The 48,653-nt window shown below is 67.1% G+C and carries 41 protein-coding genes; 22 read left to right on the forward strand and 19 right to left on the reverse strand.

The window, feature by feature from the left end; all coding sequences use genetic code 11:
- Positions 1 to 484: 484 nt before the first annotated feature.
- Positions 485 to 877, forward strand: a complete 393-nt coding sequence (locus SLP03_RS22590; RefSeq protein WP_319462626.1) for a VOC family protein — start codon at positions 485 to 487, stop codon at positions 875 to 877.
- A gap of 329 nt (positions 878 to 1,206) precedes the next feature.
- Here SLP03_RS22590 and SLP03_RS22595 read toward each other — a convergent pair whose 3' ends face one another.
- Positions 1,207 to 2,082: an oxidoreductase gene (locus SLP03_RS22595; protein ID WP_319462664.1), complete on the reverse strand. Its 876-nt coding sequence runs from the start codon at positions 2,080 to 2,082 to the stop codon at positions 1,207 to 1,209.
- Positions 2,083 to 2,827: 745 nt separating this feature from the next.
- On the opposite strand from SLP03_RS22595, the gene SLP03_RS22600 reads away from it, so the two are divergent.
- From SLP03_RS22600 to SLP03_RS22615, 4 genes are read left to right on the forward strand one after another with little or no spacing between them, the layout of a single operon-like run.
- Positions 2,828 to 3,124 (forward strand): transposase, encoded by a 297-nt coding sequence (locus SLP03_RS22600; RefSeq protein WP_319462627.1) that lies wholly within the window; start codon positions 2,828 to 2,830, stop codon positions 3,122 to 3,124.
- A complete protein-coding gene (locus SLP03_RS22605) occupies positions 3,121 to 3,888 on the forward strand; it encodes an IS3 family transposase (RefSeq protein ID WP_319462628.1) in 768 nt (255 codons plus the stop codon). Before SLP03_RS22600 ends, SLP03_RS22605 begins: the two co-directional genes overlap by 4 nt.
- Positions 3,815 to 5,167 (forward strand): IS30 family transposase, encoded by a 1,353-nt coding sequence (locus tag SLP03_RS22610; protein ID WP_319462665.1) that lies wholly within the window; start codon positions 3,815 to 3,817, stop codon positions 5,165 to 5,167. Before SLP03_RS22605 ends, SLP03_RS22610 begins: the two co-directional genes overlap by 74 nt.
- Positions 5,148 to 5,582, forward strand: a complete 435-nt coding sequence (locus SLP03_RS22615; RefSeq protein ID WP_319462629.1) for a hypothetical protein — start codon at positions 5,148 to 5,150, stop codon at positions 5,580 to 5,582. The genes SLP03_RS22610 and SLP03_RS22615 overlap by 20 nt, the downstream gene beginning before the upstream one ends.
- Positions 5,583 to 5,764: 182 nt before the next feature.
- Here the strand turns inward: SLP03_RS22615 and SLP03_RS22620 are convergent, their stop codons facing one another.
- The 6 genes from SLP03_RS22620 to SLP03_RS22645 all read right to left on the reverse strand — a co-directional run bounded on the left by SLP03_RS22620 (position 5,765) and on the right by SLP03_RS22645 (position 12,346).
- Complete coding sequence (locus SLP03_RS22620; protein WP_319462630.1) at positions 5,765 to 7,441, reverse strand: recombinase family protein; 1,677 nt, start codon at positions 7,439 to 7,441, stop codon at positions 5,765 to 5,767.
- A 6-nt stretch (positions 7,442 to 7,447) separates the two neighbouring features.
- A complete protein-coding gene (locus tag SLP03_RS22625; RefSeq protein WP_319462631.1) occupies positions 7,448 to 7,690 on the reverse strand; it encodes a hypothetical protein in 243 nt (80 codons plus the stop codon).
- A gap of 320 nt (positions 7,691 to 8,010) precedes the next feature.
- A complete protein-coding gene (locus tag SLP03_RS22630) occupies positions 8,011 to 8,886 on the reverse strand; it encodes a replication-relaxation family protein (RefSeq protein WP_319462632.1) in 876 nt (291 codons plus the stop codon).
- 951 nt (positions 8,887 to 9,837) lie between these two features.
- Positions 9,838 to 10,485 carry a restriction endonuclease subunit S gene (locus SLP03_RS22635; protein WP_319462633.1) on the reverse strand — a complete coding sequence of 216 codons (648 nt, stop codon included), beginning with the start codon at positions 10,483 to 10,485 and terminating at the stop codon, positions 9,838 to 9,840.
- Complete coding sequence (locus SLP03_RS22640; protein WP_319462634.1) at positions 10,473 to 12,143, reverse strand: class I SAM-dependent DNA methyltransferase; 1,671 nt, start codon at positions 12,141 to 12,143, stop codon at positions 10,473 to 10,475. Before SLP03_RS22640 ends, SLP03_RS22635 begins: the two co-directional genes overlap by 13 nt.
- Before the next feature lie 2 nt (positions 12,144 to 12,145).
- Positions 12,146 to 12,346, reverse strand: coding sequence for a hypothetical protein (locus tag SLP03_RS22645; protein WP_319462635.1), 201 nt, complete (start codon positions 12,344 to 12,346; stop codon positions 12,146 to 12,148).
- Positions 12,347 to 12,565: 219 nt separating this feature from the next.
- Here SLP03_RS22645 and SLP03_RS22650 point away from each other — a divergent pair, with 219 nt between their 5' ends.
- Positions 12,566 to 14,149, forward strand: coding sequence for a hypothetical protein (locus SLP03_RS22650; protein ID WP_319462636.1), 1,584 nt, complete (start codon positions 12,566 to 12,568; stop codon positions 14,147 to 14,149).
- A 47-nt stretch (positions 14,150 to 14,196) separates the two neighbouring features.
- On the opposite strand, the gene SLP03_RS22655 is transcribed toward SLP03_RS22650, so the two are convergent.
- The 3 genes from SLP03_RS22655 to SLP03_RS22665 all read right to left on the reverse strand — a co-directional run bounded on the left by SLP03_RS22655 (position 14,197) and on the right by SLP03_RS22665 (position 16,014).
- Entirely contained in the window at positions 14,197 to 14,403 is a 207-nt protein-coding gene (locus SLP03_RS22655) for a DUF397 domain-containing protein (protein ID WP_319462637.1), read from the reverse strand.
- Complete coding sequence (locus SLP03_RS22660; RefSeq protein ID WP_319462638.1) at positions 14,400 to 15,287, reverse strand: helix-turn-helix transcriptional regulator; 888 nt, start codon at positions 15,285 to 15,287, stop codon at positions 14,400 to 14,402. Before SLP03_RS22660 ends, SLP03_RS22655 begins: the two co-directional genes overlap by 4 nt.
- A gap of 529 nt (positions 15,288 to 15,816) precedes the next feature.
- Complete coding sequence (locus tag SLP03_RS22665) at positions 15,817 to 16,014, reverse strand: hypothetical protein (protein ID WP_319462639.1); 198 nt, start codon at positions 16,012 to 16,014, stop codon at positions 15,817 to 15,819.
- Between SLP03_RS22665 and SLP03_RS22670 the strand changes: the two genes are divergently transcribed.
- The 6 genes from SLP03_RS22670 to SLP03_RS22695 all read left to right on the forward strand — a co-directional run bounded on the left by SLP03_RS22670 (position 16,013) and on the right by SLP03_RS22695 (position 20,258).
- Positions 16,013 to 16,294, forward strand: a complete 282-nt coding sequence (locus SLP03_RS22670; protein WP_319462640.1) for a hypothetical protein — start codon at positions 16,013 to 16,015, stop codon at positions 16,292 to 16,294. The two genes, SLP03_RS22665 and SLP03_RS22670, sit on opposite strands and share 2 nt — an antisense overlap.
- Entirely contained in the window at positions 16,291 to 16,698 is a 408-nt protein-coding gene (locus SLP03_RS22675; protein ID WP_319462641.1) for a hypothetical protein, read from the forward strand. Before SLP03_RS22670 ends, SLP03_RS22675 begins: the two co-directional genes overlap by 4 nt.
- Positions 16,699 to 17,270: 572 nt before the next feature.
- Positions 17,271 to 17,642 carry a TIR domain-containing protein gene (locus SLP03_RS22680; protein ID WP_319462642.1) on the forward strand — a complete coding sequence of 124 codons (372 nt, stop codon included), beginning with the start codon at positions 17,271 to 17,273 and terminating at the stop codon, positions 17,640 to 17,642.
- 11 nt (positions 17,643 to 17,653) lie between these two features.
- On the forward strand, positions 17,654 to 18,634 hold the full coding sequence (locus SLP03_RS22685) for a caspase family protein (protein ID WP_319462643.1): 981 nt from the start codon (positions 17,654 to 17,656) through the stop codon (positions 18,632 to 18,634).
- On the forward strand, positions 18,634 to 18,915 hold the full coding sequence (locus SLP03_RS22690; protein WP_319462644.1) for a hypothetical protein: 282 nt from the start codon (positions 18,634 to 18,636) through the stop codon (positions 18,913 to 18,915). The genes SLP03_RS22685 and SLP03_RS22690 overlap by 1 nt, the downstream gene beginning before the upstream one ends.
- Before the next feature lie 179 nt (positions 18,916 to 19,094).
- Complete coding sequence (locus tag SLP03_RS22695; RefSeq protein WP_319462645.1) at positions 19,095 to 20,258, forward strand: hypothetical protein; 1,164 nt, start codon at positions 19,095 to 19,097, stop codon at positions 20,256 to 20,258.
- Positions 20,259 to 20,287: 29 nt separating this feature from the next.
- Here the strand turns inward: SLP03_RS22695 and SLP03_RS22700 are convergent, their stop codons facing one another.
- Positions 20,288 to 20,458, reverse strand: a complete 171-nt coding sequence (locus tag SLP03_RS22700) for a type I restriction enzyme endonuclease domain-containing protein (RefSeq protein ID WP_319462666.1) — start codon at positions 20,456 to 20,458, stop codon at positions 20,288 to 20,290.
- A gap of 166 nt (positions 20,459 to 20,624) precedes the next feature.
- Here SLP03_RS22700 and SLP03_RS22705 point away from each other — a divergent pair, with 166 nt between their 5' ends.
- From SLP03_RS22705 to SLP03_RS22725, 5 genes are read left to right on the forward strand one after another with little or no spacing between them, the layout of a single operon-like run.
- On the forward strand, positions 20,625 to 21,767 hold the full coding sequence (locus tag SLP03_RS22705; RefSeq protein WP_319462646.1) for a serine/threonine-protein kinase: 1,143 nt from the start codon (positions 20,625 to 20,627) through the stop codon (positions 21,765 to 21,767).
- A gap of 46 nt (positions 21,768 to 21,813) precedes the next feature.
- Positions 21,814 to 24,768: a DEAD/DEAH box helicase gene (locus SLP03_RS22710; RefSeq protein WP_319462647.1), complete on the forward strand. Its 2,955-nt coding sequence runs from the start codon at positions 21,814 to 21,816 to the stop codon at positions 24,766 to 24,768.
- Positions 24,765 to 30,278: a class I SAM-dependent DNA methyltransferase gene (locus SLP03_RS22715; protein WP_319462648.1), complete on the forward strand. Its 5,514-nt coding sequence runs from the start codon at positions 24,765 to 24,767 to the stop codon at positions 30,276 to 30,278. The genes SLP03_RS22710 and SLP03_RS22715 overlap by 4 nt, the downstream gene beginning before the upstream one ends.
- Positions 30,275 to 37,000: a DEAD/DEAH box helicase gene (locus SLP03_RS22720; protein ID WP_319462649.1), complete on the forward strand. Its 6,726-nt coding sequence runs from the start codon at positions 30,275 to 30,277 to the stop codon at positions 36,998 to 37,000. Before SLP03_RS22715 ends, SLP03_RS22720 begins: the two co-directional genes overlap by 4 nt.
- Positions 36,997 to 39,285 carry a UvrD-helicase domain-containing protein gene (locus tag SLP03_RS22725; RefSeq protein ID WP_319462650.1) on the forward strand — a complete coding sequence of 763 codons (2,289 nt, stop codon included), beginning with the start codon at positions 36,997 to 36,999 and terminating at the stop codon, positions 39,283 to 39,285. Before SLP03_RS22720 ends, SLP03_RS22725 begins: the two co-directional genes overlap by 4 nt.
- Before the next feature lie 231 nt (positions 39,286 to 39,516).
- Here the strand turns inward: SLP03_RS22725 and SLP03_RS22730 are convergent, their stop codons facing one another.
- The 3 genes from SLP03_RS22730 to SLP03_RS22740 are packed head-to-tail and all read right to left on the reverse strand — an operon-like array spanning position 39,517 to position 40,867.
- The gene (locus SLP03_RS22730; RefSeq protein WP_319462651.1) at positions 39,517 to 40,227 is read right to left on the reverse strand and encodes a DUF2637 domain-containing protein; all 711 of its coding nucleotides are present in this window, start codon (positions 40,225 to 40,227) and stop codon (positions 39,517 to 39,519) included.
- Positions 40,224 to 40,622 (reverse strand): hypothetical protein, encoded by a 399-nt coding sequence (locus tag SLP03_RS22735; protein ID WP_319462652.1) that lies wholly within the window; start codon positions 40,620 to 40,622, stop codon positions 40,224 to 40,226. Before SLP03_RS22735 ends, SLP03_RS22730 begins: the two co-directional genes overlap by 4 nt.
- Positions 40,619 to 40,867 carry a hypothetical protein gene (locus SLP03_RS22740; protein ID WP_319462653.1) on the reverse strand — a complete coding sequence of 83 codons (249 nt, stop codon included), beginning with the start codon at positions 40,865 to 40,867 and terminating at the stop codon, positions 40,619 to 40,621. Before SLP03_RS22740 ends, SLP03_RS22735 begins: the two co-directional genes overlap by 4 nt.
- Positions 40,868 to 41,051: 184 nt before the next feature.
- Between SLP03_RS22740 and SLP03_RS22745 the strand changes: the two genes are divergently transcribed.
- Positions 41,052 to 42,014: an IS30 family transposase gene (locus SLP03_RS22745; protein WP_319462654.1), complete on the forward strand. Its 963-nt coding sequence runs from the start codon at positions 41,052 to 41,054 to the stop codon at positions 42,012 to 42,014.
- Positions 42,015 to 42,132: 118 nt separating this feature from the next.
- Here SLP03_RS22745 and SLP03_RS22750 read toward each other — a convergent pair whose 3' ends face one another.
- From SLP03_RS22750 to SLP03_RS22760, 3 genes are all read right to left on the reverse strand, one after another.
- Positions 42,133 to 43,128, reverse strand: a complete 996-nt coding sequence (locus tag SLP03_RS22750) for a hypothetical protein (protein ID WP_319462655.1) — start codon at positions 43,126 to 43,128, stop codon at positions 42,133 to 42,135.
- Positions 43,121 to 43,855: a hypothetical protein gene (locus SLP03_RS22755; RefSeq protein WP_319462656.1), complete on the reverse strand. Its 735-nt coding sequence runs from the start codon at positions 43,853 to 43,855 to the stop codon at positions 43,121 to 43,123. Before SLP03_RS22755 ends, SLP03_RS22750 begins: the two co-directional genes overlap by 8 nt.
- Positions 43,856 to 44,265: 410 nt before the next feature.
- The gene (locus SLP03_RS22760) at positions 44,266 to 45,285 is read right to left on the reverse strand and encodes a hypothetical protein (RefSeq protein WP_319462657.1); all 1,020 of its coding nucleotides are present in this window, start codon (positions 45,283 to 45,285) and stop codon (positions 44,266 to 44,268) included.
- A gap of 83 nt (positions 45,286 to 45,368) precedes the next feature.
- On the opposite strand from SLP03_RS22760, the gene SLP03_RS22765 reads away from it, so the two are divergent.
- Both SLP03_RS22765 and SLP03_RS22770 read left to right on the forward strand, forming a co-directional pair.
- Entirely contained in the window at positions 45,369 to 46,019 is a 651-nt protein-coding gene (locus SLP03_RS22765) for an HAD family hydrolase (RefSeq protein WP_319462658.1), read from the forward strand.
- Positions 46,016 to 46,705: a class I SAM-dependent methyltransferase gene (locus tag SLP03_RS22770; protein ID WP_319462659.1), complete on the forward strand. Its 690-nt coding sequence runs from the start codon at positions 46,016 to 46,018 to the stop codon at positions 46,703 to 46,705. Before SLP03_RS22765 ends, SLP03_RS22770 begins: the two co-directional genes overlap by 4 nt.
- Before the next feature lie 215 nt (positions 46,706 to 46,920).
- On the opposite strand, the gene SLP03_RS22775 is transcribed toward SLP03_RS22770, so the two are convergent.
- Positions 46,921 to 47,052, reverse strand: a complete 132-nt coding sequence (locus SLP03_RS22775; RefSeq protein WP_319462660.1) for a hypothetical protein — start codon at positions 47,050 to 47,052, stop codon at positions 46,921 to 46,923.
- A 463-nt stretch (positions 47,053 to 47,515) separates the two neighbouring features.
- Between SLP03_RS22775 and SLP03_RS22780 the strand changes: the two genes are divergently transcribed.
- Complete coding sequence (locus SLP03_RS22780) at positions 47,516 to 47,878, forward strand: hypothetical protein (protein WP_319462661.1); 363 nt, start codon at positions 47,516 to 47,518, stop codon at positions 47,876 to 47,878.
- A gap of 19 nt (positions 47,879 to 47,897) precedes the next feature.
- Here SLP03_RS22780 and SLP03_RS22785 read toward each other — a convergent pair whose 3' ends face one another.
- The gene (locus SLP03_RS22785) at positions 47,898 to 48,140 is read right to left on the reverse strand and encodes a hypothetical protein (protein ID WP_319462662.1); all 243 of its coding nucleotides are present in this window, start codon (positions 48,138 to 48,140) and stop codon (positions 47,898 to 47,900) included.
- 133 nt (positions 48,141 to 48,273) lie between these two features.
- Between SLP03_RS22785 and SLP03_RS22790 the strand changes: the two genes are divergently transcribed.
- Positions 48,274 to 48,558, forward strand: coding sequence for a class I SAM-dependent methyltransferase (locus SLP03_RS22790; protein ID WP_319462663.1), 285 nt, complete (start codon positions 48,274 to 48,276; stop codon positions 48,556 to 48,558).
- Positions 48,559 to 48,653 lie beyond the last annotated feature (95 nt).

The following is a 48,653-nucleotide window of genomic DNA, read 5'->3' on the forward strand; positions in this document are numbered from 1 at the left end:
ATTCGTCCGCGGCATCCCACAACCACCCGCCCTACCCGAACCCGCGTGGATCAACAAGCCCAACGACGAGCCGACTCAGTCAACGAACCCCTGAACCATCCGCCCCGAAAAGGTTGACACCTTCCGGGTCAGTCGTCGCGCGTCAGCCCTTCGGCTTCCACCAGGCTCCGATGAGCCCTACAACGGCAACGAGGAAGAGGCAGCTAAGTCCCGCACAGCCCAGCAGGGCGAAGCCGGCGAAGGTTCCAAACTCCACCGGCTGACTCTAGATGACTCAGGGGACCTACTAGGACCAGGCTGTGGACCGACAGAGTTCGATCCTTAGCGTGCGGGGGCGGTACAGCAGCGAGGTACCAGCGCCCGAACCAACCCGGACGGCATCCAGTTGTGCCGGCTGACCGCGCACCGGACCCGATCCGACGGGCTTGCCGCGAGCTGGGGGTCAAGCGCGATGCTGCAGGTTGCTGCCGGGTACGGTCCGGTCATGCATCAGGCACGAGTCAAACTCGACCACTGCGTGATCGCGGTGAGCGATTGGAAGCGATCAACGACCTTCTACCAGAGTGTGCTGGGAGCCGAAGTCGTTGATCACCCTGGCGGTCATGTCGCGTACAGGTTCGGCGATCAGCAGCTCAACGTGCATGGGCCGGATCTGGATATCGGGAGCCTGGTGGCGCGCCCGCCGGTTGCACCCGGCGGCAGCGATCTATGTTTTGTCTGGTCCGGCACGGTAGAAGAGGTGCTGGCCCACCTTCGTCGCCATCATGTCGAGGTAGAGGAGGGGCCCGTCGATCGCAGTGGTGGGCGTGGTCGAGGCGTGAGTGTCTACTTCCGGGACCCGGACGGCTCCCTGCTGGAACTGATCACTTACCAATGACCAATCGACCCGACAAGCGGCCGTACTGCGTGCCAAATCCGTGCCAGGTCGGCAGGAGACGTCGGGGGATTCACGGGGAATGGCGGAGAGAACGGCGGCTCTACCGCAGTCCAGCGCCATGCAGGCCAGGGAAGTTCGAGAGATCCCCCCTGGCAGTGTGGGAGTAACTGCCAGGGCCCTCGACAGCAACGGCGACAGCAACAGGCCGAGACGGAGACGACCAGGGCGAGCGGCCCACGGACGATGACTCCAGGTCAGCGACGCGGACGGACCCCGCCGGACGAAGCGCACAGAGCTTGTAAGCGAGATGTCGCCTGCCCGGTGTGGCGCTATTCGAGGCGGGCCAGCTCGTCCGCGGACAGGCGAAGCGCCCCGGCGGCCACGTTCTCGACCAGGTGATCCGGGTTGCCCGTACCCGGGATGGCCAACACGTGCGGCCCGCGACTGAGCGTCCAGGCGATCCGGACCTGCGCGGGCGTGGCGCCGTGTGCACGTGCGATGGCGAGGACCGCGTCGTTGTCGGCGACACCGCCGGCCTCACGTCTGTCACCGGCGATCGCGAAGAATGGCACGAACGCAATGCCCTGATCGCCACACGTGCGGAGGGTTTTGTCGCTGATGCGTTTGTCGATGCCGTACGCGTTTTGCACGCACACGACGGGGGCGATCGCCTGGGCCTGTGCGAGATGTTGCGGGCGGACATTCGAGATGCCCAGGTGCCGGATCAGGCCGGCGTCGCGCAGGTCGGCAAGCGCACCGAAGTGCTCGGCGATCGAGTCGAGGCCGTGTTGGCGCAGGTTCACCACGTCCAGGTGGTCGCGGCCGAGCTGGCGCAGGTTCTCCTCGACCTGCCCACGTAGTTGATCCGGCCGGGCCAGTGGCAGCCAATCGCCGGACGGATCCCGGCCGGGACCGACCTTCGTGGTGATGACCAGATCGTCGGGGTACGGCGCCAGCGCCCGGTTGATCAGCTCGTTGGCCGAGCGCAGCGAGGAGAAGTAGAACGCCGCGGTGTCGATGTGGTTCACACCCAGCTCGACCGCACGGCGCAGCACGCCGATGACCCGGCCGCGGTCGCTTGGCGTGCCGAGGCCGAGGGCGGCGCTGCCCGTCAGTCGCATCGCGCCGAATCCGATCCGGTTGACGGTCAAGTCGCCGAGCGTCCACGTACCCGCCGAAGCCGCAGTGATCTTGTGAGTAGGCATCCGAGGAACATAGCCATGGCCGCTGACCTGCGCAGTCGGTCGTGTGCCCGATGGTGCCACGCCGAGATCGCTGTTACGTTATTTATGGTCAGGGAGCACTGCGATCGTATTGACCCGGTGCTTGCGTGCGTGGTCGCAAGGCGCCGAGGCATGGGCAGGTCGTCGGCGCGGCTGTCGCCGAGAATGCGTACTCGGCAGGGGCCCCTACTCCTGCTCCCCCGCCGAGGTTCGTAGCCCCGTTGCGGCCCTGGTCGCCGTACAGCAGACAAGTACAGCAACGCACCGGACCGCTGGAACCTACAACCAGCCAGCCGGGGCTTGTGGCCTGCGCACGAAGCCGTGAGCGACGACCTCGCCGGCAATCCATAGCTTCAGGGCCGGGTCGGTGCGCCTACTCTCTCGGCCACTCGCGGATGCAGCAAGGAAGCACCGAACGTGTCGCCTGCGGGCGTCACGTCACGACAGCAGGCGGGGTGGTCGCCGAGCTGAGAGGCACGGGATGACAACCGATGGCAGCAGATGCTGCGCCGTACCCGCGTTCGGGACGAAGCGCGCTAGCTGTTCGCCGACACGTCGTCTGTCGCCGGCGGCTGCGCCGCTCGCTCCCTAGCTAGGTCGTCGATGATCCATCGCAGCGCCGACACAGCGTTGGAGTACCGGAGGTACCGCGGATTCAGGTTGGACTTGGGCTCACACTGAGGTTCCCCCGATAGCGTGGAGGCCGGACCTAAGGGGATAGATGGTCATGGCTGAGACGAGGAGACGGTTCGACCGGGAGTTCCGTGAGGGCGCCGTGCGGATCGTGCGGGAGACGGGCAAGCCGATCGCGCAGGTCGCCCGGGATCTGGGGATCAACGACGGCACTCTGGCCAACTGGGTGGTGCAGGATCGGCGGGCCCGCGGTGAGGCTGCCGCCGGCGGTCTTGGTGAGGACGAACGCGCCGAGCTGGTCAGGCTGCGCAGGGAGAACGCGGAGCTGGCGATGGAGCGCGATGTGCTCAAGCGATCTGTGGTCCTGTGGGTCAAGGAGGCGACGAAGTGAGTGTGGCCGGCTTCGTCGCCGCTCAGAGGACCGAGCACGCCGTGCCGCACGCGGTGACCTGCCGGGCGCTGGGGTTGTCGCAGTCGTGGTTCTACAAGTGGCGTGACCGGCAGCCCACCGCCCGGCAGGACCGCCGCGACGCCCTCGACGAGGCGATCCGGGCCTCCTTCGACGCCTCGGGTGGCACGTACGGATCTCCCCGAGTGGCCCAGGATCTGCACGCCGACGGGTGGCAGGTGTCGGTCAACACCGTCGCGGCGCGGATGGCCGCGCTCGGCTTGGCCGGACGCACACCCCGGCGCCGACGCAGCCTCACCAGGCAGGGCAAACGTCCCGTGGCCCCGGACCGGGTCCGGCGGCAGTTCACCGCCGTCGCACCGGACGTGTTGTGGTGCGGCGACATCACCGAGGTCACCACCGACGAGGGCAAGCTCTACCTCGCCACCGTGATCGACCTGTACTCCCGCCGGCTGCTCGGCTACGCGATGAGCGCCCACCACGACGCCGACCTGACCGTCGCCACCCTGAGCATGGCCGCGGCGACCCGCGGCGGCACCGTCGACGGAGTGATCTTCCACAGCGACCGCGGCAGTGAGGGCGGATTCAAGTGGTCGTCGCAACACCTCGATCAAGGGGTGTGGCATGGGAAGACCTGCGGGTTGGGTGACAGTGGTGACGGGTCGCCCGGCGATGCGGTCGCCGGGTCGGCCGGGTGTGAACGAGCATCGGGAGGTGCGGCGGCAGTTCTGGCGGCGGATCGCTGAGGGGCTGTCGAGCGAAGAGGCCGCGGCGGCGTGTGGTGTGTCGCAGCCGGTGGGCGGCCGCTGGTTTCGTCAGGGTGGCGGTATGCCGCCTTTGTCGCTGGCCCCGGTGTCGGGCCGGTATATGTCCTTCGCCGAGCGTGAGGAGATCGCGCTGCTCAGAGCGCAGGGCAAGGGCGTGCGGGAGATCGCTCGGGCGGTGGGCCGTGACCCGTCGACGATCTCGCGGGAGTTGCGCCGCAACGCCGCGTCTCGTGGCGGCAGTCTTGATTACCGTGCTGTGGCCGCGCAGTGGCATGCCGAACGCCGTGGCCGTCGTCCGAAACCCGCCAAACTGGCGGCGAATCAGCGGTTGCACGACTACGTGCAGGACCGGCTCGCTGGCACGGTCACCGATGGCGAGGGCCGGCCGATTCCGGGTCCGAATGTGCCGTGGAAGGGCCGGCGGCATGGCCGTCGCGCGGATCGGCGGTGGGGAACGGCCTGGAGCCCGGAGCAGATCAGCCGACGGTTGCGGGTGGATTTCCCGGATGATGAGTCGATGCGAATTTCGCACGAGGCGATCTACCAATCGCTTTATATTCAGGGCCGCGGTGCGTTGCGCCGTGAGCTGACGGCGTGCTTGCGCACCGGCCGGGCGTTACGAGTGCCGCAGGCCCGCACCCGCAACCGCGGCAAGCACTTCCTCAGCCCGGAGGTGATGATCAGCCAACGGCCGGCAGAGGCCGCCGACCGGGCGGTGCCTGGGCACTGGGAAGGCGACCTGATCATCGGACTTGAGCGGTCCGCGATCGGCACGCTGGTCGAACGCAGCACCCGGTTCACGATGCTGCTGCACCTGCCTCGGATGGAAGGACACGGCCAGCAACCTGTCGTGAAGAACGGTCCGCCACTGGCCGGGCATGGCGCCGAAGCGGTCCGCGACGCGATCACGGAGCAGATCAGCACCCTGCCCGAACAGCTACGACGCTCACTGACCTGGGACCAAGGAGCTGAGATGGCCCAGCACGTCCAGCTGCGCCTGGACACGGGTCTGGACATCTACTTCTGCGACCCACATAGCCCCTGGCAGCGGGGGACCAACGAAAACACCAACGGGCTGCTACGCCAGTACTTCCCAAAAGGCACCGACCTATCACGACACAGCGTCACCGACCTGGACGCCATCGCCGCAACGCTCAACAGCCGGCCCCATAAGTCACTGGGTTGGCGAACGCCAGCAGAAGCCCTGGAAGAACACCTAAGATCACTGCAACGAGCCGGTGTTGCGACGACTCCTTGAACCTAAGGAGTACACCGCCGCCGACTACGCCAAGGCCTGCAAGCGTCTCGGTGTCCTGCAGTCGATGGGCCGGGTCGGCTGCGCCCTGGACAACGCCGCCGCCGAGGCGTTCAACTCCACCATCAAGGTCGAGTACATCCACCGGCAGCGGTTCCGCACCCGCGCCGGAAGCCCGCATCAAGATCGCCACCTGGATCGTCGATTTCTACAACGTCCGCAGGCGCCACAGCGCCTGCGACGGCATGTCACCGGTCGACTACGAACACTTCATCGCCGAAGCCCGCCGGGCCCAGGCAGCTTAAACAACCCTCCACGCTTCCAGGGGATTGACACACTGCTCCCGCATCCGTCGGAGATCCTCAATCATCCGCTGCAAACGGTCCTCTTGAGTCATGGTCGACAGCGTTCCCGGTAGCGATCCGGGCGGCAAGAGGCCGCGTCCTCGGGGAGATCATCGGGCACAAGGCGGGCACAACTGACGCCGACAAGGGCTGTCAACCGCTGCAAGGCAGCGGAAGAACTTGCCGAGGTCAGGCGGCCGATCCGCCCGATTGGAGTTGATCACGAGCACGCCGGAGGGGTTCAGGGTTCGAGTCCCTAGCGGCCCACCGACCGCACCATTGTGCGAACCGGTGGTTCTTTCGATGTGCCCCCGTCTGTTTTGGGCGGGGGCATTGTCGTGTCGGTGGGGATCTTGAACACGGGTACGACTCCCTGGTCGGTGAGTTGGACTTCGGCGATGAGGGTCTCGATGGCGGCCTTGCGTTCGGTGTCGCTGCCGCTGGCCATGATCGTGGTGAGGTAGTCGCGGATCAGGGCGATGGTGCCGGGTGTCGGTGGGGCGGGCTGGGCGGCGAGACCGGCTGCGAGTTCGGCGTGCCGGGTGTGGAGTTGGGCCAGTTGTTGGCGGAGTTCCCGGATGCGCGGGCCGGCGGTGGTGTCGTCCATGGTGCCGTTCTCGAACGCGGTGTGATATCGGTCGATGGCGGCTTCAGTGGTGGTGATCTGGTGGGCGAGGGCGGTGAGTTCGGCGCTGCGGTCGTCGGTGGTGCTGTTGCGTTGGGCGTGGGCGCGTTCGATCATGGCGGTCAGGACGGGTTCGGCGGTGGTGTAGAAGTCGTGCAGCGCTTTGAGGATGGCGTTGTCGAGGTCGTCGGCGGGTAGGCGGGGTGCATCGCAGGTGGCGTGTTTGCCGTAGCGGGTGCGGGTGAAGCAGGTGTAGTAGCGGTAGCGGCGGGTCCGTCCGTTGGCGGACGTGCCGATGTAGCGCTGTCCGCAGCGCGGACATGTCAACAGGCCGGTGAGGTAGTAGTCCGAGTCGGACAGCGCCCGCTGGGTTTGGACGTCGCCGCGCGCTGCGGCGATGTCTTGGGCGCGTTGGAAGATGTCCCGGTCAATCAGCGCGTCGTGGGCGTCAGGGACGTAGACGTCGCGGTAGGCGATGTCCCCGACGTAGGCGGGATTGTCCAGGATTCGGTTGATGGTGTGTCCGGACCACTTCTTCCCGGTCCGGTTCGGGACGCCGCGTTCGTTGAGGATGGTGGCGATGGCGCGGGTGCCGACGCGGTCGCGGGTGTAGAGGCGAAAGATGTCGCGGAGGACGGGTGCCTCGTCGGGGTGGGGGACGAGGCGGTGGTCGGGGTTGACGAGGTAGCCGTAGGGGCGGGTGCCGCCGGCCCATTTGCCTTTGCTGGCTTTCGCGGTCATGCCACTTTTCACTCGGTCGATGATGATGTTGCGTTCGAATTCGGCGAACACGGCGAGGAGTTGGAGCATCATGCGGCCGAAGGGTCCGCCGGTGTCGACGGGTTCGGTTGCGGAGGAGAATCGGACGCCGGATGCTTCGAGGATGTTGATGAGGTCGAGTAGGTCGGCGACGCTGCGGCTGAATCGGTCGAGTCGGTAGACGAGCAGGACGTCGTAGAGGCCGGCTTTCGCGGCGTTGAGTGCTTTCCGAAGACCGGGTCGGTGGGTGGTGGCGCCGGAGGCGTCGTCTTCGTATTCGGCGACGATGGTCCAGCCGGGTTGGGACTTGACGTATTTCTCCAGGGCGGCGCGTTGAGCGTCGAGGGAGAAGGGTTGGTGTTCGTCGTCGGTGGAGCGGCGGATGTAGACGCAGACCCGGCACGGGCCGGTGGGCCGCTCGGCTGTGGTGGGTTGGTGTGCGCGTCGGCCGCGCCGCTTGGGTGGGGCGAGGGGTGGGGCTGTCACGGGCGGTGTCCTTCTCGGTGGAGGGGCGGTGCCGGTGGCGGCCGGGGTGGCCGCCACCGGCATGGCGGGTTACTGGAAGAGGTCGGGGTGGTCGTCGATGAAGTGGTTGAGCAGGACGGCGAGTGCTTCGGCCGCATTGTCGAGTTCGGCGGGAGTCATGGGTACGGTTTCGATCCGCGTGATCCGGATCGGAATGGTCGGGTTCTTTCCGCGGGTGCGGGGTGTTTTCGCACCGCCGTTTTTGGTGGCGGTACCGGGATGCGGTGCGTCAGGATAGCTCCGGACGTCGTTTTCGTGGGGCTCGTGGGCCACGGTCCTCCGAAGAGCGTGTGACGCTGCTGGGGTCGGAGTCCTTCGTTCATACGTTTTCCTTTCCTGCGCGGGTTCGCGCGATCGATCCGATTCATGAAACGAGTGGTGGTGGCCGGTCGATCTCGGAATTGTTGGGGGCGGAGGATAGCTCCGCGATCCGTCAACGGGAAGGGATTGGATCTGTCAACGCCTGTCAGCCTCTGTCGGCGAGTCGCAGTCGGATGTTGGAGAGCCACTGACAGATCCAGGGGTCTTGCTGTCACCGCGAACGCGGAGGTATCGTCCGCGCCTTCGTCCGCCTGAGGTCGGCGGGTGTGCCGTCAGGGCGCCTGTCCGGGGCTGCTGTTGGGTGGCGCGAGGTCGGCCAGGCGCAGCGGCGCCACGTCGGCGCGGTGCAGCCACCACACGGCCTCCGCGGGGCTGGTGCCGCTGACGTCGGCGTGGACGGCGGTGGCTACCGGGTAGCGGGTCCCGGCGGCGTTGAGTTCCTGGTGCAGGTGTCGCTCGCGTACCGGGGAGGGCAGCGAGAACAGCACCGGCCAGAACCGGCCGGTAGTGCGGGCGAGGTCGTGGTAGCCGTGCAGTTTGTCGACGAGCCGGGACAGTGGGCGTTCGGTGCCGAGGTCGAACTCGAGGAAGAACGCCACGCGCCGGCCGCCTTCGGCCCAGATGCCGTGCCCGTCGGGCCGTGACCGGGCGGTGTAGGCGAAGGCGGTGACGTCGTCGCCGGGTTCGGCGAAGGCGCCGGTCTGCTGGCAGCGGGCCGCTGGCCACCAACGCACCAGGGTGCTGTCGGGGTGGGTGCGGGCGTGTCCGGCGAGGTTGGTGAAGAAGCCGTTCACGCCGAGCAGGTGGGGCAGGTTCGCCCGCTGGGTGAGGTGCCAGCGGCGGCGGCGGGCCCGGTCCTTGTGGGGCAGGTCCTCGCCGCGTTGCGCGGCGACGACTTCTACGCCGAGTTGGGCCAGGACGTAGTGGTAGGGGTAGGAACCGCCGTCGGGTCGCTGCGGCCGGAACCGGTCCATTACCCCCAACGGATCGGTGAGGGTGCGGAGGCGTTCCTGGGCGTAGTCGACCGAGGGGAACAGGGCGTTGGCGATCTGGAAGGAGGTCAGGACACCATGGTCGGCGAGCCAGCCGAGCAGGACGAGGTCACGGGTGGTGAGTTGGGCTTGGACCCGGAGAACGGGATCAGCCATCCGTCACCGCCTTCCCCGGGGGAGAGACCCGTGGTGAGGGTCAGTCGCATCAGGACAGGAGGTCAGGACAGAGGCGTTGACGTGCGGTGTGAGGTGCCAATGGGGGTCCGTTCGGGGGTCCGGGTGAAGCGGGACGGTAAGCAGGAGACCCGGCGGGACCGGCAACGGGAGGTCAAGCCCGGGTCTGTCAGCGGTGGACGTCGAGGATGCGATGACCGCCAGCGGTGGCGACGAGAGTCGATGCGTGTTCAGGATGTACTCCAAAGGAGAAGAAGGGTTGCTGGTTGGGTCGTGCGGACGGGCGTGGTGATGGTGGGTAGCCGGGTACGCGCCGGGGTGAGTCCTGGCCGGGCGGACCTCGACGGGTAGAGGTCAGGTGTCACTGTGGAGATGACGAACGAGCCAGTCCCGCCAGGGGGCGACCGGATTCGGGCAGCACCGGTCGCGACGACCTGACAGGGCAGGTCGCCGTCGATACGATCGGGGGCAAGCGGCGCAGTTGAGGGAGCGGAGGCGTTGACGGTCCTACGGCGCCCATGGGCGCCGCGGTGCTCGTCGGCGGGGACTCACCACGACAGCCGCGGACAGCGTCTGTCGTGGCGGCGGCTCAACTCGCCGGCGTCAGGTCCTTCATCAGCGGTCCTCCCATCACCCAGCGTCCCCGTGCCGGCGGCAGCGTTTGGCTGTGCCGTGAACGACGACAGGCGCCACCGGAAGTGGTGCCGCCCTCGTCGTGACGCGACCGGGCCAGGCCGGCCGCGCGGGGAACGCTCATCCAGTACGCCCCGGCAACCCACACCGGGTCAAGCCTCTCGATGGCAACGATCAGGTAACGAGTCTTGACGACTGTGCCTGTCTGTGCTGATGCGTTCGCCTCCGTTATTCGTTGTTCTCCTCCGTCCACCTGCGTCCACCCGTACGCCCAGCGAGACTTCCTTGCGACCGAATTCCTTACGCGTCACGACCGACGCTTGCCTCCGGCAGCACGGGATCGCCGGCGAGCATCTGCGGAATAAGTAGTTCGCGCAACGTTCGGGTGGCCTGGATGACGTCCTTATGCGCACGGATCTTTGTGTCGATGGCCCTGGCGACCTCGGCAACGCCCCGCTGAACAGCTGCGGGTGGTAGCACGAGGGGCATCTCCCGGACCTTGCGGCCGTTGAGTGTGGGCAGCACTCCGCGCTGGGTGTGCTCGGCCAGCCATTCCTGCACTGCGGGGTGGGTGAGGTAGCAGGCGAGGTACTCCGCGGAGATGTCTCGGGTCACGCGGATGCGGATGCAGGAGCCGCCGAGCAACCAGCGCTTTTGTCGCTCGGTCACCATCGCGTGCCGGGTTGTTATGCCGATGCGCACGAGCACAATGTCGCCGGGGCATAGCTCGTACCGTGGCCACAGGCGTTTGGCGGTTTCCTCGTCCAGGCTGACGCTGGGGCTGATTCCCTCGGGGCCGATATCGCCGGCCTTCACGACGGGGACGCCTCCGATCACGTACGCGGTGGACCTCAACGTGGTGCCGGACGGGCCTGGTTGCACGTCGCAGCACTCGTCAAGACGTCGGATCTGCCAGTCATCCGGGACGGGGCCAATCAGCGTGTCCACGACACCAACCTTTCGAGGCGGCGGTTGAGGGTCAGGTCGGCTGTCCTGGCGTCGGCGTCCAGCCGGGCCAGGTCCTTCTGCAGTGCGGGAAGCGTCGGCGAGGTTCGCGGATCGGGCACGACTTGCCGACGCTGATTCAGGTAGGTAAGGGGCTGAAGGTCGTGACCGTGCTCTCGAATCTCCGTCACCGTCGCTGTAGTGGCGGCGAAGTCTTCAATCGCGATCGGGAGGACGGCCGTCCCGTTCATCCATCCCTGGTATGCGTCGAGGACTGCTTGGCAACCACGCTCCGTCAGTACACGGTGGGTGGGACTGCTCCTGCGAGTCGCCCCCTGGGCGTCAACGAAGAGGACTTCCCCACTCGCGTTGTCGCTGGGATGGGCCAAGATCCACACTGTTACCGGGACCGTGGTCTCGCGGAACATGTGACTGGGCAGCGCGACGACACAACGAACGGCTCCGTGCTCGACCATCGCCCTTCTGATCTCTCGCTCCCGGACGGCGAGGGCAAACGTGGCGTTGTAGGGCATGATCACAGCAGCCCGGCCGCCGGGGGCAAGCGCCTCGACCGCGGTCTGCAGCCAGGCCATGGTGACGTTGTGCGGAGAAGGCTCGCCGTACGGCCACGGGCGTGCCGAGCGCGACGCGGGAAGGCTCCAGTTCCTCATGCCAAACGGCGGGTTGAGCAGCACGACGTCGAACCGGCCCGGCTCGGCGTCGATCTCACCCGGGTCCGACGGCGGCCCATCTCCGAGCTCGACCTGCATGCCGTGGATTGCGGCGTTCATCGTGGCGAGGCCCCAGGTCCTGGCCGTCGCAGCCCGACCAGTGAGAGCGACCGGCGAGCGGGTTCCGGCCATGCCGGCCATGTGCTTCCCCGCAGCCACCAGCAGGGTTCCCGGACCGCAACAAGGGTCGTGCACGCGATCACCGGGTGCGGGATCGACCATCCGCACCATCAGACGCGCCAGATCGGCCGGGACCAGGTACTCGTCTGGGCTGCTGTGTCGGAACTTGGCGAATCTGTCGAGCAAGTACTCGAACACTTGATCGGCTGGCGCCCGAGCTGCGGAAAGGATGCGGACGATGTTGAGGAGTTGATGCCGCCCGTAGAGGGTCGCTGGAACCTCTCGAAGGACTTTTGTGGCAGTCGCCATGTGCTTCGGCTGCCGCCGCCACGCCTGCATGGCAATCTCGTGGATCGTGTCGACGGAAGGTCTCGACATCGCCGCCCAGTCGACCGAAGAGGCATCTCGCAGGCACAGCAGGGACAGGACGACGGCCTCGAAGACCGCAGGTACTTCGCTCTTGCGTAGCAACCGCTCCAGCGGCGCCCACAAACGCTCGTCGAGTGGATCCACCGTCGGCGCATGCGTTGGATCGTCGGCACCCGGTGACGCTGGGCACCCCACCGCGGAGCGGAACCGCTCCCCGTAGGTCATTCCCGGGCGCTCGCCCGGCAGCAACGCGGGGCGCGGGATGTGGCGGCCATCGAGCCACGCTGCCACCGCCAACGTCAAATAGCCCCCTCGGGATCCGCGCTGGACGAGCTGAGGAAAATTAGGGTGCCTACGCGCCCAGTTGCTCACCGCCTGCGTGGTGACGCCGGCAGCGTGAGCCACCTCTTCCCTGGTCATCAGCGATTCCAGCGTGGACATCGTCAGCGCCCCTCTTGGCTGCGGCCACGGGAGCCACCTCTCGGGCGGACCGATCCCCGCATCGCGCGGATCAGCTGCGTGAGGTGACGGGTCCGCCGCTTGCTCATGATGACCCAGCCGACGAACAGCACCGGTAACAGAATCGCGCCCATGATGTATGGCCCAGAAAGATCACCGACCAGCTGCGCCAGCCTTACCACCATGGTGCCTCCTCCTATGTGGTTCGTTGTCCGCACTCGAAGCTAGGGGCAGCAGGCCGACAAACAAACCGCGTATCAACGATACGCGCGTATCTGTTTCACCGCTGCCCGGGTTCATGGTGAAGGACAGCGGCATCCCTCGTAGGCTGCTGAGACCTCATCAAACTCAGGCAGGGGTGTCGTTCCTTGCGGATCAGGCCCAGACAGTCGAAGGTCGAGAGGGTGCAGAGATGGGATCCACTGAAGGAACACCAACTGCTGTTGCTGCGGCGGATTGGCGACGGGGACGACCTCAGCGGTCCCGACGGTCTCGACCAGCGCCATTCGGCCCGTGCCCTGCAGACCCGCCGTCTCGTTGACATCAGCCGCCGAGGCGGCGTGTGGCGGGCGCAGATCACCGACGCCGGCCGCTTCTACCTCGACAACGGCATCCATCCTGACCACCCCGACCGGCTCCTGGGCGATGCGGCGACACCCCACCAGCGAGCCCGGACCGCCGTCGCCGCCGCCAAGGAAGGTGGGCCAGCTTCGTCCAGATCGGAAGCCGGTGGCGCCACCGCGGCGACCGGCTCGACGCAGTCCCCGGCCACTGAGACCCTGGAGCATTCCCGGCAGCTTGTGAAACGCCTTCAATCCGAGGGCGGGACCGTGCGAGTCGAAAGCCCCGACTCCGAGGAGCGCGCCGGGTACCGGCGGGTCATTCACGCGGCCAAGCAGCACGGTCTCGTGCCCGCCGGGTTCCACCTCAAGCACACCGGCCGCGCCGCCGGGGACCTGATCATTCGGCTGTCCAACGACGACGACCCGGACGAGAAGGATTGGAACCGGATCCGGCTCAATACCCGCCGCGTCACCACCGACCCCGATCTCGTGTTCGCGGCGCTGGAGAAAAACCCGGCTGGCCTGGAGGTTGCGGAGGCATCCGTCCCGCGGGCGCTAGACCTGATCCGCGGCCTCGCCGCCGAAGCCCGACGGCAAGGCCACCGGGTCGGGGTAAACACCAAGACCAAGAACCCGTCGGTCTACCTCCAAGTCGACAAGACCCGCCGCAGGATCAGGTTGATCGAGGAGTACGACGAGATCCCCCACGTCCCCACCGAGCAGGAGGCCCGGCAGCTGCGGCGCAACCGGTGGATGGTGCTCCCCAAGACCGACCGGATCGCCTCCGGCCGGCTGCGGATGGAGATCGCCCGCGCCGGCTGGGACAAGAAGGACACCTGGACCGACGACAAGCGCACCCCCCTGGAAAAACGCATACCTCGCATCATCCGCGACGTCGAAGCCGGCATCGCCGCCGACGAGGAAGCCAAACAGGCTGCTCAACGTGCCCACGACGAATACGTCGCTGAGCAAGAAAGGAAGCGGGCAGAAGAGCGTCGCCGCTGGCAGGTCGCGCTCGACGAAGCCCGTCCCCAGGCCGCCGAACTCCTACGCAAGAAGGCGTTCCGGCGGGCCTACGACTCTTGGATCTCCGCCAACGAGATCCGCGCCTTCTGCGACGCCCTCGAAGTAGCCGGCCCCGACAGGCCGGACGGCTTGGACAACCGTGCCCGATGGATCGGCTGGGCGCGAGCCGCAGCCGACCGCCTCGACCCGACCTGCGGCGACGGAGCCCTCGCCGGCATCGACTTCGACATCGACCCCCAGCCCGACGATCTTCGGCCCTTCATCGGCGACTGGAGCCCGCACCAGCCCCACCGCGAGTACCGCTCCGAGCGCGACCAGCAGGCCATCGACGCGACCCGGCTTAAGGCCGACACCTGGCACCACGGCATGCGCGGACGCGCCACCTGGTGGCGCAAGTAACGGGCACGCGCAGAAGCGCGCCCATGGTCGCCGACGGACGCATCCGCCTACCGGTGGGTGAACTGTCCTTGCTTGGCGCCGGCCAGGAAGCTGGTCCAACCTTCGCGGCGGAACAGGAGAGCCGGACCGGTCGGATCCTTGCTGTCCCGGAGGGCCACCGCGTCGGCGAGGTCGGCGACCTCGACACATTGGCCGTTCCCGCTGGACCGGGTGCTCTTCTTCCACTGGGCGCGGGACAGGTCAACTGAGGTCATCCCGTACCTCCTTCCTGACTGATCGCCGCGGCGTGTTCCTGGATCAGCTTGATCGAGCTGGTCGGGTCGAGTGCGGTGGCGCGAAGGTGTTCGAACGTGCTGGTGTAGCGGCGGACGTCTGCTTCCCGTTCGAGGAACAGGTCGCCGGCCATGCTGTCGACGTACACCAGGGCGGGGTCGGCCGGGTCGGGGAAATCCATGACGACGAACGAGCCGGGCATGCCGGCGTGCGCGCCCGAGGTGAACGGGATGACTTGAAGCGTGACGTGCGGCTGGCCCGCCGCGCTCACCAGGGCATCAAGCTGTTCGGCCATGATGACTGGTCCGCCAGTCAGCCGGTGCAGGACGGCCTCGTCGAGGATCGCCCAGAGGCGCAGCGGATCGGTGGTGCGCAGGGACTGCTGCCGCTGCATCCGCGCCTCCACCCGGGCCTGCACGTCCGCGTCGGTCGCCAGCGGCAACACGCCCCGGATTACGGCGCGGGCGTAGTTCTCGGTCTGGAGGAGGCCCGGGACGAAGAGCGACTCGTAGTTGCGGACCGAGCGGGCTTCGGCTTCGAAGCTGATGTACGTGGTGTAGAGCTCCGGCAGTTCCGACTCGTACGCCTGGAGCCAGCCCAGCTGCGCGGCCTGGCGGGACAGGGCGATGAGTTCGCTGCGCTTGTCCTCGTCGGTGACGCCGTACTTGTCCAGCATCGCCATCAGGGTGCGCCGCTGCGGGCGGACCTTGGCCGTCTCGATGCGGTAGAGGGTGGCGGGGTTGATGCCGGTCTGCTCGCTGACCTCGTCGCGGGTGAGGCCGGCCGCGGTGCGCAGGCTGCGCAGCTCCGCCGCGAGCCGCCGGAGGCGCACGGTGGGTGGTTGCCGTCGAGCTGACAACTCCATGTCCCTTCGCTCCTGTCGTAGTCAGAGTGTGCCCGCCGTGCGGATGCAACCTCCAGGCAGGCCAGGCAAGTGACGTACATGCGAATGCAATCCTTGCATTCTCACTAGTGCATAGGCACTATGGGCATGAGCATGTCAGGGCGGTGCGGCCCACGAAAGCCGCGCGGTGCGGCGGTGGGCTCGCGCTCCCAGGGGCTCACCGCTCGTCCGGCCCCGGACGCCTCTCGACGGGGACGCAGCCCGTCACCCGAAGCGGGCTGCGTCCCCACGAGAGGCCGAGTCAGGGAGGCAACACAGTGGTTCCATCCCTCGTCCTGGTGGTGGTCGCGATGCTCGGCTTCGCCGCCGGACTGTTCCTGTTCAAGGTCAAGTCTCGATGGTGCCGACGGTGCGGGTCGGCGCTGAACTGCCCCGACTGCGGAGGCCGCAGATCCCGCCCGTATCCCGGCCGGACGGGTTGGACGAGCGGACTGTGACCCCCACGCCGATCACCCCTGTAGTCGCCGTCGCACCCGGCGAAGTCGTGCACCTACGCGAGCAGGACTACCAGCACGGCAGCGGCCCGCTTCGGCTGCGGATCGTCCACGTCCGCCTCGACCTCAGCCTTTGGTACGACGGCCAGTGGGTGTGGCTCGAAGGCATCGAAATGACCGCGCACGGCCGAGCCGGACGCTTCCGGCACGTCCTCGCCCGTGTCGCCGCCCTCCCACATCCACAGGACTGACATGGCCACCACCGTCTACCTGTCCGCAGCGGCCATCGACCAGATCACCGCCGCGCAGCGAGCGCTCGACGAGCACGTCACCTCCAGCGCCACTGGCTACTGCCTGCGCTGCCACCTCATCGGCCCCTGCCCCAGCAACGAGCAAGCCGCCGCCACCTTCACCCGCTACGGCCGCCTGCCCCGAAGAACACCCGGCGCGACCCGACCCCAGCTCATCAACGCCCGCCGCATCACCGCAGGCCCTGATCCCGCAGCCGACCTCACCCGGAGGTATCAACCGTGACCCTGCCCGACCTCGCCGCCGCGCTGCGAGACCTGCACGTCTCCATCGGCCAACAGCAGGACCTGACCAAGGTCGTCATCCAGGACGCCGAGAACGCCCGAGCCGAGTTCCGCGCCCTGACCACCGGAGCCACCAACCCCCTGGCCAACCGGGCACTGGGCAACTACGCCCAAGGAATCGTCAAGCTCCGCGACGGCTCATGGCTGCTCGCCGAAGCCGGCGGCATCCTCGCCGAGTACGCCCGAGCAATCGGCATCGACATGCCGCCTCGGCAGCCGCCCGAGGGTAAGCGGAAGGTCGAGCCGACTCAGGACGAGCAGAGCGACATCGGTCCCCGCCAACCCGGGACCCAACGGCTCCCGCAAGCCGACAAGCCGGCACCGCGCGACCCGTCGGCTGGCTGACCCTCCGCGAACTCCATCACGTGGCGGAATGCGGCGACGGCCGGCGCTCAGCCACCGGCCGTCGCCACCGCCACCAAGTGCTTACCGACCAAGTCCTGTGCCTGTTTGACCTCGTCCACACCCTCTTCGAGGCGCACAGGCGCCTGCCAACACGCCCGCACCGCGCGTTCAGCAGGTTGTTCCCCCGCCCCGGCTGACCTTCTGGAAGTGGGCCTGGGCCTTGTTCACCGAGTCGACGACCTCGGCGATGCCGCGACCCACCTGATCGAGCGTCTGCAGCACTATGGGTGATCCAACAGGTTGCCGACGACCACCAGCGGCGAGCAACTTGACCAGAAAACCCGACATGAGCAGCAGCCCAGACCTCTCCACCGCGGTGGCTCCCATAGCCCGCGTAGCTCTGCCCAGAACATCCTCGCCATCAGCCTGCTGCATTACGGCCTCGGCCGCACAGCATGCCGGACGCCCCGTACCCACCCCCACCGCGAGTGTCGGTGCCCGTCGATAGGCTCACAGTGGACTCTGATGCGATCGATGACGGTCGCCGCTCGAACACATGGGGAGGGCCACGCATGGCTGAGAACAAGATCGTCTTCGTCGCGTTTGCTATCGAGGATGAGCGGCAGAGGGACCTGCTGAAGGGCCAGTCGCTGCACCCTCGCACGCCGTATGAGTTCATCGACATGTCCGTGAAGGAGCCCTACGACTCCGGCTGGAAGGACAAGGTCCGCACGCGTATCCGCCGCTCCCACGGCGTGATCGCGCTCGTGAGCAAGAACTCGCTCACTTCCTCCGGCCAGCAGTGGGAGATCCAGTGCGCCAAGGACGAGGGCAAGCCGCTGCTGGGTGTCTGGGCGTACTCCAGCGACCGCACCAACCTTGTCGGTGTCCGGACGGTCGCGTGGACCGACGCGAACATCGCTAGCTTCATCGACTCGCTCTGAGGCGCGTCGGCATGCGTAAGGCGCTCATCGTCGGGATCGACCACTACGACCGGATCGGGTCGCTCTGCGGTGCCGTGAACGACGCACACACCGTCAAGACCGTGCTCGAGAGGCATGCCGACGGCACGCTCAACTTCGCGCAACCGAAGTTGATGACTGCTACCGGCCCCGACTCGGCGGTCACCCGCACCGAGCTGAGGGAGGCCGTCGAGGAGTTGTTCCGCGACGACGCCGAAATCTCTCTGTTTTATTTCTCCGGCCACGGCTACGTCGACGGGTCGGGCGGCTTCATCTGCGCGAGCGACTGCACCGCTGGGCATGACGGGCTCTCGCTGCTGGACGTGATGACCTTCGCGAACAACTCGCCGGCGAAGAACAAGGTGATCATCCTCGACAGCTGCCACAGCGGCGTCGCGGGCAGCAACCCGGTTGCTGCGCAGGTCGCCGAGATCAAGGAGGGTGTTACCGTCCTGACGGCGTCGACCGCCGACCAGTACGCCATGGAGACCAGTGGCTCCGGGGTGTTCACGAGCTTGCTCGTCGACGCGCTGAGCGGGGCCGCTGCTAACCTCGTGGGCGACGTGACGCCGGGCAGCGTGTACGCGCACATCGACCAGTCCCTCGGGAACTGGGCGCAGCGGCCCGTGTTCAAGACGAACGTGAAGAAGTTCGTCTCGCTCCGGGAGGCCCAAGCCCCCATCGAGCTGGCCCAGCTGCAGAAGCTCACGGTCCTGTTCGACGAGCCCACCACTCAGCTACCGCTCGATCCGGGCTACGAGCCCGAGCGCTCAGGCACGGAGGACGGTTCGGTCCCGCCGCCGGACCCCGCCAAGACCGCCGACTTTGCGGTGCTGCAGTCGCTGGTGAAGGTGAATCTAGTGCGCCCGGTCGACGCGCCTCACATGTGGCATGCGGCGATGGAGTCGAAGGCGTGCGAGCTGACTGTCCTCGGTCAGCACTACTGGAAGCTTGTAAAGGAGAACCTGATCTGATGCCGTCACACGACCAGATCCGTGAGCTGCTGGAGAGTGAGCGGACCGTCGAGCGACTCGCCGCGATCGAGCACGAGCGGTGGGCGCACTGGCAGCGCTACGCCCACGACCAGTGCGAGCGCCGAGACGACGGTTCCCTGGTCATCCCCGCCGAGCTGGCAACGCGCTGGGAGGCCCAGATCGAGACGCCGTACGCCGAGCTGTCCGAGCAGGAGAAGGACAGCGATCGCGAGCAGGTGCGCAGGTATCTGCCGACGATCATCGACGCGCTGACTCGTTAAGGCACCGTCTCCCGACCCGCCCGCGTCCGAGCCCCGACGGCGAGCCCCAGCGGCCCCGTTCCCGTGTGCGGCAGGATGAGCGCACGCCTGCGGGCGATTAAGGCCGAGATCACCACCACCGGGGCCAGATCATGCACGTCGAGCGCGTCTACGACGCACGGACCGCCGAAGGAGATGCGGTGACCGACGAGACGGTGGAGAAGCCTGCCGGCGATAGTGACGAGGGCGAGAAGCGCATCGAGCTCACTCCGGAGCAGACGGAAGCCCTCCGCAGTTCCATGGCGGGCATCCAGCAGTCGCTGGGCACTCAGGTCAAGCTGCCGGCGTTCACTCTCCCCGAGTCAGCGTTCAAGAACATCATCGCGATCTCCCGCGTCGTCGAAGCCCAGCAGGCCCTGGTGGCCGACGCGATCAAGCCGATGCTTGGCGTGCAGGCGGCGTGGAAGAAGCAGATCTCGGGCATCATCGCCAGCGACGCCTTCAAGAACACCGTCCTGGCCCAGTCGAACCTCGGCAGGATCGCCGAGCAGCTCACCAAGAACCTCGACCTGGGCGGCATAGCGGAGTCGCTGGCGGCCGTGTCCAGAATCACCTCGACGTTCGCGGAGCAGCAGTCCGCCCTGTTCAAGAACCTCGGGCCGGCGATCGCGGCCATGCGGGCCAGCTTCTACCCGCCGAACCTGCGCGCGATCGAAGGTCTGAAGTTCGCGGGCGTGGAGACGGTCGTCATGGTGGAGGGCATCCCGCTGTACGGTCTGCCGCGCACGGCCACCGCCGACGCGCTGATCCGGGCTGGCGGGGCGAGCGAACGCCGGCGGATTCTCGGCGGCCGGTGGGAGACCATCTCGGCCGACTGCCGCACGGTCGTCCTGGGCTGCGCGTCAGAAGCGGTCGCCCCGTACGTCCCCTTCGCCGTGGCCGCGCTCGACGCCCTGGACGCCGGCCACACGGCAGCGGCGCAGGCGCTTGCCGGCTCCCTCGTCGACGCCATCGTCACCGCGTACTTCGGGAAGGATCGCTACAAGTACACGCCCGACCGGAACGGCAGGCGCACGAAGGATGCCTACGACGAGTTCAGCATCCGGCAGTTCGTCGCGTTCGCCCCGATGTGGCAGGCATACCAGCAGTTCTTCGTCACCAACGGCGACAAGGTGCCTTCGACGTTCAGCCGCAACGCCACCGCCCACACGGTCAGCCCGCGCCAGTTCAACCGGCGCAACGCGGTTCAGGGCCTCATGCTCGCCTGCAGCCTGCTGTACCGCCTGGACGAGGAGGCCGTGTCGCTCGAGGCGGACGATGATGACCACCAAGGGCGAGCAACCTGGCCGGAAGGCCCGACATGAACAGCCCAGACCTCTCCACCGCGGCACGGCTAAAGTCCAGCTACAGCGACAACAACGGCGGCGCCTGTCAGCTGCTGGCGCATATAGCGGTTCATCAGGTCTTCGAGCTGGGCGGAGAAGCACTCCTGACGAACCACGTTATTCTTCGTGACATCACGCGCCTTCCGGTCGATCAGCCGGCGCAGCGACGAGGTGGCTATGGCGACGTCAAGGGACTGAAGAGGTGTGTGAACGCCGGCTTTTCAGCCACAGCGACGTCGCTGATTGGCCATGGAGCGCGTCGTGGCTCGCGGTCAGTGTGCCGTTTCGGCACACTGGCCAGAGTGGATCTGGCTGCATGGTGGGCGGAAAGGCGCAGAATATCGAATGAGTGAGCTCCCGTCTCACATCGGCCGATACGCGTGCAGTCGAAAGCTCGGCAGCGGCGGTATGGGTGAGGTGTTCCTCGCATACTCGCCGGCGGGCTCGCCTGTGGCGGTGAAGGTCATCCGAAGCGATCGGCTGGATCCCGTCACCCGTGCTCGGTTCGAACGGGAGGCCGCCGTCGCCCGTACGGTGATCGGCACGAATCGCATCGCCCGGTTCCTGGAAGCGGACCCCTACGCGGACCGTCCCTGGCTGGCAATGGAGTACGTCCCGGGTTATACCCTGCAGGAGTACGTACGCGAGCACGAGGTGCTGCCCGTAGCTCTGGTGGCGAGCCTTGGCGCGCTCGTCGCGGAGGGCCTGGAGGCGGTGCACGGCGCCGGCCTGCTGCACCGGGACCTGAAGCCGCAGAACGTGATACTCGGCGCAGACGGCCCAGTGATCATCGATTTCGGCCTGGCGGCGTTCGTCGGTGCCTCGTCGTCGCACGACTCCCTGTCGACCAGCGGGATGATCATCGGCTCGGTGCGTTGCATGCCGCCCGAGCAGGCCGGCGGGAACCCGCGGGTCACCGCGGCGGCCGACGTCTACGCGCTGGGCACAGTTCTTCTCTACGCGGCGGCCGAGCACTATCCGTACGACGGGTCGTCGTGGCAGGCCATCATCTGGCAGATCACGAACCCTGAGATCGAACCGGATCTCACTGGGGTCCCCGCCCGTCTGCTCCCACTCCTGCGGAAGATGCTCGCCTTCGAGGCCGAGGAACGTCCGACGATCCCCGATGTGGCTGCCGCCTGTGCCGAACTGCTGGCGGACGCCTCCATCAGCCCGGCCGACGCACGGTTGGCGCTCATTGGCAGGACCGCGGGCCGAAACCCGAGTCTGCGGGAGGGCCAGGTGATGCCGCCGTCGATCGAGGCAAGGCTCGACGAGCTGTGTACTGAGGGCGACTCGGATGCGGACGGGCCGCTCGATGTGCCGCCGGCAACTCCCGAGCCCGTGGAAGCGGAGGAGCCAGAGATCGCGGAGCCCGAGGCCCCTGAGCCACCGGTTCGGCCTCGGGAACGTCCGGCGCGTCGGCCGGCGTCCAGCCGGGTGGCGGCGGAGTTGCGAGCCGCCTACGCGGCCCAACCGACCCTGTAGCAGGGTGTAGGGCGGCTGAACAACAGAACGAGGAGCGGGGCAAAGGGTGAATGTCGAGGCCGAGAGCGCGACCGGCGAGGGACAGGTGCCGGCCGGCTTTCCGCCGGGGTCGCAGGTACTAGTACGTGACGAGCAGTGGCTGATACGCAAGAGCACGTTCACCAGGCGCGACAGATGGATGATCGAGGTCACTGGGGTGTCGCCGTTCGTCCGCGGCGAGGAAGCCATCTTCTATCAGAGCCTCGACGACATCCGAATCCTCGATCCGCGCGAGACCAAGCTGGTGGCGGACGACTCGGCGAACCACCGGCGGGCCCGGCTGTTCCTGGAGGCGGTGTTCCGCAAGACTGCGCTGCCGCAGACCGAGCACGGGCTCGCGCTCGCAGACGGGTTCCTGATGCACCCGCAGGTGCACCAACTGCGGCCGGCTGAGCTGGCGCTGTCGATGAAGAACCCGCAGCCACGGGTTCTGATCGCGGATGTGGTGGGCCTGGGCAAGACCCTGGAGATCGGTATCCTGCTGGCCGAACTGATCCGACGCGGTCGCGGCGAGCGGATCCTCGTGGTGACGCCGCAGCACATTCTGGAGCAGTTCCAGCGGGAGACGTGGACGCGGTTTGCCATCCCGCTTGTCCGACTGGACTCGACCGGCATCCAGCGGGTGCAGCGGGAGATCCCGGCGGGACGTAACCCGTTCGCGTACTTCAAGCGGGCGATCATTTCGGTGGACACGCTGAAGAGCGCCGTCTACGCCCACCATCTGGAGCAGACCGACTGGGACGCCGTCGTCATCGACGAGTCGCACAACCTGGTCAACCGGGGCACCCAGAACAACGAGCTGGCCCGGTTGCTCGCTCGCAAGACCGACGCCCTGATCCTCGCGTCGGCCACGCCGCACAACGGCCGGGCGGAATCGTTCGCCGAGCTCATTCACATGCTGGACGAGGCCGCGATCGCCGATCCGACCAATTACAACGTCAACAAGCTCGAGCACCTGTACATCCGACGGACAAAGACCTCACCGGAGGTACGGGACTCGCTGACCGGTTCCTGGCCGGATCGCGGGCCGTCGGTCCCGGTGCATGTCCCGGCTGGCCCGGCTGAGGCCGCGGTCTTCGCGGAGCTGATCGAGAGATGGATCCCGGTCGAGGGCGCCACATCGGTCAGCACCCATCAGCTGGTGCCGTATCAGCTTCTCAAGTCGTTCCTCTCCTCGCACCGGGCGCTGCTGGCGACGATCCGGACGCGGTTAAAGACAATCGAGACCTTCTTGGCGGAGAAACCGGGCGACAGGGCACGCCTCGCGGAGCGGACAGCGCTCACGACACTGCAGGAGCTGACCGGGCACGTTCAGGACGACGACGCGTCGAAGCTGGCCGCGCTGGTGGCGCAGTTGCGTGAACTAGGTGTCGGGCCGGGATCGGACACCCGGGTCGTAATCTTCTCGGAACGCATTCCGACACTTACTTGGCTGGCCGAGAGCGTCCCGGCGGCGCTGGGCTTCCCGGCTACGGCCGAGGTGATCGATCGCAAGCCGTGGACGGCGTTCGGTGGCGCTGTGCAGGTCATGCACGGCGAGTCGACCTCGGATGAGGAGCAGCAGCGCATCGTCGAAGCGTTCGGCCTGCGTGACGCCCCGGTCCGGATGCTGTTCACTGGCGACATCGCCTCAGAAGGCGTCAACCTTCACCAGCAATGCCACATCCTGATCCACTACGACCTGCCGTGGTCACTGATCCGGATCGAGCAGCGCAACGGTCGCATCGACCGGTACGGGCAGAAGCACTCGCCGCAGTTCCGGGCACTCGTACTCACCAGCGACCTGCCGTGGCGTATCGATCCGGAGTCTGGTGCGGCACGCACCCTGGACGACCGCCTGGTCGGTGAGAAGCTGCTGGCCCGCGAGGCCGAGGCCCACAAGATCGAGGGCTCGGCGGAGGCGGTGACCGGTTTGTACCGGCCTCAGGAGGAAGAGGACCGGCTGATCAAGGATCTGGTCGCCGGCCGGACCGTGGAGCAGTCGATCAAGAAGTCCCGGGCCGGCCGGACCGGGTTCCTCGCCAAGCTCGTCGGCCAAGTCGGCGCGGTCCCGGAACACAAGGAAGTCCTCAGAGCGGAGGTGCTGACGCTCTTCTCCTCGACGGCGGACTACTTCGACGAGGGTCTCCGGCAGATTTGCCGACCCAACCCCGAGGACCAACTTTCGCTCTACCGCGACGACAACCGGACCATTGCGTTCGAGCCGCCGGCCGATCTGCTGTACCGGCTGCGGTCGCTGCCCCGGTCGTACCTGAAGGAGCAGCAGATCCTGCCGGGGCCGGACTCGCCAGGGCGCCTGCGTATCACCTTCTCCAAGGATCTCGCCGATGCCAGGCTGACCGCGGCGCGGGAGAGTTCAGACTCGCAGTGGCCGACGGTCTCCTACGTCACCGACGTACATCCGGTGCTGGACTGGCTCACCGACAAGGTGCTCGTCGAGGTCGGCCGCCACGAGGCGCCGGTCCTGGCCGCTGTCGTGGCTGAGCCGGTCTTCCTCGTGCAGGGCATCGCGTCGAACCGGCTCGGCCGGCCGACGATCGTCAAATGGATGGCGGTCACCGGCCTGCCAGATGACCCCAAGACCAAAGAGCTAACTCCTGAGCTGCTGGCCGAGTACGGTCTCGGGCCGCGGATGCCGGCCCGCGCGGTACCGAGCGACCTGGACGGGCTGACAAAGTTGGTGCCGGAGGCGATCGAGGAGGCGCGCCGCTACTTCGGCGAGATCGAGGGCGGTTATCGTGCCGACATCAAGCGGACCCTGGAGCCGTACCGCGACAAGGTCGGCGAATGGAAGCAGGAAGCGCTGTTCGCCGGGCCGCGACCGGATCACCGGCATGTCGACAGCACCGCCGAGCGCCTGATCCAGCTGGTGGCATCGCTGGAATCGGTCGGGGCGCCGATGTTGCGCCTCTTAGCAGTGCTGGAACCGCTCGCTGACGGGGTGAAGGGAACACAGGGATGAGCCGCGACTACGACTCACTCACAAACCGGGGCGAGTACCTCTCCGCGCACTACCTGGCCGAGGACCTGGACACCGACCTGCGGAAAGGGCTCTTCGCGGTCTGGACCGGGCGCGAAGGCGACGAGAACGACCCCCGCCGTACGCCGCGCGAGCTGATCCGTGGTCTGCGCGGCAGCTACCTCGGCGAGGACGGGCGGCGCTACTTCGCCGCTGCGGCTGAGGCCGACGGCGACGGTCCGATCCGTCTAGCCACCTACGACAACCCGGAGTGGCGCAAACGCCTGACCGAGTGGCACCAGGAGGTACTGCGGGCCCTCGGCTTCGACCCTGCACCGGTCGAACTCGTCGCGCATCGGGCCGGCCGCGACCACACCGTCACCGTCGCGCTGCACACCGGCGAGATCATCGCGATGGACTGCGGCTGGACCGGCAACGCCGACGCGGCCCTCGACCCGAACGGTGCCGGGCGCCTGCTGCATCCGCTGCATGTCAGCGGATCAGAGCGGTACGAGAGCGGCGCCGCGCTTGCTTCATGGCTGTTCCAGAGCGAGATCGGCGGGCCCGGCGGCACCCGGCCGCGTTTCGTCCTGCTGCTGCATGGCGGCGTGATCATCCTTGCGGACCGGGGCACCTGGGCCGAGGGACGCTATCTCGCCGCGAACCTCGACACGGCATTGGAACGTTACGACCGGACCCAGACCGGCGAGCTGTCGAGCATCGCCGCCCTGTTCAGCTGGGACATGCTGCGCCCCGGCGACAACGATCCGACCCGGCGGATCGACGTCCTGCTGAAGAATTCCAGCGCCAACGCCGTGGGCGTCTCCAAGGAACTGCGGCATGGCCTGCAACGTTCCGTCGAAATCCTCGCCAACGAGGTCCTGCGCCGCATGGCGGAACCGGCCAACAACGTACGCCCCGAGGACATCGAGAGCCCGAAGCTGCCGTTTGCCCGCGAGTTGACCCGCGAGTGCCTGCGCTACCTGTACCGGATCCTCTTCCTGCTTTTCGCCGAAGCCCGACCAGAGCTGGGCATTCTGCCGACCGACGACGGCAGCTACGAGAGTGGCTATTCGATGGCCCGGCTACGGGAACTGTGTGCCCGTGACGAGGAGCTCGTCGAGGAAGAGGCACGAAACGGCTTCCATCTGTACGCGTCCCTCGACGTGCTGTTCAACAAGGTCAACTTCGGGCATCGGAAATACGGCACCGAACCCGACGACGACCTTCCCGGCGACGACGAGGAGACCCGCCGGGAGAAGGCCGAACGGCGCAGCGACGATCACGGGCTGCGCTTCGAAGCGTTGCGCAGCACCCTGCTCGAGCCCGGTGCCATCCGGCTGATCGGTGGGCGAACGCTTGACCCGCGCAGCGACGAGGACGAGAACCCTCGCTGGCTCGACCTGCGGCCCCGCAACGTGGCCCTGCATGAGGTATTGCGTCTGCTCACCCTGAAGCAGGGCAAGAACGGCGAGCGGGGAGGCTTCGTCTCCTACCGCAACCTCGGCATCAATCAGCTCGGCGCGGTCTATGAGGGCCTGATGTCCTACACCGGCATCATCGCCGACGAGGATCTCTGCGAGGTCGCCCACGAGGGCAAGCCGGAAGAGGGCTCGTGGCTGGTGCCCGCACACCGCCAGCAGGACTACCCGGACGAGACGCTGGTTCGCTACGACGAAGCCGACGCACGACACGGCCTGCGCGGCGTCAAGAAGTACCCGAAGGGCTCGTTCGTTTACCGGCTGTCCGGCCGCGAGCGTGAAACCTCCGCCTCGTACTACACGCCGGAGTCGCTGACGAAGGTCACTGTCGAGCTGGCACTCAAGGAACGGCTCGACCAAGAACGCGACACCGACGGCAAGACGATCAAGACGCGGGCGGCAGAGCTGCTGTCGTATCGGCTCTGCGAGCCGGCGCTTGGCTCCGGCGCGTTCCTAAACGAGGCGATCAACCAGGTCGCCGAGGAATACCTGCGCCGCCGACAGGACGAGCTGCGACGCTCCATCCCGTCCGGGCAGGTGCTCACCGAGAAACAGCGGGTCAAGGCCTACATCGCCCTGCACAACGCGTATGGCGTGGACCTCAACCCGACCGGCGTCGAGCTGGCCGAGGTGTCGCTGTGGCTCAACACCATGCACCCGGGCATGCTCGCACCCTGGTTCGGGCTGCACCTGCGGCGCGGCAACTCGCTCATCGGCGCCCGACGTGCGGTCTACGCCGCCGAGGACGTCTGCTCGACCGCAAAGGAATGGCTCAAGGCCAAAGGCGGTCTTGCTCCGACTCCGCTGCCGATGCGGGACGAGGACGGCAACCTCCAGCCGCTGCCGACCGACGCCGTGCACCAGTTCCTGCTTCCTACACCGGGATGGGCGGCAGCCGCCGCTAACACCGAGGCGAAACAGCTCTCCACCGATCAGAACAAGCAGCTCGCCGACTGGAAGAAGGGCATCCTCCAACGGCCGACGAGGAACACCTCCCATCTGAAGTCGGATGGCACCCCGAAGCTGGTCACCCGTACTCAGCAGCCGCAGCCGGAGAAGCCCTCGCAGTTCACCCGGCTACGCGACGCCGCCCGGCGCGCCGAGTTCCTCTGGACTGCGGTCGTCAAGCGGATGGAGATGTCGGAGCGGAACATCGCCCGGCGGATTCCGATCTGGGGTGCAGGGGCGGAAGAACCCGAGTACGGCTTCCTGCACCTGCCAGAGCGGTCGACGTCCAAGGAACAGGTGCTCCAAGACCTCTTCGAGGCTGTCGACACCCCGTACTGGCGGCTGAAGCTGGTCATGGACGCCTGGTGCGCCCTCTGGTATTGGCCGGCTGATCAGGCGAGGCTGCTCGACGGCAGCGACGAGGAGTACGCGGTCAGCGGCAGCATCACCCGCGACAGCCTCGCGAGCCTGATCGACACGACGATCCCGGGCACCGAACCATTGGTCGGCCTGACGCAGCAGGAGACGACCACAGCGGCTGCGCCCTCGGTTCCGGCGGCACGGACCATGATCTCGCGGCCGATGACGCTCTTCGCGATGCCCGGCGATCAGACAGCCTTCGACGACCTGGGTTGGGGTCTGGAGCCCGAGCCAGCACACGCACCGCAGCAACCGCAGAAGAAGGCGGCGAAGAAGACCCCGAAGTCGTCGGCGCCGCCGCTGCGCCGCGTGATCCCCCTGAAGAACCTCGACGATTGGCTGGACTTCCTCGAAGCGGTCCTCGGCACCGCCGACATTCCGCAGGACAGCTTCCTCGATGCGTTCGAAGATCTCGACGAGCTGAAGAAGTTCGAGGAGTTCCTGCCCCAGTTCATGGGCATGGACACCAAACCACCGGAAGAGCGGTTCCCCTGGCTACGGGTCGTCCGCGACATCGCCGACCGACAGGGATTCCTGCACTGGGAGCTGGAGTTCGCGCTCATCTTCGCCCAACGTGACGGCTTTGACCTCCAGGTCGGCAACCCGCCTTGGGTCCGGCCCCGGTGGGACGCTGACGCCGTGATGGCCGAGTACGAGCCGTGGTTTAAGCTTGCGGACCGGCCGTCCGAGTCCGACAAGGAACGCCGACGTCGCGAGCTGCTCACAAGGCCGGATGTGAAGGCATTCGTTCTCGACGAGCTGACCAACAACAGCGCGACAGCGGCGCTCCTCGGGTCGCCTCAGATGTATCCCCTATTGGCCGGCACCGTCCCGGATCTCTATCGGGCTTTCATGTGTCAGGTCTGGGATCATACGTCTCATTGGGGGGCAGTTGGCTTGCTGCATCCAGACACCCATTTTGTGGGGGAAAGGGAAGGTCCGCTGCGTGCCGCTGCGTATCACCGGCTCCGCATCCACGGCGACTTTGTCAACTCTGGTCAGCGCTTCTTCCCACGCCCAGTTGGTGACACCGCCCATTTCGGCATCCATATCTATGGACGAGCGAGAGAGATTGGTTTCGATCACCTATCATGGCTAGTATCGACGGACGCGTTGCGACTCTCACGCGACCACGATGGCTCCGGCGAAGTACCGGGCATCAGGTTCATGAATCGTGAGTTCGACGAGCGACCACACCGGAGCCGGGTCGTCGCCGTAGACGAAGAGGTACTTGCCGTCTGGCGGAAACTCCTCGACGAGGAGGATCGGCCGCTCAACCAGGCGCGCCTGCTGTTCCCGGTGAGCACCGGCGAGGCCTCCGCTATCGAGGCCCTCGCCGCCTACCCGCTGCGCCTCAGTGCTCTGAACCTGCAAATCTCCGATGGCTTCAATGAGGCCGGAGCCAAGAAGGCAAATCTTATCGATTACAACCGAAAAGATCCAAAGACCGGGCGGGAGTATCAGCCAGATAGTTGGAGCAATATCATCCTAAAGGGGACGCAACTCGGCCTCGCTACCCCAGTGTTCAAGCGGCACGACGCGAACAGCAACGACCCGTATGGGGTTGATTTGGTCAGCTTGCCCCCAGATTTCATCCCGGACACGGCTTACGTGGCTGTTCGGGGGCGAACGGAGGAATACCGGCGAGCCCAGATCCGGTGGACCGATTACGCCGAGTTGGCGCGGCTCCGTTCAGATGATGCGGCTCTCGGCGACGCACGGGCGCTGGTCGCCGAGATGGAAAACATCCCCGAGTCGGACATCGACCCGGAGAAAACGGACGCCATCTTGATACAGAAGTCTCGCCGCCCGTACGTCGACTTTCACCGGCTGGCTTGGCGTCGCCAGATCGCTTCTAACACCGAGCGGGCCCTCTACGCCGCCCTCATTCCGCCGGGACCGGCCCATATCGACGCGATGCACACCCTCACGATGCCGAGCAACCTCCTCACTGTCCTGGTAGCAGGGTTCTGGGCGTCTTTGCCTCTTGACTACCTCCTGAGGGCAACCGGCCGGGGAGACCTGCGCGTCGCCGGGGTCAAGGCTTTGCCAGCGCCGGACGAAGATCACCCGCTTACCCCGGCCCTCCTCCTGCGGATCCTTCGGCTTAACTGCTTGACATCGGCATACCGCGACCTTTGGGCTGAGCTCTACGACTCAGAGTGGGCAGCCACTGAGGCTTGGGCGCTGGATTGGGCTGGAGCACGATCGCTATCCGAGATCGGCCCGGAATGGACTCTGGAAACACCGTTGCGGAGCGAACGGGACCGGCGGGCCGCGCTGGTCGAGATCGATGCGCTGGTGGCCGTTTGGCTGGGGATGAGTGCTGAAGCGCTTGTTGCCGCTTACCGGGGTCGCTTCCCCGTACTTCAGAAATACGAAGCAGTGACCTGGTTCGACGCGGACGGATGGAAGCTCGCCGGTAATGCCCGGACGATCGGTCAGCGGCAGACAAAGGCGACCTGGGCACAGTTCGAGGCGTACCAGAATGACAAGTCCGAACCGAAGACGGTCGCCCCGCCGGAGGGCTTCACTCCGCCGTTCTACAAGGCGGACCGGGTGGCTGAGATGAAAGCGGCGCACGCGGTGTTCCAGGCTCGGCTGAATGCGGCGATCGCTCGCGGTGAGTGGGATCCGGTCACGCGGAAGGCGGCGAAGCAGTGAGGCCGACCCTGGAGGCGCGTGGGCTGAAGGAGAGCCTGCTGCAGTACCTCTCGACCACGTACGCGCTGGCCGACGAGGGCGCCCGTGAGGCGTTGCACCGCTTCCTCGGTAACGAGACGTCCGGGATGTTCCGCGGCCCGTTCCTGCGGATCAGGACGCCGTTCACCACGGCCGTCCCGGGGTGGGAGCAGCACCTGGAGTGGCGACGGGAGGGCTGGACCCCGTACGCCCACCAGGCTCGGGCTTTCGCCCGGCTGAGCTCGGCGAACGGGCACGTCCCGGAGCCGACGCTGGTCACCACGGGCACAGGGTCCGGCAAGACGGAGTCGTTCCTCTACCCGATCCTCGATCACTGTCGCCGGGAGCGGGCGGCCGGGCGGCCCGGGGTGAAGGCGCTGCTGCTGTACCCGATGAACGCGCTCGCCACCGACCAGGCGCAGCGGATCAACGAGCTGCTTCTCGGGCACCGCGACGAGCTGAGCACGGTGACGGCCGGTCTCTACATCGGCGATCGGGCCGCGATCCAGTACGAGCGGGTCTACACCCGCCGGCAAGACATGCAGCTGACGCCGCCGGACATCCTGATCACCAACTACAAGATGCTCGACCTGCTCCTTCAGCGGGTCGACGACGCGCCGTTATGGCAGAACGCGGACCTCCGGTACGTGGTGGTGGACGAGTTCCACACCTACGATGGTGCGCAGGGCACCGACGTTGCGATGCTGCTGCGCCGGCTCGCGTCCGTCGTGGGCGCGGGTGAGGTGGGGAATCCGCTCGGCCGGATCTGCCCGGTGGCCACTTCGGCGACGCTCGCCTCGGATTCCGACGAGCGTGGCACTGAGGATCTGTTGAAGGTCGCGACCGCGGTTTTCGGTACCGAGTTCACTGCTGAGGCGATCATCGGTGAGGACCGGCTCGCCATCGACGATTTCGTCCCTCTCCACGAGATTCAGCTCTGGCCGACTCCGACGCCGGACGAGCTGCTCGCTCTGCCGGATCCCACCACCGGTGACGACGCGCTGCTGCTGTTGGCGAATGCAGTAGCCGATGTTGGCGATCTGGATCAGATCGAGCTTGGGAAGCGGCTGAAGCAGCACCTGTTCACAAGGGCTCTGCTCGTGGCCCTCGACGGCGATGTGAAGAGCGGTCCGGATGTACTGCGCCTGATGTGGCGTGCCGGGGCACAGAGTTGGTCGTCGGCGATCACCCGGCAGCCGGAGAAAGCCGCCGCGGCGCTCGCCAGATTCGTGGCGCTGCTCTCGTACGCCCGCCATCCTGACTCCCCGCCCAGTGAACTTCGGCCGTTCGTGCACGTCGAGGTGCACCAGTGGGCTCGGGCGGTGACCCGGCTGCTGCGTGGGGTGTTGCCGTGGCCGAAGGCGGAGTTCCGGTGGGATATAGCCGGCACCCGGGATCTCGGTACTGATCCGAGTGCGGTGACCGTACCGGTGACTACTGCTACCGCGGGTCAGGCCGCGAACCTGTTCCTGCCGGCGGTCTACTGCCGGGAGTGCGGTCGCTCCGGCTGGGCGGTCTTCTCGCCGGAGAGTGACGACTGGGATGTCCAGTTCGACAGCTACAAGATCCGCCGGGCCTCGACTGGCCAGGACAAGGTCCGGATCCGCTACCTGATCGCGGCCACGGACCGGGAGGCGGCCGAGGGCGCCGGCCGTAACACGATGCGCGACGCTGGTCAGCATCGTGCCGGAGCACCGTCGGCGGCGCAGGGCCCTGGTGGGACGCTGATGGTGCTGGACGCAGTCCGGCAGCGGCTGCGGCCCCCGGATCCGGGCTCCGACTACGACGAGCACGGGCAGCCGGCCCTGACCGCACGGGATTCGACGTTCCTGCTGGTCAACCTCGGTTCGACGGCGAACACCGCAGCGGCGGAGGACTGGTGCCCTGCGTGCGGGGAGCGCAACGCGATCCGCTTCCTCGGCACAGGGGCGGCTGCGCTGGCGGCAGCGGCCATCACGCAGCTGTTCACCGCCGGCGAGCTGAACAAAGAGGCGTTTGAGGACAAGACCCTCATGTTCAACGACTCGGTCCAGGACGCGGCGCACCGCGCCGGATTCGTGGCGAACCGGTCGTATACGTTCTCGCTACGGGCGTTGCTCGCCGCGCACCTCCGGCAGGAGTCGGGCACCGCGCTGAACGACCTGATCGCCGATGTGGTGTCGGCGACGACTGATCCGCAGACGCTGGCCGCCGTGGTGCCGCCGGATCTGCATGGTCTGCTCGGTGTTGACCGGCTGCTGTCGGGGCGCGGGCGCGGCGGTGACCTGGCCACCTGGCAGCTGATCGGGCAGCGACTGGCGTTCGAGACGCTGATGGAGTTCGGTTTCCGGTCCCGCAATGGCCGCACCCTGGAGCTTACCCGCACTGCGGCTGCGCACGTCCGCGTAGCCGATCCGGCTGCTGTCGCGGCGCTGGTCAAGGAGATCCATCTCGATCTGGCCCGGGACGGCCTGCCGATTATGGAGGCCGACGACGCCACGTACCTGGGATTCGTCCGGGTATTCCTGGAACGCCTCCGCAGCCGTGGCGCGGTCGCGCACAGGTGGCTGAGCAAATACATCGACGAGGCCGGTACGAGCCGGTACTTCATCTGGGGCCAGCGCCCGCAGGGCATGCGAGCGTTCCCGAACCGGGTCGCGGCGCCGAAGTTCCTGCTCGCGGCGCCGAAGAACGGCAGCGACTTCGACGTGGCCTCTGGTCGGTTGTCCTGGTACGAACGGTGGGCGGGACGCACGCTGCGGCTGCCGCGGGAGGGCAACCCGGAGTTCTGGCACCGGCTGCTGCCCGAGCTGACTTCGGCCGGGTTGCTGTCCGTCCGTACGCCGAATGACTCGTCCGCCCGGATCTACGGCCTGCAACCGGGCAACATCGAAGCCTTGCTGTTGCATGACAGCCAGGTGCGGGAGGCCTTCGTACGCTGTCCGGTCTGTTTCTGGGAACAGACGGTGCATCCGTCGCTGCTCGACCAGTGGCACGGCCAGCCGTGCCCGGCCTATCGGTGCCGCACCGGTCGCCTGATCGCCGGCAACCGGCCGATGGAGATCGGCCGCCATCAGCGCGACCGTGACTACACCCAGGACTACTACCGTCGGCTCTACCGGCAGGCGGGCACCTATCAGGTGAACACTGCCGAGCACACCGGAATGCTCACCCGCCAGCAGCGGGAACGGGTCGAGCAGGCGTTCAAGCAGGGACGTAAGCCGGACGAGACAGGGGTGGTGGTCTTCAAGAATCCCAACGTCCTGTCCTGCACCCCGACGCTGGAGATGGGCATCGACATCGGCGACCTATCCGCGGTGGTGCTCGCCGCGCTACCCCGTCGCCCGGCCGGCTACGCCCAGCAGACCGGACGCGCCGGGCGGCGTACCGGTAACGCCTTCCTGCTGACCATCGCCGACCGTTCACGGCGCGACCTGTACTTCCTGGATCAGCCGAAGGAACTCATCGCCGGGACGATCGTGCCGCCGGGCTGCTACCTGTCCGCGGTGGAGATCCTGCGCCGGCAGTACCTCGCCCACCTGCTCGACCTTGCCGCGGCCGGTCGCCTGACCCGTCCTGACGGCGTTGTCCTGCGGGCACTTCCCGACCGCGCGCCCACGCTTTTCGGGCCGTCCGGTTACCTCGTGGACCTGATCGAGGTTGCCACGACTCAAGCCGCCGAGCTTGTGGAAGGGTTCCTCCGGCTGTTCCCGCACGACGACGGCACCGACCTGCTGCCGCGTGGCGTCACCGACGACGCGCGCAACGATCTTGTCGAGTACGCCACGCACGGGCTACGGACGGCGCTTGAGGAGGCCGAGCGGGAGTGGCGGCGTCAGCAGGACGGGCTGCGCGACCGGATCCGGACGATCAGCGAGGCCCACGACGAGCTGCACGACTCCGACCCGGACGAGGCGGACGAGAAGGCGATGCTGGACGCCGAGCGGCGGGCGCTCGGCAGACGCTTGATGGATATCGGTAACACCACGGCACAGAGCGCGTTGTGCGATCTGGGGCTGCTGCCCAACTACGCCCTGGTGGACACCGTCACCACGCTCGCCGCCACGCTGTACGGCCCGGACGGGGTGAACCCGAAGGATGGCAAGACTCCCCGCTACAAGTCGAAACCGGTGAGCTACCAGCGGCCCCGGCGTTTCGCCCTGGAGGAGTTCGCGCCCGGCAACACCTTCTACGTCAACGGCTACCGCCACCAAATCACCGGGATCGACATCACCACGTCTGGTCGGCCCGAGTGGCACCGCTGGCGTGTCTGCCCTGGTTGCGGTTACATCCGCACCGAAGATGCCGTCCACGACCGGTCTGCCTGCCCCCGCTGCGACAGCACCTACATCGCCGACGACGGCTGCCTTTTCCAGGTCGTCGAACCGTCGACCGTGACCTCCCGCGATTTGCGGGAAGACGCTCGGATCCGCGACGACAAGGACGAACGGGACCGCCGCTTCTACACGGTCGTCGACGCGGTCGACTTCCCTGACGATGAGATCGCCCCGGGCTCCTGGCGGCATTCGAGTCAGACCTTCGGCGTCGACTACTGCCGGCGGGCGATGATCAGGCGCATCAACGTCGGGCCCGCCCGCTACGACGCCCCGCCGCGGGACGACTTCGCCGGGCAGACCGTGCGGATTAATCCGTTCCATGTCTGCACCGGATGTGGGTCGACCAGCGCGGACGGACGGCCGGTCTTCGATCATGAATCGGACGCGCTGACCTCCTCCCAGGCGCGTAACCCGAATCTGAAGAATCACCGCCCGTGGTGTCCGCTGCGGCGCGGCAAGCCGGACGGCATCCAGCAGGAGCCGGTGCTGCTCGCGCACCAGTTGCGAACCGAGGCGCTGCGCATCTTATTGCCCGCTGCGGCTGCCGACATCGACACCCGGGTGCACTCCTTCCGGGCCGCACTGCGGATGGGCGTGGACCTGCACTTCGGCGGAGACCCGCAACACCTGGACACCACGGTCGCCTCCATGCCGGACCAGGCAAGCGGAGAACGCCGCTGGTTCCTGGTCCTCTACGACCGGCTCCCCGGCGGCACCGGCTACCTGGACCGGCTCACCAAGGCCGAAGACTTCCACGACGTGCTCATCCACGCGCACACCGCGCTGCTCAACTGCAAGTGCAAGGACGAGCAGCGCCGGGCCTGCCACCGCTGCCTGCACCGGTACACCCCCGAACCGCAGCAGGACCTGGTCTCCCGCAACACCGCACTCCGGATGATCAGCTCGCTGCTCTTCGACGACGAGGGCTGGCAGACCGAACCGGTCACCAACACCCGGAAGATCGGACTGGACGGCCAGCTCGAATCCGACCTCGAACAGCGCTTCCTCGACCTGCTGCGCAACTGGGTGTCAGTGACTGACGACGTCTCGCTCGACGAGGACGGCCACGCCAGCGGTCACCTGCGCCTCGCTCGCGGCAGCGACCTGGTCCACTGGCGGATGACGGCCCAGCAGCAGCTGCGCCGGACCAGGACCGACTTCACCTTCACTAGGGTCGACGGGCCCAGCCAGAGTGTCACCGTTTACCTGGAGGGATTCCGCTTCCACGCCACCCCCGACCACAACCGCATCGCGTCGGACGCCCGGCAGCGGACCGTACTGCGCGCCGAAGGCCACCGCGTCTTCCAGGTCACCTGGTCCGACATTGAGCTGTTCGAGCAGCGACCGACCTCCGCCCGACCAGTCTGGCCGCCGTATTCAGGAACAGCGCAAGAACAGGCTAAGGACGCTTACGAGGAGTTCGACGGCAACCGAGCCCAGCTGACCGGCATGGTCTTCACCAACCCGGTGAACTCCCTGATCGCCTACCTGCGAGACCCCGACCACCAACGGTGGGCATCAGGAGCGAGCGCCATGGTGACCGGACTACTGGCCAACGCCGGAACACTTCCGCTCACGGCGACTACCGACCGCCGAGAACTGGCCCGTACTCTTCGTGCCGAACTCACTAGTCTCACCGGGGACCAGCCGGCGCGGCCCTCGCCTACCGAGGACCCGGAAGCCACGCTGCACGCCTTCCGGGCGCACGATCAGTCCGGGCTGCCAATCATCGTCACCCTCGACGCCAACGATCCGGATCACCCGCGCTGGACGGCGCTCGCCGCTCTCGACGACCGTGACACCGCTCTCAAGGACGACGCTCACTGGGAACGCTGGCGCTCCTGGCTGTACTGGACGAACCTCACCCAGTTCCTCGCGTACGCCGGCGGCGACGGAGTCCAGCTCGCCTACAGCGCCGCCGCCGAACTCGACCTCGACACCCTCGTCGTCTGCGGTGGCGTCGGTGAACTCGACTCGCTGAACGGGACGGTGCCCCCGAAGCCGCCGGCCAGCTCCGACGGACCCACAGCAGCAACGCCTGGACTGCGGGACCGGCAGTGGGATGACGAGATCCTGGAGATCCTCGACGACGAGCCCGAGCGTGGCGGCGACCTCGGAGTCCTCGCCCGCAGGCTGGCCGACCGGGGCAAACGCGCACCCGTGTTCGGCTACGAACTCGGCACCGGTCGCTGGCAGGTCGACTTCGCCTGGCTCCGGCCGAACCTCAAGATCGCAGTAGTGGCCATGCACGGTGATGACACCGACGCACGGCACCGTGACGAGGCCTACGCCGAGGAAGGCTGGACGATGCGAACCGCGGCCGAGTGGCTCCAACACCTCGACGAACTCGAAGACCTGCTGCCCGACATGGAAGACTCCGAATCATGACCGCACGGCTCAGCCTGCACTACAAGGCCGAGGAAGAGCTCTACAAGCTCGACCGGACGGTCAAGGGACTTTTCTACGACTTCTGCCACCGATTCCGGAAGAACCCGGACCAGCCCGGCCTGGACCTGAAGAAGCTCAAGGGTGACTCCCGCATCCATCGCGCCAAGATCAACCAGTCGTACCGGGCATTGCTCATCCCGGTCGAGACCGATGACCGTGGCCGCCAGCACTGGTTGATCATCGCGGTCCGCCACCGCAAGGACGTGTACGACGAACTCCAGGTCGCGGTCAACCGGGTCACCGGAGAGCTCGAGTTCGTCGACCTCGCCGTGATGGGCGACAGCTCCCTACGGCGTGCCGGTATCACGCTCACCCCGGCCGAGCCCGATGATGTAACTCCAACGCCGGCTCCCACCCCCGAGCCCGACCAGATTCCAGACCGGCCGCCCCTACTCGGCGCCTACACCGCCGACCAACTCCGCGACCTCGGCGTTGCCGAGCAGCTCATCGACTTGGCCTTGGCTGTCACCAATGACGAGGAACTCGACCGACTCGTCTCGGGTGCACCACTGCTGTCCAAGGACGTGCTCTACGGACTCGCAGCAGGAATGAGCATCGACTCAGTGCTCGAAGAGGTGACCCGGCCGGTCAAACTGCCAACTGAGCCGGACCTCGCCGACATCTCCACCGCGGTCAGCCGAACCAATGTCTCGTCAATTGACGACGACGTGCAGGCCGCCCTAGACGAGGGCAGTTTCCGTAGCTGGAAGCACTACCTGCACCCGACCCAGGCCAAGACCGCTCGGCGTGAATACACCGGTCCGGCCCGGGTCTCCGGCGGTCCGGGCACCGGCAAGACCGTCGTCGCGCTGCACCGGGTCAAGCATCTCGCCGAGCAGCTGACCGACGACGGCGTGCAGATCCTGCTCACTACCTTCACCGCCAACCTCGCCGCGGACCTGCGACTCCGCCTCACCTCCCTGATAAGCGAGCCGGAGCTGCTCGCGAGGGTCGACGTCATGCACATCGACCAGCTCGCCGCCCGCGTCATCGGTGAGAACACCGACCAGCGCAACCGCCGCAAGCGCATCAGCGATCAGGTAGCCATGATCGAGATGCGGCAGCTCCTCGTCGAACTCGACGAACAGCGCTGGGAGGCCGACTTTCTCCTCGACGAATGGGAGCAGGTTATCCTCGGCCAGGCGCTGAGAAGCCGGTCGGACTACTTCAGCGCCCGGCGCGGCGGGCGTGGCCGCGCACTCATCCGCCCGGAACGCAGCCAGATCTGGAAGCTTATCGAGCAGTTCGCCGCCCGTTTGGACAAGCTCGGCGCCGAGACCTGGGGCCAGGCCGCCGAACGCGCCGCCCGCTTCGAGATCGAACGCGCTGCCGCAGCAGAGCGCTACCGGAACTCGCCTCCGACGGCTGACGACAGCTCCGGCTCTCGGCCTCCCGCGTACCGGTACCGGTACCGGCACGTCGTCGTCGACGAAGCCCAGGACCTGCGCGCCGCTCACTGGAAGATGTTGCGCGCCATGGTTGAGCCAGGCACGAATGACCTTTTCATCGCTGGCGACACCCACCAGCGGATCTATGACCACCAGGTCTCCCTAGGTGCCCTGGGCATCAACATTCGGGGCCGCTCACGCCGGTTGACACTCAGCTACCGCACCACCCGCGAGATCCTGGAACACGCCCTCCGGATCGCCGAAGGCAACAAGACCGTCTACGACGATCTCGACGACGGCGTCGACAACCTGTCCGGATACCGGTCCGTCCTGCACGGCCCCACACCGACCTTCACCGGATATCAGAACTGGCCGGACGAACTGGCCGGCGTCGGCGCACTGCTACAGGGATGGCGCGACGAACTCTCGACCGACAACGATGGTGCCCGCCAAGACCCGGCCGGCCACGTCGCGGTCGCGGTCGCGGATCACGAACAGCTGACCCAGGTCATCGAGTACCTGGAGACACAGGGCGGCCTGACCTGCGCCGAGCTCACCAAGGACGGGCCGCGCGGCGACGGCGAGATTCACGTGGGGACGATGCACCGGTTCAAGGGTCTTGAGTATCAGCGGCTGGCGATCATCGGGGTGCGCAAGGGTGCCATCCCACGTCCCTACATCGAGCGCTACCGCCGGTCCGACCCGCAGCGGTACGAGCTCGAGCAACGCAAGGCCCGGTCGCTACTGTTCGTCTCAGCGACCCGTGCCCGAGACGTCCTAGCCATCTCTTGGCACGGTGCACCCAGCCGACTGTTGGATCCGTTGGTCAACGGCTGAGACAGTGCCACTCACGCACAAATGCGTACTTTTCGTCACCAACTGAGCCTGTCCCTATGCCGCTGAACTCTGTTCCCAGGCCGCTCTTGGGCCACGGCGCGGAGGACCGACAACCCTGCGGGTGTATGCGGCCTGGCTCTCCGAAGCCGTCGAGCCCCCGGGTAGCCGATGGATCATAGAAGGCTATGGGGACGCTCGCCTCACGTTCCTCCTATGTCGGCCGGTTTCTGGCTACAGGACCGGGGTGGCCGCGCCAGCTTTCCCAGACGCCAGGAGGCGGCGGACGTGTCGCTCGGACACCCCGGCGGCCTTCGCGATCTCCGCCAGGCTCGCGCTCGGACGTTCGGCCTGCACACGGGCAACCAGGTCCGCTGTCTGCTCACTTCGCCTGTCACGGCGCGTCTGCCTCGACGTACCCGGGCTTGCCTTTCCATCGCTGCCGGCCGCATGATCGGTCACCGCCACCGGCGACGGAACACGCGACGCAAGTACTGCGCCTGGGGGTTTGGCGGACCTGGGCTGCTTGAGGCCGTCGTTCGACTCGCCTCCAGTCCGGCCCAGTCGAGGCGGATCTACGGCCGGGCGCGCACGCGACAACATCTCAACCACCAGCAGCAGCGCGACCGCCGGCCAAGCCGCCACTATCCGCGCGCCCAGGGTCGGGTGGGCGGCGGCGATGTTCGCGCCGACGCTGGCAGCGACGCCGGCCGCGAACGCGATCCGGGCCGACCAGCGAACGGGTCTAGCTGCTCGTTTGTCTTCGACCATGGCGGTGGAGGCGACGATGAGCATGCCGTCGACGGAGATCGGCAGTACGAACGCGACCTCTGGTCGCTCGCCGAATTTGAGGGCGACGTCGACCATGTGACTCCACGACGACCACGCGGCGATGGAGGCGACGGCGCCGGTGCTGATGTTGCGGGCCACCCGGGTTGGTGTCACCGGCCCACCTCCGCCCGGATCCGCTCCCGGATGGTCCGGACCTCGACGGTGTCGACCGCGGGACGTCCGCCGATGTCCAAGCGGGTCTGGACATCGGCCCACCGCTCCCAGCGGCGGACCACCTCGCCGGGGTCCAGCCCGGTCGCTTCGGCGATGTCCATCAGGTCGGCTCCGCACCGCAGCGCCCGGTGGATCGTGATCGGCTGCCATCGGCTCCACCACGAGAGCACGGCGGCGGCGAGCGCCAACTCCGTCAACGCCTCGGCCCGGGACGACCCGGACGACTGTCTCAGGGCCTGGTCGTGGAGTTCGATCAGCACTTGGAACGGGTTGATCTTCTCGGCTTCGGAGAACCGGACCACTGGCCCGGCGTCGAGAGCGTGGTCCTCGGTCATCGTCTCCTCCCGTCGGGAAGGAGTACGTTCAGGATCGAGATGGTCCGTACGAACGTCTCGTACGCCTCGGCCTCGGTGGTGAGGGGATCGGTCAACGTGTCATGAAGGTGGGCGACGATCTCGATCACCATGCGGGAGCGGGCCGCCGGCGCCGCCGATGCCGTCAATCCCTCATATAGGAATTCTCGGACAAGATCGGCGCCGGTCAGCCGCTCGATCGGCGACAGCTTGACGTCCCGCGTCATTGGGCTGACCTGCCCAAACGCAGCGACAACGGGTCACCGGCGATGGTCGCCGGTTGGTTCGCATGGTGGTACCTCCGGCCCACTCGTAGGTCGGGAGCTGCAGTGGGCAGGTTCAGCCGGTCGCAGCATTTGATCTTGATGGTTCGGTGGGACAGGATGTTCCGCCGTGCGCGCAATATTGACCTTGGCTGACCGTGAAGAGATATCCCGTGGCCTGGCCGAAGGCCTGGAGTACAAGCAGATCGGGGTCCTGATCAGCCGGAACCCGTCGGTGGTCTCGCGGGAGGTCGCCCGGCACGGTGGCCGGGCCGGGTACCGGGCCGCGGCGGCCGACGCGGCGGCGGCGGTCGCCCGGTGCAGGCCGAAGACGTGGGCGGTCGAGCGGGCGCCGGGCCTGCAGGAGGTGGTACGCGAGCGGCTGCGGCTGGGCTGGTCACCGGCGTCGATCGCGGGTCGGCTGGCGTTCGACTACCCCGACGATCAGGCTTACCGGGTGTCTCATGAGGCGATCTACCAGTGGGTGTACGCCCAGCCGGTGTCCACTCTGGCGCGGGAGTTGATCCGGCTGCGTACCGGCCGCACGGCCCGGCGTGGCGGTGCCCGTCCGGCGCCGGCGCCGCGGATCCGTGAGCCGCGCTACCTGGACGAACGCCCCGCCGAGGTCGAGGGCCGGCAGGTCCCCGGGCACTGGGAAGGCGACCTGGTCATCGGCAAGGGCGGGAAGACGGCGGTGGCGACGCTGGTCGAGCGCACCTCCCGGTTCGTGGTCCTGGTCCCGCTGACCGGCCGGGACGCGTTGACCGTCGGCGACGCGATCATCGCCGCCGCCGGGACCCTACCGCCGCAGCTGGCCCGGTCGTTGACCTGGGACTGCGGGTCCGAGATGGCCGGCCACGCGAGGATCACCGCCGCCGGACTGCCGGTGTACTTCGCCCGCCCGCACTCACCCTGGCAACGCGGCAGCAACGAGAACGCCAACCGGATCCTGCGGGAGTACTTCCCCAAGGGCGTCCCAATCACCTCCGACCCCAAATATCTGGCGATGGTGGCTTCCGAGATCAACGACCGACCGCGTAAGATCCACGATTGGAAGAAGCCCTCCGAGATATTCACCGAACTCGTGGAGGCAAATGCTTCCACCGACTGAACTCGCCGTGAACATAGCTCCGAACCAGCTTTCAAGACTTGGCGCTCCGCTGCCGGCCGGATCCCACCTCGTGAGCCAGCCGTACACGTGGGCTCGGGCTCGGTCGGCCCCGGGTCTGTCAACGGCGACGAAGCCTGTCCAGCAGCGACCTTTGCCGCGGCGGTGGCGCGGATGGTCCGCCAAGCGAGACGCTTCCATTGCCTGGCCACTCCTGGAATGCAGCGGTCAGACCCAGTGCATGGTTAAGGGTTTCGTTTGGCATGCCTGGGGTTATGTAAACCAGCTGCGCCACGGAAACGCCAATTGTCAGTGGTCTGGTCTCGGCCGCTTCACGCATCATCAGGTATCTGGTCTCGACCAACCCGGCGACGTCTGAGCGGCATGCTGGGTCCACCCAAGCCGCGGTGATTAGCGCATAGAGCGCGGCTTCGGTAATCCAGTCCTCGACACCGTAGGCCAGCTCGATCAACATTTGTCGCCTGGTCGATGTCGGCCACGGTTGCTCCGGTCGATGATGCAGCAGGCCCAGGCAGCACCACACCTGGATGTAGCGCTCCCACAAGCCTGGCAGGCGATCCCATCGGCCTGCCGGCATCTGCGGCGGATGAACCATGCTGGCCAGCAGGTCCTCTGCCTCAATGTCTGCAAGCGGACCGGCCGCGTCATACATCATCGGCGGTGGCGCCCACGGCAGGCCGGCAAAGTGAGCTGCGATAGCGGCAGAACCAGCGGTGCTCGGCGGGTTCAACGCCGGCGACGCGTTGACACCGTCGAAACGCCACTGCACGATGCCGGGCTTTGGTGGTTTCCGCGGATCGGGCTGCCCGGGATCTCCCATAGCGATGACCGCCTTTGGCCACCAACGGCGGAAGGTGGTCAGGGCACTGGGCACCTCCATCGAAGAGATACCGAGCTCGCATGGCATTGAGCGGGTCTTCGGGTCAGTCTGGGCGAGAATCTTGATGCACGACTCGGTGGCAGCCGGGACACGGCCGAGCCACGGCAAACCTTCGCAGCTGGTGACCAGCTCGTGACGTTCATGGCTTTGCGCTGGTTTGGCTCGGAGGCGATCAGCCAGAGCGATCAGGCTTGCCGCATTGATGTCTTCAGGCATGTCGCCTCCCCGTGAACGCGCAAGGCAACATCTTAGGCCGCAGGCGGCCGGAGTGATCGACGTACAGCACAGAAGTACAGCAACGCGAGCGACCGCAGGAGCCGCGACGGGTCCGAACCGTGCCTTCCGATGTCGCACGGCACCGCACGAGACTGCGCCGCCGTGACCTACGGACCAGAAGGTGCCGCGTCAGCATAAAGTCAGCGAACGCTGTGCTGCGCGACCGACTCCAATGGTCACAGCCGGCATGACACCGATGGCAGGACCACAGGGAACGACACCCGCTGGCGATGAGGAAGGGAAAGTACCACCACCCGTAGAGGTCGTGGGTGTACTGCTGGTGCGCGAGGTCGACCGGCGCGACGAGCGGCGCGCAGAGGACGATCACGATGATCGGCGCCGCAGCCGGGAGCGCCAGCCCGATGTGCTCGTCATGGTAGGCCCACCCCCGGAGCAGGTAACCCAGCGCTGCGGTGGTGAGGAAGAGGGCGGTCAGGGCGTACCCGAGCAGGACCGGCAGCACGGACTGGTCGCCGGCCTCGCCAGTGAAGGGGAAGGCGCGTCCCTGCGACACTGCCGAGGCCAGGATCTCGTCCATCCGGGCGACTAGCACCGCGGTGGCCACGACCGGCGTCCCGGCCAGGGCGGTCGCCAGCCAGACCAGTTCCAGGCCCACCCGGCGGGCGCGATGGGTGGGCTGAGGGGACGCCGGTACGGTGACGGGCACCGATCGACGCTAACAGGGCGGCGTGGGGCCCGCGATCGCGTGGGCTCCGGGTCGAGCCCACGTTTCCCGGCGTTGGTCCGGTCCCGTTCGCTTGACCGGGGAAGCCGGCAGCAGCGGGACGTGACATCAGTGGTTGACATCAACGGTGACGGCCGAGGCCGGACGAGCGCGGACGGGTGTTGCCTCCGACCTGAACGCGGTGGACGTCAGCGGACGCTACGACTCTCGCCGAAAGCGCCTTGTAAGCGAGGCGTCGGCAGCAGCGGCCAGCAAGACCGTGATCCGGATCGGTGCCGTATGTCGAATCACGACGGCCGGCACCTGCTCCCCGACATGAGCCGCTACGAACCCCAGGAGCGCACAACTTGTTATTCATCCCCCGACGGGGGTCGTCCCTTTCGGGGAGCCCTTCAACCCTGGTGGCCGTGGAAAGTTGGTCGGTCCCGCTCGGTTTGAACCCCTGCTATGAGGTCGCGGACGCGACGCACTTCTGGGATGTGCCATAGCGCCGGATCGCTCGATGGTTCGCTGGCCCATCCCCGCAGGCCGTTCCTATGGGTGAAGGGGTCGAGTATGCCGGGGAAGGCGCCGAACGCCAGGTTGCCCGACCGGTCTGGCTGTTCGGCAACGACCGGCGGTGGCAGGGACCGCAGGTAGGCCGAGGTGGTGCGATTGCCGGACATTCCGCCGATGACCAGGATCCGGAGGTCGGTGAGTACGTACCGGGTGCGGCGGGACGCCACGGCGCGCACGACGAACCGCCCGACCACAAGATAGAGGCCCACCAGCACGAAGGGAACGCCCCACAGCACGAAGAAGACCGGCGGCCGGTCCCCGACGGTCCGCTCGGTGAGAACCGATGCCTCCCAGAACACGACGAACCCGAACCACAGGAGGCTGAAGGGGATCAGTAGCGCGTCCGGTGCCCGGAACAGTCGATGGCGGAGGGGGCGGCCCTCCCAGAGGAGCCGCTCTCCAGGCAGCAGTTCAACATCGGACTCGGTCATGCGCCGATTGTCGCGGCCCCGGGCAAAGTCCGCTGACCCCCGCGGGCCTATCTCACCACCGCTTTGCGGTGCGACGGGCCCGCCGAGCAGCCAAGCGAGCAGCCAAACCGGCGAGCATGAGCGGACGATCGCGGACCCGAACGCCGCACCGGGCATGAGGACCAGGCGGTGGACCAGCAGCCCGGAACCGACTCGTAATGCGTAGGTCGACGGTTCGATTCCGTCAGGCGGCTCCATAGGAAGGCCCAGGTCACCGGCTTGATCGTCGATCACGACCTGGGCCTTCTTCGTGCCTTCGCGAGGCCGAGCAGCCAGTCGCTGACACCAGGGACAGTTGATGGCCTCAGGGATACCAGGGTTCGCGATGCCGAGCCGGTCGGCCACCGTCCCGGGTGCATATCCCGTCACATATTTGGCCTGCAAGGTGGCGTGGTGACCGTTGGCGGGTGTCGGATGCCAGCGGATGGGCTGGGCCGGCCGCCTCCGGCCTCGGCTACCCTCGCGGCATGATCGATCCGGTTGGGCTAGTCATCTTCGACTGCGACGGCGTGCTGGTCGACAGCGAGCCCATCGCCGTGCGTGTCAATGTCGCGGTGGGCGCCGAACTGGGCTGGCCGGTGAGTGAGGCGGAGGTCGTCGAGCAGTTCGTAGGGCGCTCCAGTGCGTCCATCGGTGAGTTGATCGCCGCCCGCCTGGGTGCCGATACGGCCGCCCTGTGGGCCCTGCGGTTCGACGAGGCTCACCGCCGGGAGGTCGACGTGGCGCTGACTCCGGTGGACGGGATAGTCGAAGCTCTCGACGAGATCGTGACGCCGACGTGCGTGGCATCCAGCGGTTCGCACGAGAAGATGCGGCACACTCTCGGCCGTACCGGCCTGTACCACCGGTTCTCGGGGCGCATCTTCAGCGCGAGCGAGGTGGCCCGGGGTAAGCCCACCCCAGATCTGTTCCTGCACGCCGCCGCCCGGATGGGCGTGCCGCCGCGGGCGTGCGTGGTGGTCGAGGACAGCCGCTACGGCGTGCAGGCGGCCCGCGCCGCCGGCATGCGGTGCTTCGGCTACGCTGGCGGGCTGACCCCAGCGACAGGGCTGGAGGGTCCAGATACGGTCGTCTTCGATGACATGCGCAAGCTGCCGGCCCTGCTGGCGGCCGCGTGAGCCGCCCGGTTGCGGGCCGACCGGCGACCGCGGAGGCCTCAACCGCCAGCGTTCGACTGGAGAAGATCCCTTTAGGGGTGCCACGGGGAATCAGCGGCTACGCCGAATCAGCCGACACGCTGGCCCGCCAGTACGAGAGCGTGTCGTTCAGCGAAGTGCACCGCGAAGTGTTGCACCTGTTCCCGGAACGGCCAAGCCAAGTCATGGACGTCGGCGCGGGCACCGGCCGGGACGCCGCGGCGTTGTCCGCGCTCGGACACCGGGTCGTTGCCGTGGAGCCGACGGCCGAGCTTCGCAACCACGGCCGACGCCTGCACCCCGACATGGACATCGACTGGGTCGACGATGCACTGCCCGACCTCGCGGTGATTCGCAGGCGGGGCCAGCGCTTCGACCTCATCCTGGTCACCGCCGTGTGGATGCACCTGGACTGGGCCGAGCGGGATACGTCGATGCGGCGGCTGGGGAACCTGCTGGAGCCGGGCGGGCAGATGATCCTCTCAGTGCGCCACGGCCCCGTGCCCGAGGGACGGCGGATGTACGACGTTCCGGACCGGGAGGCGATCGTGCTGGCTCGTGAGTGCGGGCTCGACGTGGTCCACTCCGGCAGGCGGCCCGACCTGCACGGACGCGCGGACGTGTCGTGGACTCTGCTGGGTCTGCGGTGCCCGGCGAACGGGCGATGACGGCCCTGGTCGCATTGCTGGCAGCGACCTGGGAAACGTGAGCTGGCACGCCGCTGGAAACGACTGCCACCCGGCGTCCAGACATCATCGCGGTTGGCTTCATGGCAAGGATCGGCCCCGCGTTCAACGCAACTAAAGCAGGCCACCACGGGTCCTCGGTCAATCAACCAATCGTTGGACGAGCAGATCCTCGCGGGACGCGGCCGGGGCCACACCTACTGCTCGAGAATCCCGGTCTGGCGGCCGATCGCGAGCAGCCAGCCGAGCAGCCAAGCCGACGAACGATGGCGGACACCGGCGGCCCGCAGTGGCAAGTTGACCAGGACCAAGGCCACGATGAGCAGCAACCGGCGGCCGACTCGTAATGCGTAGGTCAGTCAGCGACCGACGCGGATGCGGTCGGCGGGGTAGAGCTCACGGGAGCCGTCGGCGCGGAAGATCACCAGGACTGACGCAGGCATGGAGACCGGCAACCACGAGGACATGCACGCCGGAGAGCTTCACCCAATCCTTCGCCGAGCACCTACGGGTACACGGTACGTAGAAGCGCATGAGCGCCAGCCCAGGCGATGGCCAGATGACGCGTAGAGGCCATATGTTGCCCTTATGGAACCCGGGGAGGCGCCAGCGCCCCCAGGCCGGCGAGCGGCGAGCCGCAATCGAGGGTTGGTCCGGTCGCCCCGTCACTGGCCATGGGTAGTGCTATCGCTTGTAGCGGTGCTGTGTACTGGGATTGTCGCCGTGCCGGTGTCGTGGGCCGTTCTCCGACAAGCCGAGGCAGAGCGAGGCGAGGCGTCGCCGGACGCGGCGGTGAACGTGTACGTGCTCCAGATGAGCAGCGGCGAGGAGCTTGGGCTGTCGCGGGTTCTCGTCGCCGGGCGTCATGACGAGCTGCTGCGGCAGTGGCGTCAGTACCGCGGTGAGATGGAACGCGCCAAGACTCCGTCGAAGCTTGAAACGGTCGGACCGATCGACGTCGAGGACCAGGGCCGCAACCGCGCGACCGTGACCGCGCAGGTCCGGCCGATCTGGTGGAGCGGACAGACCAGCTTGAGCGGCACAGCCCACCCCTCGCGGTTCGAGACCCGGCGAGACGCCGGCGGCTGGCAGGTATGGGCAGCCGACCTTCCGACGTGGTGCGGTGTGCACGTCCGGGCAGACGCCTGCCGTTGACCCGTTCCGCTGTGCCTGATCACCGGGTTAAGAACATGCCGTGAGCAAGCGCATGAGCAACCTCGTTCGACGTCATCTCGGGGAAGCGCTCCGCGATGGCGGCGAGTGCCTGCTCTTCCGTCACCTTCTGATCCCGAAGTAGGTCGGCTTGCTCGTAGGCGAATGCCTCCACGACTCGTTGCCTGGCGTCGGACACCTGAGTCTCGACCAGCTCGTGAGGGCGCCCGAGGATCGCACGCCAGAGCGTTGCGAGCATGCTCACCACCCGATCGTCTCAGCCAGCATCAATCGTTGCTACTGCCGCCGAGTCGTCGTCTGCTGTGGCTACTGCCGCGTCAGGCAACGTTCGCCCCTGTTCGCACCCCGAAGCAATCAGACCTGCCAGGATTGGCCGCATGTCTCTTGACCTTGAGCACTCCTCCGGGCCTGCCGGCCAGGATGTGGCCAACGACTACGACAGATTCGCCGAGGCGTACGCGGCCGAGACCGAGTCCAACCTCATCAACGGCTACTACACCCGGCCCGCGATCCTGGACCTGGCCGGAGACGTGGCCGGGCGGCGGATCCTTGACGTCGGCTGCGGAGCCGGCCCCCTGCTCGCGACACTGCGCGATCGCGGCGCCATCGTGACCGGCATCGAGCCCAGCGCTAAGAGGGCGTCTTGGTCGGGTTGGATCTAATACACGCCGGTTGATGCCTTGCTGGGCTCGAGCGGAGCGGTTCGCGATGATCGATGTATGACGACTCCTCGCCGTCCGTATCGCACTGATCTGTC

This window comes from Micromonospora sp. RTP1Z1 (assembly GCF_033804685.1).
In the GTDB taxonomy this organism is placed as follows: Bacteria; Actinomycetota; Actinomycetes; order Mycobacteriales; family Micromonosporaceae; genus Micromonospora.

Bases quoted from the DNA above. Each gene is read 5' to 3' on its own strand.
- SLP03_RS22610 (WP_319462665.1), top strand. From the start codon at position 3,815: ATGCGGTCGCCGGGTCGGCCGGGTGTGAACGAGCATCGGGAGGTGCGG.
- SLP03_RS22735 (WP_319462652.1), bottom strand. From the start codon at position 40,622: ATGACCGAGGACCACGCTCTCGACGCCGGGCCAGTGGTCCGGTTCTCC.
- SLP03_RS22725 (WP_319462650.1), top strand. From the start codon at position 36,997: ATGACCGCACGGCTCAGCCTGCACTACAAGGCCGAGGAAGAGCTCTAC.
- SLP03_RS22665 (WP_319462639.1), bottom strand. From the start codon at position 16,014: ATGTCAGTCCTGTGGATGTGGGAGGGCGGCGACACGGGCGAGGACGTG.
- SLP03_RS22690 (WP_319462644.1), top strand. From the start codon at position 18,634: ATGCCGTCACACGACCAGATCCGTGAGCTGCTGGAGAGTGAGCGGACC.
- SLP03_RS22670 (WP_319462640.1), top strand. From the start codon at position 16,013: ATGGCCACCACCGTCTACCTGTCCGCAGCGGCCATCGACCAGATCACC.
- SLP03_RS22790 (WP_319462663.1), top strand. From the start codon at position 48,274: ATGTCTCTTGACCTTGAGCACTCCTCCGGGCCTGCCGGCCAGGATGTG.
- SLP03_RS22750 (WP_319462655.1), bottom strand. From the start codon at position 43,128: ATGCCTGAAGACATCAATGCGGCAAGCCTGATCGCTCTGGCTGATCGC.
- SLP03_RS22705 (WP_319462646.1), top strand. From the start codon at position 20,625: ATGAGTGAGCTCCCGTCTCACATCGGCCGATACGCGTGCAGTCGAAAG.
- SLP03_RS22655 (WP_319462637.1), bottom strand. From the start codon at position 14,403: ATGACCTCAGTTGACCTGTCCCGCGCCCAGTGGAAGAAGAGCACCCGG.
- SLP03_RS22590 (WP_319462626.1), top strand. From the start codon at position 485: ATGCATCAGGCACGAGTCAAACTCGACCACTGCGTGATCGCGGTGAGC.
- SLP03_RS22620 (WP_319462630.1), bottom strand. From the start codon at position 7,441: ATGCCGGTGGCGGCCACCCCGGCCGCCACCGGCACCGCCCCTCCACCG.
- SLP03_RS22645 (WP_319462635.1), bottom strand. From the start codon at position 12,346: ATGGTGGTAAGGCTGGCGCAGCTGGTCGGTGATCTTTCTGGGCCATAC.
- SLP03_RS22595 (WP_319462664.1), bottom strand. From the start codon at position 2,082: ATGCCTACTCACAAGATCACTGCGGCTTCGGCGGGTACGTGGACGCTC.
- SLP03_RS22600 (WP_319462627.1), top strand. From the start codon at position 2,828: ATGGCTGAGACGAGGAGACGGTTCGACCGGGAGTTCCGTGAGGGCGCC.
- SLP03_RS22640 (WP_319462634.1), bottom strand. From the start codon at position 12,143: ATGTCCACGCTGGAATCGCTGATGACCAGGGAAGAGGTGGCTCACGCT.
- SLP03_RS22765 (WP_319462658.1), top strand. From the start codon at position 45,369: ATGATCGATCCGGTTGGGCTAGTCATCTTCGACTGCGACGGCGTGCTG.
- SLP03_RS22740 (WP_319462653.1), bottom strand. From the start codon at position 40,867: ATGACGCGGGACGTCAAGCTGTCGCCGATCGAGCGGCTGACCGGCGCC.
- SLP03_RS22685 (WP_319462643.1), top strand. From the start codon at position 17,654: ATGCGTAAGGCGCTCATCGTCGGGATCGACCACTACGACCGGATCGGG.
- SLP03_RS22680 (WP_319462642.1), top strand. From the start codon at position 17,271: ATGGCTGAGAACAAGATCGTCTTCGTCGCGTTTGCTATCGAGGATGAG.
- SLP03_RS22715 (WP_319462648.1), top strand. From the start codon at position 24,765: ATGAGCCGCGACTACGACTCACTCACAAACCGGGGCGAGTACCTCTCC.
- SLP03_RS22630 (WP_319462632.1), bottom strand. From the start codon at position 8,886: ATGGCTGATCCCGTTCTCCGGGTCCAAGCCCAACTCACCACCCGTGAC.
- SLP03_RS22660 (WP_319462638.1), bottom strand. From the start codon at position 15,287: ATGGAGTTGTCAGCTCGACGGCAACCACCCACCGTGCGCCTCCGGCGG.